Annotated in this window: 47 protein-coding genes and 1 tRNA gene; 19 read left to right on the forward strand and 29 right to left on the reverse strand. The window is 72.6% G+C overall.

Annotated elements, in window-relative coordinates; all coding sequences use genetic code 11:
- Positions 1–58: 58 nt before the first annotated feature.
- From VMF51_RS09715 to VMF51_RS09725, 3 genes are read right to left on the reverse strand one after another with little or no spacing between them, the layout of a single operon-like run.
- Complete coding sequence (locus VMF51_RS09715; RefSeq protein WP_325474223.1) at positions 59–994, reverse strand: carbohydrate kinase family protein; 936 nt, start codon at positions 992–994, stop codon at positions 59–61.
- Positions 991–1638, reverse strand: a complete 648-nt coding sequence (locus VMF51_RS09720; protein WP_325474224.1) for a class II aldolase/adducin family protein — start codon at positions 1636–1638, stop codon at positions 991–993. The genes VMF51_RS09715 and VMF51_RS09720 overlap by 4 nt, the downstream gene beginning before the upstream one ends.
- On the reverse strand, positions 1635–2270 hold the full coding sequence (locus VMF51_RS09725; protein ID WP_325474225.1) for a TetR/AcrR family transcriptional regulator: 636 nt from the start codon (positions 2268–2270) through the stop codon (positions 1635–1637). The genes VMF51_RS09720 and VMF51_RS09725 overlap by 4 nt, the downstream gene beginning before the upstream one ends.
- Positions 2271–2423: 153 nt before the next feature.
- Between VMF51_RS09725 and VMF51_RS09730 the strand changes: the two genes are divergently transcribed.
- Positions 2424–2552: a hypothetical protein gene (locus VMF51_RS09730; protein ID WP_325474226.1), complete on the forward strand. Its 129-nt coding sequence runs from the start codon at positions 2424–2426 to the stop codon at positions 2550–2552.
- Between the two features lie 75 nt (positions 2553–2627).
- Here the strand turns inward: VMF51_RS09730 and VMF51_RS09735 are convergent, their stop codons facing one another.
- The 3 genes from VMF51_RS09735 to VMF51_RS09745 all read right to left on the reverse strand — a co-directional run bounded on the left by VMF51_RS09735 (position 2628) and on the right by VMF51_RS09745 (position 8824).
- Positions 2628–5858 (reverse strand): metallophosphoesterase family protein, encoded by a 3231-nt coding sequence (locus tag VMF51_RS09735; protein ID WP_325474227.1) that lies wholly within the window; start codon positions 5856–5858, stop codon positions 2628–2630.
- Between the two features lie 47 nt (positions 5859–5905).
- The gene (locus VMF51_RS09740; protein WP_325474228.1) at positions 5906–8044 is read right to left on the reverse strand and encodes a fibronectin type III domain-containing protein; all 2139 of its coding nucleotides are present in this window, start codon (positions 8042–8044) and stop codon (positions 5906–5908) included.
- 297 nt (positions 8045–8341) lie between these two features.
- Entirely contained in the window at positions 8342–8824 is a 483-nt protein-coding gene (locus VMF51_RS09745; RefSeq protein WP_325474229.1) for a helix-turn-helix domain-containing protein, read from the reverse strand.
- A 64-nt stretch (positions 8825–8888) separates the two neighbouring features.
- Here VMF51_RS09745 and VMF51_RS09750 point away from each other — a divergent pair, with 64 nt between their 5' ends.
- From VMF51_RS09750 to VMF51_RS09765, 4 genes are all read left to right on the forward strand, one after another.
- Positions 8889–9341: a PaaI family thioesterase gene (locus VMF51_RS09750; RefSeq protein ID WP_325474230.1), complete on the forward strand. Its 453-nt coding sequence runs from the start codon at positions 8889–8891 to the stop codon at positions 9339–9341.
- Between the two features lie 71 nt (positions 9342–9412).
- A complete protein-coding gene (locus tag VMF51_RS09755) occupies positions 9413–10066 on the forward strand; it encodes a uracil-DNA glycosylase (RefSeq protein ID WP_325474268.1) in 654 nt (217 codons plus the stop codon).
- Positions 10063–10719: a SanA/YdcF family protein gene (locus VMF51_RS09760; RefSeq protein ID WP_325474231.1), complete on the forward strand. Its 657-nt coding sequence runs from the start codon at positions 10063–10065 to the stop codon at positions 10717–10719. Before VMF51_RS09755 ends, VMF51_RS09760 begins: the two co-directional genes overlap by 4 nt.
- 70 nt (positions 10720–10789) lie before the next feature.
- Positions 10790–11572, forward strand: coding sequence for a class III extradiol ring-cleavage dioxygenase (locus VMF51_RS09765; protein ID WP_325474232.1), 783 nt, complete (start codon positions 10790–10792; stop codon positions 11570–11572).
- Positions 11573–11957: 385 nt separating this feature from the next.
- Here the strand turns inward: VMF51_RS09765 and VMF51_RS09770 are convergent, their stop codons facing one another.
- Both VMF51_RS09770 and VMF51_RS09775 read right to left on the reverse strand, forming a co-directional pair.
- Positions 11958–13532, reverse strand: a complete 1575-nt coding sequence (locus VMF51_RS09770; RefSeq protein ID WP_325474233.1) for a succinic semialdehyde dehydrogenase — start codon at positions 13530–13532, stop codon at positions 11958–11960.
- A 2-nt stretch (positions 13533–13534) separates the two neighbouring features.
- A complete protein-coding gene (locus VMF51_RS09775; protein ID WP_325474234.1) occupies positions 13535–15160 on the reverse strand; it encodes a GMC family oxidoreductase in 1626 nt (541 codons plus the stop codon).
- Positions 15161–15271: 111 nt separating this feature from the next.
- Here VMF51_RS09775 and pdxY point away from each other — a divergent pair, with 111 nt between their 5' ends.
- Positions 15272–16123: a pyridoxal kinase PdxY gene (pdxY, locus tag VMF51_RS09780; protein ID WP_325474235.1), complete on the forward strand. Its 852-nt coding sequence runs from the start codon at positions 15272–15274 to the stop codon at positions 16121–16123.
- A gap of 112 nt (positions 16124–16235) precedes the next feature.
- A complete protein-coding gene (locus VMF51_RS09785; RefSeq protein WP_325474236.1) occupies positions 16236–18542 on the forward strand; it encodes a CARDB domain-containing protein in 2307 nt (768 codons plus the stop codon).
- Positions 18543–18653: 111 nt separating this feature from the next.
- On the opposite strand, the gene VMF51_RS09790 is transcribed toward VMF51_RS09785, so the two are convergent.
- The 3 genes from VMF51_RS09790 to VMF51_RS09800 form a co-directional block, all read right to left on the reverse strand.
- A tRNA-Thr gene (locus VMF51_RS09790) sits at positions 18654–18726 on the reverse strand.
- A 43-nt stretch (positions 18727–18769) separates the two neighbouring features.
- Positions 18770–19531, reverse strand: a complete 762-nt coding sequence (locus VMF51_RS09795) for an SDR family NAD(P)-dependent oxidoreductase (RefSeq protein ID WP_325474237.1) — start codon at positions 19529–19531, stop codon at positions 18770–18772.
- Between the two features lie 2 nt (positions 19532–19533).
- Positions 19534–20262: an SDR family oxidoreductase gene (locus VMF51_RS09800; RefSeq protein ID WP_325474238.1), complete on the reverse strand. Its 729-nt coding sequence runs from the start codon at positions 20260–20262 to the stop codon at positions 19534–19536.
- 108 nt (positions 20263–20370) lie between these two features.
- Between VMF51_RS09800 and soxR the strand changes: the two genes are divergently transcribed.
- Both soxR and VMF51_RS09810 read left to right on the forward strand, forming a co-directional pair.
- Complete coding sequence (soxR, locus tag VMF51_RS09805) at positions 20371–20808, forward strand: redox-sensitive transcriptional activator SoxR (protein ID WP_325474239.1); 438 nt, start codon at positions 20371–20373, stop codon at positions 20806–20808.
- Between the two features lie 52 nt (positions 20809–20860).
- Positions 20861–22717 (forward strand): glycoside hydrolase family 13 protein, encoded by a 1857-nt coding sequence (locus VMF51_RS09810; RefSeq protein ID WP_325474240.1) that lies wholly within the window; start codon positions 20861–20863, stop codon positions 22715–22717.
- Positions 22718–23126: 409 nt separating this feature from the next.
- Here VMF51_RS09810 and VMF51_RS09815 read toward each other — a convergent pair whose 3' ends face one another.
- Positions 23127–24146 carry an LLM class flavin-dependent oxidoreductase gene (locus VMF51_RS09815; protein ID WP_325474241.1) on the reverse strand — a complete coding sequence of 340 codons (1020 nt, stop codon included), beginning with the start codon at positions 24144–24146 and terminating at the stop codon, positions 23127–23129.
- 73 nt (positions 24147–24219) lie between these two features.
- Between VMF51_RS09815 and VMF51_RS09820 the strand changes: the two genes are divergently transcribed.
- Positions 24220–25431, forward strand: coding sequence for a DUF4032 domain-containing protein (locus tag VMF51_RS09820; RefSeq protein WP_325474242.1), 1212 nt, complete (start codon positions 24220–24222; stop codon positions 25429–25431).
- 123 nt (positions 25432–25554) lie between these two features.
- On the opposite strand, the gene VMF51_RS09825 is transcribed toward VMF51_RS09820, so the two are convergent.
- Genes VMF51_RS09825 through VMF51_RS09835 form a run of 3 tightly spaced genes read right to left on the reverse strand, consistent with a single transcriptional unit; the run spans position 25555 to position 28531 of the window.
- Positions 25555–26472, reverse strand: a complete 918-nt coding sequence (locus VMF51_RS09825) for an oxidoreductase (RefSeq protein ID WP_325474243.1) — start codon at positions 26470–26472, stop codon at positions 25555–25557.
- Positions 26469–27299, reverse strand: coding sequence for an oxidoreductase (locus VMF51_RS09830; protein WP_325474244.1), 831 nt, complete (start codon positions 27297–27299; stop codon positions 26469–26471). The genes VMF51_RS09825 and VMF51_RS09830 overlap by 4 nt, the downstream gene beginning before the upstream one ends.
- Positions 27296–28531 (reverse strand): hypothetical protein, encoded by a 1236-nt coding sequence (locus VMF51_RS09835; protein ID WP_325474245.1) that lies wholly within the window; start codon positions 28529–28531, stop codon positions 27296–27298. Before VMF51_RS09835 ends, VMF51_RS09830 begins: the two co-directional genes overlap by 4 nt.
- Positions 28532–28605: 74 nt before the next feature.
- Here VMF51_RS09835 and VMF51_RS09840 point away from each other — a divergent pair, with 74 nt between their 5' ends.
- The gene (locus tag VMF51_RS09840) at positions 28606–29181 is read left to right on the forward strand and encodes a helix-turn-helix domain-containing protein (protein WP_325474246.1); all 576 of its coding nucleotides are present in this window, start codon (positions 28606–28608) and stop codon (positions 29179–29181) included.
- Here the strand turns inward: VMF51_RS09840 and VMF51_RS09845 are convergent.
- Complete coding sequence (locus VMF51_RS09845) at positions 29138–30316, reverse strand: sulfotransferase (protein WP_325474247.1); 1179 nt, start codon at positions 30314–30316, stop codon at positions 29138–29140. The two genes, VMF51_RS09840 and VMF51_RS09845, sit on opposite strands and share 44 nt — an antisense overlap.
- Before the next feature lie 38 nt (positions 30317–30354).
- Between VMF51_RS09845 and VMF51_RS09850 the strand changes: the two genes are divergently transcribed.
- Complete coding sequence (locus VMF51_RS09850; protein WP_325474248.1) at positions 30355–30798, forward strand: nuclear transport factor 2 family protein; 444 nt, start codon at positions 30355–30357, stop codon at positions 30796–30798.
- A 360-nt stretch (positions 30799–31158) separates the two neighbouring features.
- Here the strand turns inward: VMF51_RS09850 and VMF51_RS09855 are convergent, their stop codons facing one another.
- From VMF51_RS09855 to cysS, 9 genes are all read right to left on the reverse strand, one after another.
- The gene (locus VMF51_RS09855) at positions 31159–31722 is read right to left on the reverse strand and encodes a hypothetical protein (RefSeq protein ID WP_325474249.1); all 564 of its coding nucleotides are present in this window, start codon (positions 31720–31722) and stop codon (positions 31159–31161) included.
- 2 nt (positions 31723–31724) lie between these two features.
- Entirely contained in the window at positions 31725–33431 is a 1707-nt protein-coding gene (locus VMF51_RS09860) for a choice-of-anchor P family protein (RefSeq protein ID WP_325474250.1), read from the reverse strand.
- Positions 33428–34138: an ABC transporter ATP-binding protein gene (locus tag VMF51_RS09865; protein WP_325474251.1), complete on the reverse strand. Its 711-nt coding sequence runs from the start codon at positions 34136–34138 to the stop codon at positions 33428–33430. The genes VMF51_RS09860 and VMF51_RS09865 overlap by 4 nt, the downstream gene beginning before the upstream one ends.
- Positions 34135–34932, reverse strand: coding sequence for an ABC transporter ATP-binding protein (locus tag VMF51_RS09870; RefSeq protein WP_325474252.1), 798 nt, complete (start codon positions 34930–34932; stop codon positions 34135–34137). Before VMF51_RS09870 ends, VMF51_RS09865 begins: the two co-directional genes overlap by 4 nt.
- Positions 34919–36901, reverse strand: coding sequence for an ABC transporter permease (locus VMF51_RS09875; RefSeq protein ID WP_325474253.1), 1983 nt, complete (start codon positions 36899–36901; stop codon positions 34919–34921). Before VMF51_RS09875 ends, VMF51_RS09870 begins: the two co-directional genes overlap by 14 nt.
- 1 nt (position 36902) lies before the next feature.
- Positions 36903–38441 (reverse strand): ABC transporter substrate-binding protein, encoded by a 1539-nt coding sequence (locus VMF51_RS09880; protein WP_325474254.1) that lies wholly within the window; start codon positions 38439–38441, stop codon positions 36903–36905.
- A gap of 43 nt (positions 38442–38484) precedes the next feature.
- Positions 38485–39972 carry an ABC transporter substrate-binding protein gene (locus VMF51_RS09885; protein ID WP_325474255.1) on the reverse strand — a complete coding sequence of 496 codons (1488 nt, stop codon included), beginning with the start codon at positions 39970–39972 and terminating at the stop codon, positions 38485–38487.
- 395 nt (positions 39973–40367) lie between these two features.
- Positions 40368–41327 carry a 23S rRNA (guanosine(2251)-2'-O)-methyltransferase RlmB gene (rlmB, locus tag VMF51_RS09890; protein ID WP_325474256.1) on the reverse strand — a complete coding sequence of 320 codons (960 nt, stop codon included), beginning with the start codon at positions 41325–41327 and terminating at the stop codon, positions 40368–40370.
- Positions 41328–41330: 3 nt separating this feature from the next.
- Positions 41331–42707: a cysteine--tRNA ligase gene (gene cysS / locus VMF51_RS09895; protein WP_325474257.1), complete on the reverse strand. Its 1377-nt coding sequence runs from the start codon at positions 42705–42707 to the stop codon at positions 41331–41333.
- 93 nt (positions 42708–42800) lie between these two features.
- Here cysS and VMF51_RS09900 point away from each other — a divergent pair, with 93 nt between their 5' ends.
- A complete protein-coding gene (locus VMF51_RS09900) occupies positions 42801–44099 on the forward strand; it encodes a C39 family peptidase (RefSeq protein ID WP_325474258.1) in 1299 nt (432 codons plus the stop codon).
- 24 nt (positions 44100–44123) lie between these two features.
- Here VMF51_RS09900 and VMF51_RS09905 read toward each other — a convergent pair whose 3' ends face one another.
- The gene (locus VMF51_RS09905; RefSeq protein ID WP_325474259.1) at positions 44124–45656 is read right to left on the reverse strand and encodes a molybdopterin-dependent oxidoreductase; all 1533 of its coding nucleotides are present in this window, start codon (positions 45654–45656) and stop codon (positions 44124–44126) included.
- Between the two features lie 32 nt (positions 45657–45688).
- On the opposite strand from VMF51_RS09905, the gene ispF reads away from it, so the two are divergent.
- Complete coding sequence (ispF, locus tag VMF51_RS09910; protein ID WP_325474260.1) at positions 45689–46201, forward strand: 2-C-methyl-D-erythritol 2,4-cyclodiphosphate synthase; 513 nt, start codon at positions 45689–45691, stop codon at positions 46199–46201.
- On the forward strand, positions 46198–47100 hold the full coding sequence (locus tag VMF51_RS09915; RefSeq protein ID WP_325474261.1) for an alpha/beta hydrolase: 903 nt from the start codon (positions 46198–46200) through the stop codon (positions 47098–47100). The genes ispF and VMF51_RS09915 overlap by 4 nt, the downstream gene beginning before the upstream one ends.
- Here the strand turns inward: VMF51_RS09915 and nirD are convergent.
- The gene (gene nirD / locus VMF51_RS09920) at positions 47073–47438 is read right to left on the reverse strand and encodes a nitrite reductase small subunit NirD (protein ID WP_325474262.1); all 366 of its coding nucleotides are present in this window, start codon (positions 47436–47438) and stop codon (positions 47073–47075) included. The two genes, VMF51_RS09915 and nirD, sit on opposite strands and share 28 nt — an antisense overlap.
- Positions 47439–47590: 152 nt before the next feature.
- Here nirD and VMF51_RS09925 point away from each other — a divergent pair, with 152 nt between their 5' ends.
- Positions 47591–48280, forward strand: a complete 690-nt coding sequence (locus tag VMF51_RS09925; RefSeq protein WP_325474263.1) for an IspD/TarI family cytidylyltransferase — start codon at positions 47591–47593, stop codon at positions 48278–48280.
- Here the strand turns inward: VMF51_RS09925 and VMF51_RS09930 are convergent.
- A complete protein-coding gene (locus VMF51_RS09930) occupies positions 48251–48844 on the reverse strand; it encodes a 2-C-methyl-D-erythritol 4-phosphate cytidylyltransferase (protein WP_325474264.1) in 594 nt (197 codons plus the stop codon). The two genes, VMF51_RS09925 and VMF51_RS09930, sit on opposite strands and share 30 nt — an antisense overlap.
- Before the next feature lie 82 nt (positions 48845–48926).
- Positions 48927–49412 (reverse strand): CarD family transcriptional regulator, encoded by a 486-nt coding sequence (locus tag VMF51_RS09935; protein ID WP_090860676.1) that lies wholly within the window; start codon positions 49410–49412, stop codon positions 48927–48929.
- A gap of 213 nt (positions 49413–49625) precedes the next feature.
- On the opposite strand from VMF51_RS09935, the gene VMF51_RS09940 reads away from it, so the two are divergent.
- From VMF51_RS09940 to VMF51_RS09950, 3 genes are read left to right on the forward strand one after another with little or no spacing between them, the layout of a single operon-like run.
- Positions 49626–50426 carry a UbiA family prenyltransferase gene (locus tag VMF51_RS09940; protein WP_325474265.1) on the forward strand — a complete coding sequence of 267 codons (801 nt, stop codon included), beginning with the start codon at positions 49626–49628 and terminating at the stop codon, positions 50424–50426.
- Positions 50427–50451: 25 nt separating this feature from the next.
- Entirely contained in the window at positions 50452–51006 is a 555-nt protein-coding gene (locus tag VMF51_RS09945) for a hypothetical protein (protein ID WP_325474266.1), read from the forward strand.
- A complete protein-coding gene (locus VMF51_RS09950) occupies positions 51006–51749 on the forward strand; it encodes a phosphoglyceromutase (protein ID WP_325474267.1) in 744 nt (247 codons plus the stop codon). Before VMF51_RS09945 ends, VMF51_RS09950 begins: the two co-directional genes overlap by 1 nt.
- Positions 51750–51795: the final 46 nt, after the last annotated feature.

Here is a 51795-nt window from a genome sequence, read left to right on the forward strand (position 1 = left end):
CGGTGTCCACCGACCGGGTGCGGTGTTGCAACACCGCACCAGGTCGGTGGACACCGCGTTACAGCCCGGCGCGGACCGCCCCCGCCGCCACGACCTCCAGCACCGCGTCGAGCGAGTACGACCCGGCGTCGGTGCCGAGACCGCCGGCGACCTGACCGGCGGTGGCACAGCCGAGCTCGGCGGCGCCGCGCAGGTCGCGGCCGAGGGCGAGGCCGCGGAGGAAGCCGGCGGAGAAGGCGTCGCCGCACCCGGTGGTGTCGACGACGGGTACGTCGTACGCCGGGACCTCGACGACCGAGTCCGCGGTGACCACGACGGCCCCGCGGGCGCCGGCCGTGGCGGCCACGCAACCTGCGCCGGCGTCCACCAGTGCACGCGCACCGTCGACCAGCGACGAGGCACCGGTGAAACCGAGCACCTGCTCGTCGTTGGGCAGCAGGTAGTCGGTGTGCGGGAGGGCGTCCGCGATCCAGGCGAGCATGTCGGGGTCGCCGGGCGCCAGGACGTCGAGCGACGTCACGATGCCGAGCGAGCGCGCCCGGGCCAGCAGCTCGCCGGCGGCCGGCCCGCCGAGGAACTCCGGGCCCCCGAGGTGCAGGTGGGTGACGCCGTCGAGCGCCGTGGACGGCAGGTCGTCGAGGGTGAAGGCGCCGTTGGCGCCGATGCAGTGCCACGCCGGCCGGTCGCCGTTCGAGCGCACCGGGATCACCGACGACGAGGTCTGGTGCTCGTCCTTGCGGACCAGCCCGGCCACGGAGACGCCCTCCGCCGCGAGCAGCTCGAGCAGCACCGACGCGATCGGGTCGGTCCCGACGGCGCCGTACGACGCCACCTCGGCGCCGAGCCGCGCGAGCACCACGGCCGTGCCGCCGGCGGTGCCGGCCGGCGAGAACCGGATCCGCTCGACCAGCTGGCCGTCCGAGCCGGCGGGGATGGACTCGATCCCGATGACGTGGGTGTCGAGGACGTGCACGCCGACGGCGGCGACCTTCATGGGTTCTCCTGCGGGGTTCCGTAGCCGCGCGCGAGCGCTGCCGTGATGACGGCGACCTGGTCCTCCTCGGACAGGACCCGGACGGTGCCGAGCGCGCTGGCCCGGTGGTAGAGCGCCGCCAGCCACTCGAGCAGCAGCGCGTGGTCGACCGCCTGCTCGAGCGTCGTCCCGACGGTGACCGAGCCGTGGTTGGCCATCAGCGCGGCCTGGCGGCCGCCCAGCGCGTCGCGCACGTGGGCGGCCAGCTCCGGCGTCCCGAAGGTCGCGTACGGCGCGACGCGGACCGATCCGCCCAGCAGCAGCTGCTGGTAGTGGATGACCGGCAGCTCTTCGAGGACGCAGGCCAGCGCGGTCGAGTACGGCGCGTGCGTGTGCACGACCGCGCTCGCGTCGGTGTCGGCGTACACGCCGAGGTGCAGGCCCAGCTCGGAGGTCGGCTGGAGCCGGCCGGTGAGGACCCGGCCGGCGAGCGAGACGACCGCGACGTCCTCGAGCCGGCACGCGGCGAGGTCCAGACCGGAGGGGGTGACCGCGACCCGGTCGCCCGAGCGCATCGAGACGTTGCCGGCGGTGCCGATCAGCAGGCCCTCGAGGGCCAGGCGGCGGGCCGCTGACGCGACGGCGGTGCGGAGCTGGTCGCTCATGCGGCGTACCGCTCGAGGTAGGCGGTCACCATCGCCAGACCCTCGGCGACCAGCGCCCGGTCACCGCCGCGGCGCTTCTCGTAGGCGAGCTGGAAGACGCGGTCGCCCACCTCGACGGCCAGCTCGGCCATCGCGTCGGTGAGGTCGGGCCGCAGGACGCCGAGGTCGACGGCGTACGCGCGCAGGGTCCGGGCCACCCGGGCGTTGTGCTCGCGCCCGAACTGCGCGATCGCGGCGTTGGTGCGTCCGCGCAGGTAGACCTCGACGAAGGCCGGGCGCCGGTCGTAGACCTTCACGAAGGCCGCCATCGTGGTGCCGACGACGCCCGCGACGGTGTGGTCGCGCTCGGCGAGGTCGGCGAGGTCGGCGAGCACCTGCTCGTCCATCTCCGCCATGTCGCGCCCGACGAGCGCGAGCAGCACGTCCTCCTTGTCGGCGAAGTACTGGTAGAGCGAGGCGACGGGTACGCCGGCGACCCGCGCGATGTCGCGCGTGGACAGCGCCTCGACCCCGTCCTCCAGGACGACCGCTGCCGCGGCGTCGAGGATCGCCTCGACCCGGCGACGGCTGCGCGCCTGGGTGGGGACCCGGCGCCGGGGACCGACCCCGGCTTCAGCGTGGAGCGACGACATGGACGGAGCGTAATCGACGAACCCGAACCTGACACACGTTCACGTCTCGCGCTGTCGCTGTAACGCGGTGTCCACCGGCCTGGTGCGGTGCTGCAGCACCGCCGTTCCCGTGCGGACACCGCGTTACAGCGGGCGCGGCGGGTACCGGGCGACATGACAACCACACCCACCGAGCCCGCACCCGACCCCGAGGTCGTCCCGAGCGGCGATCCGCCGCCGATCCCCACGCCCGCCCCGGGCGAGGACCCCGGAGTTCCGCCGACCGAGCCCGCGCCGATCTGAGGCAGCCAGCCTCGGCCTGCCGGCGGACGACGCCGGCCCCGGGGAGAGGTTCCCCGGGGCCGGCGTCGTCGGTACTCAGGCGCCGCGCTGCAGCCGGATCAGCCCGGTCGGGTAGCGGTCCCGCGCGGAGACGTAGACCCGCCCGTGCCGGGTGTCGACCGAGACGCCGTACACCTTGCTGCCGAAGGCGAGGGCTGAGAGACGGGCCACCTCCGAGAGGTCCTCGGTCCGGAGCACGGTCACACCCGAGGTGCCGGCGGGGACCGTCGCGTGGCCGAGGTAGACCCGGCTGGCGACCGGGTCGACCGCCACCGAGCGCCAGCTCGGCGCCGCCGTCTCGACGTCGTCGAGCAGGTCGTACGACGCCCCGTCGAGCACCCGGAGCCCGACCGTGCCCGCACTGTTCTCGTTGGAGAGGTAGACCCGGTCGTGCACCGCGTCGTAGGCGATGCCGTGCGAGGACCAGTTGTCCCCGGGGAGCTCGACCTTCTGCACCAGCGCACCCGTCGTCGCGTCGGCCACGTAGAACCCGGTGCCGCGGGTCGCCCCGAGCACCCGGCCCCGCTCGAGGTCGACGTCGATGCCGCGCACGTTCGCGTCGAAGTCGAACGGACCGCGCTTCACCGCGCCGCTCGCCTGGTCCAGCACGACCCACTTGTTGGAGTAGGCGACATACAGCTCGTCCTTCGCCTCGTCCAGCGCGACGTCGCGCACCCCCTCGTCGGTCGCGTTCGGCACGGTGATGGTGCGCAGCGTCGTGTCGGCCACCGGGTCGATGACCCGGATCCGCGCCGGACGCATCTCGTTCGCGACGTACAGGTGACCCGTCGACTGCTCGACCACCGAGCCGACCGGCCGGTCGTCGGTCTCCGTGTCGGAGGCGTCGGGGATCGCCGCCATCGGGGTCGGCGTGTACGCCGTCCCGCTCGGCACCTCGGGCTCCGGCTCCGGCTCGGGCTCCGGCTCGGGGTCGGGGTTGCCGCCCTCGAGGATCCGCTCGCTGATCGTCACCGCGACCGGGACGGTCTCCTCTCCGGGCGGGCTGAGGCGGTGGTCACGGTTCGACACGTAGACCCGCTGCCGCTCCTCGTCGACCGCGATGCCGTACCCGTCCTTGCCGAACTCCGGCCCCACCTTGTCCACCAACAGCTCACCCGAGCCCGCGCCGTACACCGCGAAACCACCCGAGGACGCCGTCACACCCGTGAACCCGACGTACAGCAGACCGTTCGTCGAGTCGAAGTCCACCTGACGCGCATTCGCCCGCGTCGGCGAGTCCCACACATGCCTGAACCCGTTGCCGGCATCGAAGACCTCGACGTTCTTCACGTCCGTCAGCTCCTCGAAGTACGCCACCGCCACCTGGCCACCGACCTCGTCGGCCGCCACGTAGTACGCACCCGTCGTGCCGTTGATCGTGCCCTGCGAGGCACCCGTGACCGCGTCGAACACCTCCACCCCACGCGCCGGGATCGCCGCGTAGACATAGCCCAGCTCCGGGTCCACGTCCAACGACCGGTTCGACTCACTGATCGGGAACGGACCCCGCACCACCTCACCGAACGAACCCGCCGCGATCGAGACCACCAGCCAGTTCTTGTTCTGCTGACCCACATAGAGCAGCTCGTTCTCGTCGTCGATGCCCAGGTCCCGGATGTTCTCCGGCAACGTCATCGACCGCAGCACCTCATCGGTCACCGGATCGATCTCCCAGATCGACCGACCGTTCTGATCACCCAGGAACAACGTGTCCCGCTCCTGCGAGAACACCACCCCCGCCGGCAGCTGCGCCGTCACGTCGTCCACCGAGACGAGGGACTTCTCGAAGGCGTAGTCGAGGTCGCCGACCGGCTCCTCGGGCTCCTCGGGCTCCTCCGGCTCCTCGGGGTTCTCGCAGCCCAGGCAGGGACCGGGGTCGGTCGGGTCGATCTCGTCGGGCGCCTCGTCGTCCGTGACGGCCTTGCCGTGCTCGTTCTTCACGATGGTGAAGCCGTCGTAGTACTGGCCGTCCGCCGTGCGCGCCTCGTAGCGCAGCCGGCCGTCGGCGACGTCGATCGCCTGGTAGAGCTGGATCCCGCCGCCGAGCCGGCGCAGGTGGGCGTCGTTCTCATCCCACAGGCGCGGCCCGCCGCGGTACTGCTTCTCACCCACGACGGAGACGGCGTAGACCGGGCCGGAGTAGCTCCGCTCCTTGTCCCAGCTCGCGGGGTTGCCCTCCTCGGCGGCGTCAGTGTTGCCCCGGCCGTAGCCGTGGTCGTGGCCCTGCAGGACCAGGTCCACGTCGTACTTCTCCAGCAGCGGCAGCCAGGACTGGCGCAGTGCCCGGTTGTTGCGACCCTCGTCGAGGGAGAACAGCGGGTGGTGGAAGTAGACGACCGTCCACTCGTTCGGGTTCTCCTTCAGCACCCCGTCGAGCCACTCGGTCTGGATCGCCAGCTGCTCGGCGGTGGTCAGGTTGCTGTTGAGCGAGATGAACCGGACGCCCTGGTAGTCGGTGTAGTGCACCGTCCCCTTCAGGTCGTCGTACGCCCCGCCCTGGCCCTGGGGGCCGTTGGCCGGGTAGGTGAACTGGGCCTGGAACTGGTCCGAGATCTCCGGCCCGTCGTACTCGTGGTTGCCCGGCGCCATCAGGAAGTTGGTGGTGCCCAGCACGTAGTCGGTGGCCTCGTAGACCTCGCCCCACTGCTCGTCGCTCATGGCGTCGTCGACCAGGTCGCCGACCTGCACGATGAGATCGGCGTCCGGGCGGTCACGGAAGGCGTTGCGCAGCACCCGCGAGCCCTGCGACTTGATGCCGTTCTGGACGTCGCCGAGGTAGAGGAACGAGAACGGGTCCGCGGTCGCGGACTCGGTCGTGAAGTGCTGCCACTCGCTGAAGTTGGTGCGGTCGCCGACCCGGTACTGGTACGTCGTCCCGGCCTTCAGCCCGGTGAGCCGGGCGCCGTGGAAGGTCTGCTGGTAGCCCAGGTCGGTCGTCATGTCGGTCGACCGCTCGGCGGCGACGACGGTGTTGTCGTTGCGGTAGGTGAGGCTCGAGGCCTCCCGCAGCTCGACCACCGGCTCGGCGACGCCGGTCGAGGTACGCCAGGTGACGTACTGGCTCGTCGACGGGTCCGCCGTCGGCGTGAGCGTGATCCGGTCCGGCACCCGGGTCGGGGCGTAGACCGCGGCGGCGTCGATCGGCGCCGCCGCGGCCGGGGCCGGTACGACGGCACCCGCGGCGGCGGCCAGCGTGCCGGCCGCGAGCAGGCCGGCGACACCGGCACGGAGCCGGGGCCGGCGGCGGAACGGGGAGCGGGACTGCATGGCGGTGCCTCTCGATTCGCGTGTCTCGGCGGGCTGGGGAGCGGTCGTCATCGGACCCTCACCACCCGGACGGCGGACGTGGAGCCGGCGACGTTGGCCGTGCCGGCGTAGCTGACGGTGATGCGGTGGCGGCCCTTCGCGAGCCGGGGCAGGCGCACCGTGGCGCGGCCGGCCTTCAGCGCGACCCGGGCCACGACCCGCTTGCCGTCGCGGACGACCAGGCGGGCGTTCGGTGCGGCGACGCCGGGTACGGCGACCCGCACGGCGAGCCGGGCCCTCTTGCCTGCTCGCACCCGCTTCGGCGCGGTGACCCGGGTGGTGGACCTGGCCTTGGTGACGTCGACGACGACCGGCGCCGACGTACCGCCGCGCACGGCGGAGCCGCGCGGGACGAAGGTCGCCGTCAGGGAGTGCCGACCGGCGGCGAGCGTGCGCGGCAGCGCGACGGACGCGGTGCCCGAGGCCGCCACGGGAACGCCCGTCGCGACGACGCTCCGGCCGGCGCGGACGACGAGCGTCCCGGCCGGGACGGCACCGTCGAGCGGGGCGAGCCGAGCCGTCACGCGGACGGGCGTCGCGGTGCCGTAGACCTGGCGGGCCGCCCGGTCGACCGTGACCGTGGGGGTCACCAGCGCCGGCTCACCGGGCTGACCCGGCTCCTCCGGCTCCTCGGTCTGCTCCGCACCCGGGACCACGGGGTCCGGCAGGTCCGGCCGGCCGATGTCGCCGCGCGTCGAGCCGGGGCCCGAGGGACGCGCCGTCGTCTCGGTCGTGACCAGCTTCTGCCCGCCCGACTTGGCGATGGTGAACGCGTCGACCAGGTTGCCCGCGACGTCCCACGTCTCCACGTGCATCTCGCCGGCCTTGACGTCGACGACCTGGTAGAGCTGGGTGTCGCGGCCGACCACGCGCAGGTTCGCCCCGTTGGTGATCCAGTTGTTGGTCTCCGGCGGGTCCGGCACGTAGTACTTCGGTCCCGCCACCGAGACCATGTACACCGGTCCGGTGTGGCTCTTGTCCTTGGACGCGCCCGCCGGGAGTCCCTCCTCGTTGGCGAGCAGGTTGCCGCGCCCGTAGGCGTGGTCGTGGCCCTGCATGACGATGTCGACGTCGTACTTCTCGAACAGCGGCAGCCAGGCCTGGCGCAGCGCGGCGTTGTCGCGCCCGGAGCTCACCGAGAACACCGGGTGGTGGAAGGTGGCGACGGTCCACTGGTTCGGGTTGTTCTTCAGCACGTCCTCGAGCCAGGCGGTCTGCGCGGCCATCGCGGCGGTGTCGCCGGGGAAGTTGCTGTTCAGGGCGATGAACCGGACGCCCTGGTAGTCGGTGTAGTAGACGTTCTCGTCGTAGAGCTGGGTGACGCGCTCGTCGCTCGACGGGCCGTTGCCGGGGTACTCGAACTGCGCGCCCCAGTGCCGCGACAGCGTCGGGCCCGGGTAGTACTCGTGGTTGCCGGCCGCGGCGATCACGTTCATCCCGCCGTTGGCGTAGCCGGCGGCCTCGAACCACTGGCCCCACTCGGCGTCGGAGATGTCGGTGTCGATGAGGTCGCCCGCGTGCAGCACCGCGCGCGCGTACGGGCGCGTCTCGGTCGCCGCGCGGAAGGTGCGCGAGACGTACGACTTGATGTCGTTCTGCGCGTCGCCCTGCATGATGAACGAGAAGGGCTGCGCGGTCGTGGCCGCCGTCGTGAACTCGGCCCAGCCGCTCCAGGTGTCGCCGTCGCCGACCCGGTAGGCGTACGTGGTCGACGCGTCCAGGTCCGTGACGGTCGCCGAGTGGTGGGCGACGTCGTACCCGAGGTCGGTCCGGAAGGTCGTGGTGGTCGCCTCGACGGTGCGCTCGGCGGTGACGACGCCCGGGCCGGAGACCGCGAGCTGCAGCCGCGGCGCCCCGGCCGCCGTCGAGGTGCGCCACGAGACGCTCTGGGACTCCGCCGGGGTGGCCGTGGGTGTGAGGATCACGCGGTCCGGGACGACCTGCGGGCCGTAGACGGTCGCCGGGTTGACGGCCGGCGGGGCCAGGCCGCCCGCGGCGAGGGACACCACGCCGGTCGTGGTCACCAGGCCGATGGCCAGGGCGCCGACGGCCAGGCCGGCTCGGGTCGGACGCCGGCGGGCGCGCGCAAGGGCGCGACCGAGGGCGTGGGGAGGGGTACTGCTGCTTCCGGGGGTGCCGGTGGACATGCCGGGATGGACCTCTCGCTCGACGACGTCGGCTGCCCGCGCTCCGGGCAGCACGAAGCCCCACCACCCGAACGGGTGGGGGCTCCGGTCGGCGACGTTAGGGGTTTGCCCGAGGCCGTCCAACCGGCCGCGGACGAGCCCGACAGGCGCGTAGCGATCGCTAAGAGCCCGTCTGAGCGGGGCGTTCAAACCCCACTCCGGCGCCGGTCGCCTGCCGGTCACCGAGCGTTGGCCGTCGCGTCGACAGACGGTCTAGACCGAGTGTCGCGGCGTCGTCGCTCGTCCGACGCCCGGCGTTCACCCGGCCGGCAGCACCCCGGGACCCGGGCGCGGAGCGACGTCGCGCGGGTCGGCGACGCGGTGGCCGTGCTCGCAGACGAGCTCGGCGTGCACGACCCCGCCGCAGTCGAGGTGGGCCACCTCGACGGGCGCCCCGCCGGGGTCGGCGAGGTAGCGGTCGCCCCAGTCCGCGATCGCGACCAGCACGGGGTACAGGTCGAAGCCCTTCGGCGTCAGCCGGTACTCGTGCCGCTCGCGCGCCCCCGCGTCGCGGTACGGCGCCCGCCGCAGGATCTCCTGGTCGACCAGGAGACCGAGCCGGTTGCTGAGCACCTGCCGCGGGATGCCGCTGTGGCGGCGGATGTCGTCGAAGCGGCGCACGCCGTTGAAGACCTCGCGCAGCACCACGAACGTCCACCGCTCCCCCAGGACGGCCATCGACCGGCCGACGGTGCAGTTCTCGGTCGACCAGGCCAGCGCGGACGGGACGGGGGTGGACATGACCTCAGGGTACCCAGCCTGAGTCTCGTTGACAGACGCAGCGCGGATGAGCGAGCCTGGATCCATGACCCAGACCCAGATCCCCGACCTCGCGACCATGACCGGCCTCGAGCTGCTGAGCGCGATGCGCGACGGACTCATCCCGCCCGCACCGATCGCCGAGACGCTCGGGATCGTGAACTTCGTCGTCGAGCCCGGGTCGGTCTCGGTCGAGCTGGACCCGGAGCACCGGCACTACAACCCGCTCGGCACGGTGCACGGCGGGGTGCTGTCGACGATGCTCGACACCGCCGCCGCGTGCTCGGTGCACACCACGCTGGCCGCCGGGGAGGGCTACACCTCGCTCGACCTGAGCGTGAAGTTCCTGCGGCCCGCGACGGTGGACTCCGGGCGGCTCCGGGCCGTGGGCCGGGTGATCCAGCGCGGGCGTCGTACGGCCCTCGCCGAGGCGCAGCTCTTCGACGCCCGCGACAAGCTGGTCGCCCACGCCACGTCGAGCTGCATGATCTTCGCCTGAGCCCGGATCCACCGGCTCGCCACTACCGTGTCCGCGTGAGCGCACTCGCCGGACTCGTCGACAAGGGCCTGATGGCCCCGGACTGGGCGGCGGCCCTCGCCCCGGTGGACGACCAGGTCGCCGCCATGGGCCGCTTCCTGCGCGAGGAGCTGGCCGCGCGCCGGCCGTACCTGCCCTCCGGCGAGAACGTCTTCCGCGCCTTCCGCCGACCGCTCGCCGACGTACGGGTGCTCGTGGTCGGCCAGGACCCCTACCCCACGCCCGGTCACCCGATCGGGCTCAGCTTCGCCGTCGAGGCGCACGTACGGCCGGTCCCGCGCAGCCTGGCCAACATCTACACCGAGCTGCGCGACGACCTCGGGGTCGAGCCGCCCGCCCACGGCGACCTGACCGGCTGGGCCGACGGGGGCGTGATGCTGCTCAACCGGGTGCTCACCGTCCAGCCGGGAGCGTCCGCGTCGCACCGCGGCAAGGGCTGGGAGCAGATCACCCAGCGCGCGATCGAGGCGCTGGTCGAGCGTGGCGGCCCGCTCGTCGCGATCCTGTGGGGCCGCGACGCCCAGAGCCTCAAGCCGATGCTCGGCAGCACGCCATACGTCGAATCCGTGCACCCCTCGCCCCTCTCGGCCAGCCGGGGCTTCTTCGGCTCGCGACCGTTCAGCCGGGTCAACGCGCTCCTCGTCGAGCAGGGCGGCACACCGGTGGACTGGCGGCTGCCCGCATGAGGCGGCGCCTGCTCCTGCTCATCGGCGCCCTGTTCGCGATCGGCGCCCTCCTGGTCGGGACCGCGAACGCCGTCGTACTCGGGCGCACGCACGACCGGGTGACCAGCGACCCCGGCGAGCTCCCGCAGGCCCAGGCCGCGATCGTGCCCGGGTCGATGGTGCGCCCCGACGGCACGCTCGGCGCCGTCGTCCAGCAGCGGGTCGACGCCGCGGTGGCACTGTACGAGGCCGGCACGGTCGAGAAGATCCTGCTCTCGGGCGACAACGGCACGCACGAGTACAACGAGCCGGACACCATGCGCGCGGCGGTGCTCGCGGCCGGCGTACCTCCCGAGGACGTGTTCACCGACTACGCCGGGTTCAACACGTGGCACACCATGCGCCGCGCCCGGACGGTGTTCGAGGTCGAGACGGCGGTCGTGGTGACCCAGGACTTCCACACCGCCCGCGCCGTCGACCTCGGCCGGGCCGCGGGCCTCGACGTACACGGGCTGGCGGTCGGCGGGTCCGGCAGCCTCCGGGTCTCCGCCCGCGAGCTGCTGGCCCGCGTGCGCGGCCTCGGCGAGGCCACCCTCCAACCGGACGTCACGGGCGGACCGACCCTGCCGATCGCCGGCGACGGCCGGACCTCGTGGGCCGAGCCGCCGGCCTGACCCGACGTCGTACCCCGTGACACCGCGCCTCCGATGGAATAAAGTTGAAAATGAAACCATTGGAGGAGACATGACCACCGTCGACTCGCGCATGCCGGGCCTCTACCTCGGGCACGGCGCTCCCCCGCTGCTGGACGACCCGGTGTGGTCCGGCGAGCTCGCCTCCCTCGCCGGTGACCTGCCGCGCCCGAGCGCGATCCTGATCGTGAGCGCGCACTGGGAGTCCGCCCCGATCAGCCTGAGCGCGAGCGGCGCGCCGCTGGTGTACGACTTCGGCGGCTTCGCCCCGAAGTACTACGAGATGACCTACCGGACGCCGGACTCCAGCGCGCTCGCGGCCCGGGTCGCCGCACTGATGCCGGCGACCGAGCCGGTGCACCAGCACGCCACCCGCGGGCTCGACCACGGCGCCTGGGTGCCGCTGAAGATCATGTACCCGGACGCCGACATCCCGGTGCTGCAGATGTCGCTGCCGACCCACGACCCCGCACGCCTGCTCGCGATCGGCGCGCGACTGCGCCCCCTGCGCGACGAGGGCGTGCTGATCGTCGGCTCGGGCTTCCTCACCCACGGCCTGCGCTACCTCACCGACTGGTCCATCGACGCCCAGGCCCCGGGCTGGTCCCGCGACTTCGACGCCTGGGCCGCCGAGGCGCTGGCCCGCGGCGACGTCGACGAGCTGGCGGACTACCGCGCCAAGGCCCCCGGCATGCCCTACGCCCACCCCACGGTCGAGCACTACACGCCGCTGTTCGTCACCCTCGGCGCCGCCGCCGACGCCGGTACGCCGGGCGAGCAGATCATCGACGGCTTCTGGATGGGCCTCTCGAAGCGCTCCTTGCAGGTCGCCTGACGCCGACCGAGCCTCGAACGAGGCCGACTCCACCCTGCGGGGGTTTCGAGGCTCAGGACTCCGTCCGTTCGCACCTCAACCAGCGGCACCCCACGACGCTGATCGACGCGCGATCTCGAACGAGGCCGACTCCACCCTGCGGGGGTTTCGAGGCTCAGGACTTCGTCTGTTCGCACCTCAACCAGCGACACCCGACGACGCTGGTTGAGGTGCGAGACGCGAGGCCCGGCGACGCTGGTTGAGGTGCGAGGCGCGCCAGCGCCGAGCCTCGAAACCCGTCTTGCCGACCGACGGCCTCGATCCTCAGGTCGCGCCGGGAACGGCCGATCCCCCGAGCACGACGGGACGTCGCCGTCATGGGGCGGCGACGAGCCGCCCCCGTGCGTCAGCGGACCCCGGTCTTCCGCATCAGCTTCAGCCCCGACAGCATCGACTTCACGTACGCGTCGTAATCCTGCCCGGGCCGGGCCCCCATCACCTGCTTCTTCAGCACCGCCAGGTTCTGCACGTCGGTGTACTTCAGCAGGCCGTAGTCACCGTGACGCGCCCCGACCCCCGACTGCTTCACCCCGCCCGACGGCGTCCCCTTGGAGGCGAACGCCGTCGCGAGGATGTCGTTGACGTTGACGTTGCCCGACTCGATGCGCCGGGCGACGGCGCTGGCGGCTTCCACGTCTCCACCCCATACGGAGGCGTTGAGGCCGTAGTCGGTGTCGTTGGCCAGCGCGACCGCCTCGTCGACGGTGCGGTAGCGGTGCAGTGCGACGACCGGACCGAAGGTCTCGGTGACGCCGCAGAGCATGTCCTTGGTGACTCCCTCGAGGATCGTGGGCTCGAAGAACGCCGGCCCCAGGTCGGGGCGGGCCTTCCCGCCGGTGACCACGGTGGCGCCCTTGGCGACGGCGTCGTCGACGTGCGCCTGCACCCGGTCCTTGTGGTCGGGCGAGACGAGCGAGCCCATCTCCGGTCCGAAGTCGTACGACGCCCCCACGCGCAACGACTCCGCGGCGGCCACGAACCGGGTCTTGAACTCGTCGTAGCGCGACTCCGGCAGGTAGATCCGCTCGATGTGCATGCAGATCTGGCCGGTGTTGCCGAACACCCCGAAGACCGCGCCCTGGACGGTCTCCTCGAGGTCGGCGTCCTCCAGGACGATCATCGGGTTCTTGCCGCCGAGCTCGAGACAGCAGCCGATCAGGTTCCGCCCCGCCCGCTCGCCGATCACCCGGCCGGTGGCCGTGGAGCCGGTGAACATGACGTAGTTGGCGTTGTCGATCAGGGTCGGCCCGACGTCGGGACCCTCGCCGCAGACGACCTGGAAGAGCCCCTTCGGAAGGCCCGCCTCCTCCAGCATCGAGATGCCGTACAGAGGCGACAGCGCCGTCTTGTTGTCGGGCTTGAGCACGATCGCGTTGCCGGCCATCAGCGCGGAGATGGCGTCGGAGATGCCGGTCGCGAACGGGAAGTTCCAGGGCGCGATGATGCCGACGACGCCCTTGGCCTGGCGGATCTCGGTCGACGTCGTCAGGAACGGCACCGGACCGCCCCGCTTCACCGGCGCGAGCAGCTTCGGCGCCCGCTTGAGGTAGTGGCTCATGACCATCGGCGGGTCACAGGTCTCCTCGATCGCCATCCGCCGGTTCTTGCCGCTCTCGACCTGGATCAGGTCGGCGGTGGTCTGGGCGTTGTCGATGAACAGCGAGTGCGCACGCTTGAAGACCTTCAGGCGCTTGGCCAGCGGCCACGAGGCCCACTCGCGCTGTGCGTTCCGCGCGACGGCGAAGGCGTGCTCGATGTCGGCCGGGGTCGACTGCGGCAGCTCGACGAGCACCTCGCCGGTGTAGACCTCGGTGAGCTTCCAGGTGCCGCCGCCGGTCGACGGGACCCGGGCGACCAGGCGCCGGAGGAAGGCGTCGGTGACCGACGAGGGGCGGGCGATCCGCTGCGGTGCGAGGGTCATGCTCAGCCCCGTCCCAGCACCAGGTCGGCGCCGCGCTCGCCGATCATGATGGCCGGCGCGTTGGTGTTGCCGCCGGTGATCGACGGCATGATCGAGGCGTCGCAGACGCGCAGGCCCTCGACCCCGCGGACCTTCAGGTCGGGCGAGACCACGGCCAGCTCGTCGACGCCCATCCGGCAGGTGCCGACCCCGTGGTAGACCGAGGTCGCGCGGTTGAGGATCGCGTCGCGCAGCTCCTGGCCGCGCAGGTGCCGGCCGGGGTGGATCTCGTCCTTCACCGCGCCGCCGAAGGCCGCGCCGCCCATGATCTCCCGGACCATCTCCGAGCCCTCGCCGAGGAGCTCGACGTCGGCCGGGTCGGCAAGGTACTGCGGGTCGATCAGCGGTGCCGCCGTGGGATCGGCCGACGCGAGCCGCAGGGTGCCGCGGCTGCGCGGGTAGATCAGCGTCGTGAGCACCGTCAGCGCGGGCAGCGGCGAGACGTCGTGGCGGATCGGCGCGTCCTGGTTGGGCGAGACGTAGGACCAGGGCAGCAGGTGCAGCTGCAGGTCGGGTACGTCGGTGGCCTGCGACGTACGCACGAAGCCGACGGCCTCGAAGACGGAGTTCGCGAGGAACGTCGTCCCGGGCCGCAGCACCTCCCGGGCGATGCCCTTGGCGAAGAAGAAGGCGTTGCCGCGCATCTTCGACGTCGTGGTGTGGTAGGTCATCGCGTGGAACATGTGGTCGTGCAGGTTGTCGCCGACCGGCAGGTCCGCGACGACCGCGATGCCGTGGTCCTTGAGGTGCTGGGCGTGGCCGATGCCCGAGAGCATCAGGATCTGCGCCGAGCCGATGAAGCCGGCCGAGAGGATGACCTCCTTGCCGGCCCGCACCGTCCGCTTCGAGCCGTCCTTGTCGGTCACCTCGACGCCGGTGGCCCGGCCGTTCTCGATCACGACCTTGCGGACCAGAACCTGCGTCTGCAGCTGCAGCGTCGAGGGGGCGAGGTGGTGGATGTAGCCGCGCGAGGCGCTGTAACGCAGCCCCTGCGCGGCGTTCTGCTGCATCCGGCTGATGCCCTCCTGCGACTCCCCGTTGTAGTCGTCGAGGACCTTCACGCCGAGGGTGTCGGCGGTCGCCTGGATGAACTGCAGCGACCCCTCCTGCGGGAACTTGTTGCGCGAGACCCGGATCGGGCCGCCGGCGCCGCGGAAGGCGTTCTCGCCGTCCTCGAAGTCCTCCATGCGCTTGTACGCCGCGTTGACGGTGTCGGCGTCCCAGCCGACGTTGCCCTCGGCGGCCCAGGAGTCGAAGTTGGCGCGGTTGCCGCGCACGTAGACCATGCCGTTGACCGAGCTGGAGCCACCGACGACCTTGCCGCGCGGCACCGGCATCTTGCGGTCGAGGATGTGCTTCTGCGGGGTGGAGTAGTAGCCCCAGTCGACCCGCTTCTTGATCTCGGGGACCGCGTGCATCGGCCCGATCATCCCGGGCTTCTTCACCAGGAACTGCTCGTCGCTCTTGCCCGCTTCGAGCACGATCACGCTCGCGCCCGACTCGGCCAGGCGGCCGGCGATCGCGGCGCCGGAGCTCCCGGAACCCACGACGACGTAGTCGGCCTCGTTGCGGTAAGGGGTCTTGGCCATCGGTGCACCTCGGCGTTCACATACTGACGGAATGTGGCTGGGCACACACTACGCCATGAACTGCAACCTGTTCTAGTTCTCGGGAGACCGTGGCTACGGCACGATGGTCCGGTGCAGATCCTGTCCATCCAGTCCTCGGTCGCCTACGGCCACGTCGGCAACTCCGCCGCCACCTTCCCGCTCCAGCGCCTGGGCCACGAGGTCTGGCCGGTGCTGACGGTGCACTTCTCCAACCACACCGGGTACGGCGCGTGGCGCGGGCCGCTGCTCGCGCCGACCGACGTGGCGGACGTGATCGCCGGCATCGAGGACCGCGGCGTCCTCGGCCAGGCCGACGCCGTGCTGTCCGGCTACCAGGGAGACCCGGCCGTCGGCGCGGTGATCCTGGACGCGGTCGCCCGGGTCAAGGCGCTCAACCCGGACGCGGTCTACTGCTGCGACCCGGTGATGGGCGACGTGGGTCGCGGCATGTTCGTGCGTCCGGGCATCCCGGAGTTCATGCGAGACACGGTCGTGCCCCAGGCCGACGTGGTGACCCCGAACCACTTCGAGCTCGACTTCCTCTCCGGGCGCACCACCACGACGCTCGCCGAGGTGCTGGACGCGGTGGACGCCGTCCGCGACCGCGGCCCGCGCGACGTGCTCGTCACCAGCGTGCTCACCGACGACGCGACACCCGACCACCTCGACGTGGTCGCCGTGTCCGACGAGGGTGCCTGGGTGGTCACCACCCCGCTGCTGCCGATCAGCCCGAACGGGTGCGGCGACGTCACCGCGGCGCTCTACCTCGCCCACCTGCGCTCGACCGGCTCCCCCGCCAGCGCACTGGAGCGGACCACGTCGTCGGTCTTCGCGATCCTGGAGGCGACGATCGCCGCCGGGACCCGCGAGATCCAGCTGGTCGCGGCCCAGGACGCGATCGCCGACCCGCCCGCGACGTTCACCGCGCGCCGGTTGCGCTGACCCACCGTCGTACGACACCGGGGGCGTTCGCGCATCCCGCATTTCCCACCGGTCTGGACGGCGCCGAAATGACGCGGCGGGCCGGCGGGTCCGCCTGGTTCAGTCCTCGACCATGCGGTCCCGCCTTCCCGTCCTCGTCGCCTCCGTCGCGCTCGCCGTGACCCTGCTTCCGGCCGCCGGCCCGGCGGAGGCGGCGCGCCGGAAGACCCCGGACCTCGTGGTCGCGAGCGCGTCGCTGTCGGTGCGGACCGTCGCACCGGGCGCGGCCGTGCGGGTCCCGCACACGGTGCGCAACGGCGGCACCGCGAAGGCCCGGCGGTCGACGGCCCGTCTCCACCTGGTCGCGGGACGCAGCGCCGTCCTCGTGGGCACGCGCGCCGTCGGGGCGCTGAAGCCCCGCAAGCGGACCCGCCCCGCCACGGCCACCTTCCGGGTCCCCTCGACCCTGGCCGGCGGGACGTACGCCGTCCGCGTCTGCGCCGACGACCTGCGCAAGGTCCGCGAGCGCAACGAGCGCAACAACTGCCGGGTCGCCGGCACGCTGCTGGTGAAGCGGCCCGCGACGCCCCCGCCCGTGCCGCGGCCCCCGGCGATCCCGGCGATGGATCCCGGCGACACCGAGCTCGACACCTTCGCGACGACGCTGTCCTGGCCGGCCGACGAGAGCTCGGCACTGCGCTACATGAAGGTCTTCTGCCAGGCGACCTACCCGCCGCGGGCGTTCTCCCTGTCCGGGGCGGTGGCCAGCCTTCGTGCCCGGCTGACCCAGGACGCCCCCGACGGGATGAGCGCGCTCGCCGCGTCGGCGTCGCACGGCGACCCGAAGGCGCTGCAGGAGCTGGCCGCCGCCGGCGTGGCCCAGGGGTCCCCCGGGCTCGCCCTGGCCGCGTTGCTGCGCGCCTCCGACCTCGAGCCGACCATCGGCACCCACCTGGTCAACGCGGCGTCGCTGGCCGTCTCGCTGAGCATGCCCAACGAGGCGGTCGCCCTCCTCGACGCCGCCGCCACGAAGACCTTCCGGGACCCGGCCATGGGCATCCCGCAGCAGGCCATCGCCGCGACCGTGCGCGGCCAGGCACTGGTGATGACCGGCCGCGGCGACCTGGCACGCCCCTGGTTCCTCGCGGCCCGCGCGTCCGCGCCGGTGCTGACCGAGGCGGAGGCGGGCCTGGCCACGATCGAGGCCTGCGCCGGCGACGACGCGAAGGCCGCCCGGCTGATCCGCAAGAGCCGTCAGCGCACCCACGAGCGCACCCCGCCGGACCAGGAGGTCGAGCGTCCCGACCCGCTCTCGCAGATCGACCTCGGCGCCGGCCGCACCACGCAGCTGCGCCAGGTCCCGCTGCCCGTCTCCCCGGACCGGGCGGTGGCGATGATGCCGACGTACGACGCGATCCTGAGCCGCTACGACGCGGAGATCGACGACCACAACGCCCGCCGGATCGAGATCGACCACCTCCTCGACGCCGCCGACGAGGTCAGCACCGAGGCGGAGCGCGAGCGACGGCAGTCGCTGATCCTCCTCGGCTTCACCGCCACCACGCCGGAGATCGAGGCCCTCGAGGACGAGATCGACCAGATCTTCCAGGACCTGGTGACGCAGAAGGAGGCGTTCTGGGGCGGCGGCACGGGCGAGGCGCCGTACATCTACGGCGGGATCCTGGACGACGCCTCCGCCGCCTGCGACAACACCCCCTGCTTCACGCAGTACATGAACGACCACTGCCGTCCCGCCCTGCGCTCGGAGCACCAGCGCTGGCTGGGCCTGATGGCCGACCTCCAGGACGCCCAGGACGAGCGGATCGCCCTGCTCTCCCAGCTGATGAGCTCGATCGCGGCGCACGTCGCCGAGCCCGCCGGGCACGACGAGATAGCACTGGCCATCGAGGTGCAGGAGTCCATCGCCCACGGCAACATCGCCACGCGCGGCTACGTGTGGGCCCGCGACGCGCAGATCCGCGAGCACCACTGCGTCGCACCCCTCCCCGAGGACACCCCCGGCGAGGGCGAGGACGCCGAGGTCGACACCGCCGGCCCGTGCTCGGACGAGGTCAAGAAGATCAGCTACAAGTTCGGCCTCGGCCCGAGCGAGGTGAAGGTCAACTGCGAGAAGATCCAGCAGGAGTTCTCCGCCGAGGTGCTGCCGCTGCTGCACGCCTTCGCCGAGGTCTCCTACGACTTCCGCAGCGGCACCCTGACCGTCGTCGCCGGCAGCAAGGCCAAGGGCGGAGGTGGCGGTGTCGAGGGCTCGTTCAAGTCCGGCATCTACGTCAGCGTCGACACCCGCGCCGGCGGTTCGATCAAGGACGTCGGCTGGCAGGTCGGCCCCGAGGTCACCGCCGGCGCCGGCGGGATCGAGGCCGAGGTGTTCAAGGACGAGATGGACATCTCGTTCATCGCGGGGCTGCGGGGGGACTGAGGGCCGCGGGGCCGGGGCGCGCAGATTCCCCGGTCCACCGGGGAATCTGGACGTTCTCAGGCGAAATGTCGGCCGAGAACGTACGGCGTGCCCCGAGAAGTCCGGACAGGGAGCCGATGACAGGAATTGAACCCGCGACATCCTTATTACAAGTAAGGCGCTCTACCAACTGAGCTACATCGGCGCGACCCGCTCGGGTCGGTCGCTCATGCTAGTGGGCGCGCGGGTCAGCTGAAGAAGCTGCCGCCCCCGTCGACGCTCAGCGTCACGCCGGTGACGTACGACGCGTCGGGTCCCGCGAGGTAGACCGCGGCGCGACCGACGTCGTGCTCGGCGTCGCCGAGCCGCGGGACCGACATCGTCTTCAGGATGATCTTCTCGAGCTCCTCGGGACGCTCGTCGAAGTAGCTCCGCGCGCCCTCGCTGAGCACGAACGGCGCCAGGTTGTTGACCGTGATGCCGTGCCGGCCCCACTCGCGCGCGGCCACCCGGGTAAGGCCGGCGACCGCGGCCTTCGAGGCGACGTACGCCCCGAAGCCGGCCAGACCCTGCGGCTCGGACCCCGATCGCAGGTTGATCACCCGGCCGCCGTACCCGCTGTCGCGCAGGTGCGCGAAGCACGCGCGCATGAAGTAGAGGGTCGCCTTCGGGCCGGTGTCGAGGACCCGGTCCAGCTCGTCGTCGGTCGTCTCCTCGAAGCGCGCCGAGACGGCGTCGATGGCGTTGTTGACGAGGACGTCGACGGACCCGAACCGCGCCACCACGCTCGCCACGCACGCGTCCACCTGGGCGGAGTCGCGGATGTCGCAGCGCAGTGCCAGCGCCTCGGCGTACGGCGTCAGCTCGGCGACGACCCCCGCGGCACCCTCCTCGTCGAGGTCGACCACGACCACGCGCGCACCCTCCTTCGCGAACGCGCGCGCGATCCCGGCGCCCACCCCGCGCGCCGCGCCGGTGACGATCGCGACCCGACCCTCGAGGACGCCCATCGTCAGCTCATGAGGCCGTCGATGGCGAGCACGGTGCCGGTGACGAACGCCGCCGCCGGCGAGGCGAGGTAGCCGATCGCCGCCGCGACGTCGCCCGGCGGGATCGCCCCGGGCATCTGCATGAAGAGCCGCTCGGAGATCCGCGGCTCCAGGTCGGTCGGGTAGGTCTCGGCCACCTTCGCGACCATCGGGGTGTCGATGGTGCCGGGGCACACGGCGTTGACCCGGATGCCGGTCGGGACGAGCTCGAGGGCGAGGTTCTTGGTGAGCTGGGTCAGCCCGCCCTTGGAGGCGCCGTACGCCGCGGCGTACGGCTGCGGGACCCGGCCGGCCACCGACGAGACGTTGACGACGCACCCCGGACCGGCCTTCAGGTACGGCAGCGCCGCCTGGGTCAGCAGGAACGGGCCCTTCAGGTTGACCGCGAGCACGCGGTCGAGCTCGGACTCGTCGATCTGCTCGAAACGGCCGAACTGGACGACGCCCGCGACGTTCGCCAGGACGTCGATCCGCCCGTGCTGGGCGCAGGTCGCGATCGCGGCGTCGACCGACGCCTTGTCGGCGACGTTGGTCTCGAGGTAGGTCACGCCGTCCGGGACGCTGGGGTTCACGTCGAGGCCGAAGACGACCTCGCCCGCGTCGCGGAACATGGTGGCGGTCGCGTGGCCGACGCCCGAGGCCGCGCCGGTGACGACGACGACGCGCTGGTCGTCGCTCAGGGTGCTGGTCATGGCCGGACGCTAGCAGCCGACTAGAACTTGTTCTAGGTCTCGATACACCTCGCGTATCGAGACCCGACCCAACTTGAAGCACCCTTGAGCATCAGCAAGGCTGGCGGCGTGACCCAGCTGACCATCGGACACCTGGCCGAGCGCGCGGGGGTGGCGACGTCGGCGATCCGGTTCTACGAGTCGCGGGGCCTGATCCACTCGGTGCGTACGTCGGGCAACCAGCGTCGCTACGAGCAGCACACGCTGCGCCGGATCGGTTTCATCCGGACCGCGCAGCGGATCGGGCTGAGCCTGGAGGAGATCGCCGAGGCGCTCGCGACGCTGCCCGACAACCGCACCCCCACGAAGTCCGACTGGCACCGGCTGAGCAGGTCGTGGCGGCCCCGGCTCGACGAGCAGATCCGGCGCATCGAGCTGCTGCGCGACCGGCTCGACGGCTGCATCGGCTGCGGCTGCCTGAGCATGAAGAGCTGCGCCCTGATGAACCCCGGAGACGAGGCGGCGAGCTACGGCACCGGTGCCGTCTGGCTCGAGCCGCGCCAGTGACCAGCCAGTGACCAGCCAGTGACCAGCCAGTGACCCGACGAGGAGGCACCCGATGAGCGCCACCCCGCACCACCTGCTGCACGAGCCGCACCACGACGGCTCGCCCCTCTACCTCGAGCACGAGGCGCCCGCGCTCGGCTGGCCGGTGAAGGTCCGGCTGCGCACCTGGGCCGGCGACCCGGTGGAGTCCGTCTGGATCCGGACGACGTACGACGCCGAGCCCACCTTCCACGCCTGCGCGGTCGTCGAGCACGACGAGCACAGCGTGTGGTGGGAGGGCGAGCTGCCGGTCCACAACCCGGTGACCCACTACCGCTTCCTGCTCGCGGACGCCGACGGCGACCAGCGGTGGCTGACCGCCGCCGGCGTGGTCGAGCACGACGGTCCCGACACCTTCGACTTCCGCGTCACCGTCCACGAGCCGGCTCCCGACTGGGGCCGGGACGGGGTCGTCTACCAGGTCTTCCCGGATCGCTTCGCCCGCTCGGCGGCGGCCGATCAGCGGCCCGTCCCCGGCTGGGCGGTGCCGGCCGCGTGGGACGACGAGGTGGTCTTCGAGGGCAGCGACCCGCGCACGCCGCTGCAGTACTTCGGCGGCGACCTCGACGGGATCGTCGAGCACCTGGACCACGTCGCCGAGACGGGCGCCTCGATCCTGTACACGACGCCCGTCTTCCCGGGTGAGAGCAACCACCGCTACAACGCGTCCACCTTCGACGGCGTGGACCCGTTGCTGGGCGGGGACGAGGCGTACGCCCGGCTCGGCACCGCCGTCCACGAACGCGGCTGGCGGCTGCTCGGCGACCTGACGACCAACCACACCGGCGACACGCACGAGTGGTTCGCCGCCGCCTCCTCCGACCCGGGCTCGCCGACCCGCGGCTGGTACTACTTCAACCACGACGGCAGCTACGAGTGCTGGATGGGCCACGGCACCCTGCCCAAGCTCAACCTCGCCGACGCGTCCCTGCGCTCGGCGATGGTCGAGGGGCCGGACTCGGTCGTGGCCCGCTGGCTGCGGCCGCCGTACGACGTCGACGGCTGGCGCATCGACGTCGCCAACATGACCGGCCGGCTCGGCACGCTCGACGTCAACCACGACACGGCGCGTGCGGTACGCCGGACCGCCGCCGCGGAGCGACCCGACCCGCTGGTGATCGGCGAGCACAACCACGACGCGTCCGGCGACCTCGACGGCGACGGCTGGCACGGGACGATGAACTACTCCGGCTTCTCGTGGCCGGTGTGGTCCTGGCTGCGCGACCCCGCCTCACCGGCCCGGGCGTTCGGTCGGCCGCTGCCCGTGCCGCGCCGACCCGGGCCGCTGGTGCAGCGGACCTTCCGCGAGTGGACCGCGCGCTACGGCTGGCGGGCCGCCGCGACGTCGTGGAACATCCTCGGCTCGCACGACAGCGCCCGGATCCGCACCGTGACCGGCTCCGGCTCGCTGCACCGGGTCGCCGCCGGGCTGCAGTTCACGCTGCCCGGGGTGCCGATGATCTTCGCCGGCGACGAGATCGGCCTGGAGGGCGTGCTCGGCGAGGACTCCCGCCGGCCGATGCCGTGGGACCGGCCGGAGACCTGGGACCGCGCCACGTTCTCGGCGTACGGCGCGCTCGCGGCCGCCCGGCGCGACCACGAGGCGCTGCGCCGCGGCGGGCTGCGGTGGGCGTACGTCGACGACGACGCCCTGGCCTTCCTGCGCGAGCACCCGTCCGGCACGGCGCTGGTCCTCGCCCGCCGCGCCGCCGGCCCCGCGATCGACCTGCCCGCCGGGCCGCTCGGCCTCACCGACGGGTCGCTGGTGCTCAGCACCGAGGGCGGCCGGACGCCCGACCTGCGGGAGCGGCGGGGCGTCGTACGCCTGCCGGCCTCGGACGGGCCGGGGGTGTGGATCTGGCACGTCTGACCCCACCCGGACGCCGGTCGAGGTGCGAAGGACGAAGTCCTGAGCCTCGAGACCCCTCGTGCCGAGAGACCACCTCGATCGGGGCTACCTCTCGTCTCACCGGGTTTCGAGGCTCGGGCCTGGCGGCCCTCACACCTCAACCAGCGTTCGGAGCGGCGGCGTCGCACGACTTCGGTGACGATCTGGCGGGCCTGAGCGTCGGCCTCGATCGGGGCTGCCTCTCGTCCCACCGGGTTTCGAGGCTCGGGCCTGGCGGCCCTCACTCCTCAACCAGCGTTTGGAGCGGCGCGCGTCGACCCCTCCCCGACGCCGGTTGAGGTGCGAGCGAAGCGAGCCTCGAAACCCCTCGTGCCGACCTTCGGCCTCGATCGAGACCGCCTGGCGGCCCTCACACCTCAACCAGCGTCGTTCAGCGCCAGCCGAGGGCCGGCGCCACGTGGGTGAGCAGCGACTCGATCACGTGGGCGTTGTAGTCGACGCCGAGCTGGTTGGGGACGGTCAGCAGCAGGGTGTCCGCGGCGGCGATGGCCTCGTCCTCGGCGAGCGCCTGCACGAGTACGTCGGGCTCGCCGGCGTACGTCTTGCCGAAGCGGGCGACGCCGCCGTCGATCATGCCGACCTGGTCCTGGCTGCCGCCCTCGCCGCCGAAGTACATCCGGTCCAGGTCGTTCACGACCGGGACGATGCTACGGCTGACCGAGACCCGCGGGGTGCGCTCGTGGCCGGCGGCCTCCCAGGCCTTGCGGAACACGGCGATCTGCTCGGCCTGGAGCTGGTGGAACGGCACCCCGGTGTCCTCAGTGAGCAGCGTCGACGACATCAGGTTCATGCCCTGCTCGGCGGTCCACTCGGCGGTCGCGCGCGAGCCGGCGCCCCACCAGATCCGGTCGCGCAGGCCCTCCGAGTGCGGCTCCAGGCGCAGCAGTCCGGGCGGGTTGGGGAACATCGGCCGCGGGTTGGGCTCCGCGAAGCCCTCACCCTCGAGGACGCCGAGCAGCACCCGGGTGTGCTCGCGCGCCATGTCGGCGTGGTCGGTGCCCTCGGCGGGCTGGTAGCCGAAGTAGCGGAACCCGTCGATCACCTGCTCCGGTGACCCCCGGCTGATGCCGAGCTGCAGCCGCCCGCCGGAGATCAGGTCGGCGGAGCCGGCGTCCTCGGCCATGTAGAGCGGGTTCTCGTAGCGCATGTCGATCACGCCGGTGCCGAGCTCGATCCGGCTGGTCCGCGCCGCGGCGGCCGCCAGCAGCGGGAAGGGCGACGCGAGCTGCCGGGCGAAGTGGTGCACGCGGAAGTACGCCCCGTCGGCGCCGAGCTCCTCGGCGGCGACCGCCAGGTCGATCGACTGCAGCAGCGCGTCGGCCGCCGTGCGCGTCGCCGACTGCGGCGACGGCGTCCAGTGCCCGAAGGACAGGAACCCGATGTTCTTCATACCGGCTGAACAGAAGTTGAACCATCAATCTTCCCGGTGCGTCCGGACTGGCGGCGAGGGCTAGGGTGGCCGGATGGCGCTGCGCATCGTCGCCAGCCGGCCGGATCCCGCGATCATCGCGCTTCCGTGGTCCCAGCCGCTGGAGGAGTGGGACGAGCAGTACGTCGTACCCCTCCCCCGCGGCCTGTCGCGGCACGTCGTCCGGATCATCCGGCTCCGCGACCGCACCTACGCCGTCAAGGAGACGGTCGAGGAGATCGCCTTCCGGGAGTACCGCCTGCTGCGCGACCTGCAACGCCTCGGCCTCCCGGCGGTCGTGCCGCAGGGCGTGGTCACGGGCCGCGTCGACGCGGACGGCGAGGAGCTGCCGGCCGCGCTGCTGACCCAGCACCTGCAGTTCTCGCTGCCGTACCGGAGCCTCTTCGCGCACGGCATGAGCGCCGACAATCTGCCCGCGCTGGTCGACGCGCTGGTGGTGCTGCTGGTGCGGCTGCACCTCGCCGACTTCTTCTGGGGCGACGTCTCGCTGTCCAACGTGCTGTTCCGGCGCAACGCCGGCGGGTTCGCGGCGTACCTCGTCGACGCCGAGACCGGCGAGCTCCGGCCGACGCTGTCGCGCCAGATGCGCGAGTACGACCTGACCATCGCCACCGAGAACGTCTTCGCCGAGCTGCTCGACCTGCAGGCCAGCAACTCCCTCGACAGCGACGTCGCGGCGCACGAGATCGTGGCGATGCTCCAGGAGCGGTACGCCGCCCTCTGGGCCGAGCTCACCGACATCGAGGAGTTCTCCGCGGACGAGATGTGGCGCATCGAGCAGCGCATCGAGCGCCTCAACGACCTCGGCTTCGACGTCGACGAGCTCGACATCGTGACTGACTTCGACGGCGACCAGGTGCGGATCCAGCCCAAGGTCGTCGAGCTCGGCCACCACTGCCGGGAGCTGCAGGCGCTCACCGGGCTCAACGTCGAGGACGGCCAGGCGCGCCGGCTGCTCAACGACCTGGCGTCGTTCACCGCTCACTACGGCCTCGGCCGCGAGGACCGCAGCCTGGTCGCCTACCGCTGGCTGACCCAGATCTACGAGCCGCTCATCGAGATGATCCCGGCCGACCAGCGCGGCAAGCTGGAGCCGGCGGAGTTCTTCCACGAGGTGCTGGTGCACCGCTGGTACCTCTCCGAGCGCGCCGGCCACGAGATCGGCATCTTCGACACCGCCCGCGACTACATCGAGCACGTGCTCAAGGCCAAGCCGGACGAGGCCGTGACCGCGACCGAGGCCTGAGAGCCGGCCCCTGCACCTGCACCAGCGGCGCAATTGCGGCCGTATGACAGCCCGCACCCGCTCCGACCTGTCCCACGGCTGCAATTGCGGCCGTTGGGCGGACCCGCGGACCCAGGCACTCGCCTATCCGAACCCGTCCACGCCCGTCTGCTCGACCGACCACGCCCAGAGCCGCGCGGCGTCGTCGGGGTCCAGGGCGTAGTCCTTGACGCCATACGTCGTCTGCGGCCCCGGAGGTACGACGGGGGCGAGCCCGCAGTCCTCCAGGTAGGCACCCGCGTGCTCGACGAGGTCCGGGGCGGTCGCGGCCCAGACCGCGGTGGCGGCGCCCTGCTCCGGCGATCGGAAGTCGGGGAGCACCGGCCGACCGTCGGCGTCGAGGGTCATCACCGCGTCGAGGTCGGACTCCTGCAGGTGCCGGCCGAGCGGGGTGAGGATCGCGCCGGGGTGCAGCGAGTAGGCGCGCACGCCCAGCGTCGCGAGGTGGACGGCGAACAGCACGTTGGCGGTCTTCGACTGCCCGTACGCGAGCCACTTGTCGTAGCTGCCCGGCTCCGAGAAGAGCGGGTCGTCCCACCGGATCCCGGACAGATGGTGGCCGGTCGACGACACGCTCACCACGCGCGACTCCGACCCGAGCAGCGGTGCGAGCCGGTTGACCAGGGCGAAGTGGCCCAGGTGGTTGGTCGCCAGCTGGAGCTCCCAGCCCGGGCCGACCCGGGTCTCGGGGCACGCCATCACGCCGGCGTTGCCGATCACGACGTCGATCGGGCGGCCGGCGGCGACCAGCGCGCCGGCGTACGACGCCACCGAGGCCTGGTCGGCGAGGTCCAGCGCGCCGACCTCCACGCCCTCGATCTCCGCGACGGCCGCCGACGCCACCGACGGCCGCCGCGCCGGGACCAGGACGGTGGCGCCCGCGCCGGCGAGCGCGCGGACCACCTCGACGCCGATGCCGGAGTAGCCGCCGGTGACCAGCGCGGTCCGGCCGGCCAGGTCGACGCCGTCGAGCACCTCGGCGGCGGTGGGCAGGCCGCTCATGCCGGCGGGAGGTTCACGTCGAGGGTGGTGGCCTCCCACTCGTCGATCGAGGCGCTCATGGCGGCGAGCTTCTCGCGTACGGCGGCCAGCACGTCGTGCCCGAGCAGGAGCCGCAGCGGCGGGTCTTCGAGCCCGACAAGCATCAACACCGCGTCGGCGACCTTGCGCGGGTCGCCGGGCAGGTGGTCGGCGAACTGCTTGATCAGCTCCTTGCGCGCACCGACGTCGTCGGCGTACGCCTCGATCGGCGCGCTCGCCTCCTTCATCGATCGCCGCGCCCAGTCGGTGCGGAACGCTCCGGGCTCCACGGCGGTCACCTTGATGCCGAGCGGCCCGACCTCCTTGGCGAGCGCCTCGGTCAGCGCCTCGAGGGCGAACTTGGTCGAGCTGTAGTAGGCGTTGGGCGGGTTGGCGACGAGGCCGGTCATCGAGGAGATGTTCACGATGTGGCCCGAACCCTGGGCGCGCATCCCCGGCAGCACGGCCTTCAGGGTCTCGACCACGCCGAAGTAGTTGGTGTCGAAGAGCGCGCGCACCTCCGCGTCGTCACCCTCCTCGACGGCCGACATGTAGCCGTAGCCCGCGTTGTTGACGAGGACGTCCAGGCCGCCGAACGCCTCCTGCGCGGCCGCCACCGCCGCGGCGATCTGCTCGCGGTCCGTCACGTCGAGGGGTACGGCGAGCGCCGTGTCGTACGACGCCGCGAGGTCGTCGACGTCCGCGACGCGCCGCGACGTGACGACGACCTGGTGGCCGGCCTCGAGCGCCGCCCGCGCGATCTCCCGGCCGATGCCGGTCGAGCATCCGGTGACCAGCCAGCGGCTCATGCCGTCACCTCCGGCAGCCGGCGCAGGTAGCCGGCCCGCCGCTCGGCCAGCTGCGCCGCGCGTTCGCTCCGGGTGACCATCGGCAGACCGAGCTCGCAGATCCGGTCGAGCGGGACCACCCGGCCGGTGGCGGCGAGGTCCGGGCGGGCGCCGCCCTCGGGAAACTCCGCCATCCGCAGGGTCAGGATCCCCTCGGGCAGCCCGCCGGTGTCGATCCAGTTGTGCACGCCGGGATCCTGCCCGGCGATCACGAACGTGTAGGTGCCGTCGTCGTTCGGCCGCGACTGCGCCTTGTTGAGGCTCCCCGTGCGGTCGAGGACGTCGAGCGTCGTACCCCAGATGTTGGAGAGGGGGACGGTGAAGTACTCCGCGCCGCCGTCGCTCACGTCGACCACGAAGGCCTCGTCCGGGGCGAGCTCGTATCGCCCCGCGACGTACACCTGGCTGCGCATCGCGCCCGTGTGGTCGGCCGTCCAGGCGAGCGAGAAGTGGTTGGGCGGCGTCTTGTACATGCCGTGGCTGAGCTTGCCGGTGAAGTCGGCGAAGTGGGCCATCATCGCGGCGGTGGCCTCGGCCTGCTCGTCGAGCGTGAGCGCGGCGGTCGCGGGCGGGCCGCCGAGCCGCTCCACCTCGATCGTGTTCGGGTCGTCGCATCCCCAGTCGAGCAGCACGTCGCGGATGTAGAGCTCGTGCGCCTCGGGCGTCGAGCGGAGGTGGTTGGGGCGACCGCCGGCCTCGTCCGCGTCGACGGTGATCTCGTACGACCCGTCCGCCTCGACGTGCATGCGGCGTCCGTCGCAGACGTCGACCGTGCCCATCGCGTCGTTCCACAGCGTGAAGTAGTTCTCGGTCATCCGGTGCGCGCCGACCCGGCCGCGCAGGACGTACCGCTCCTCGCCCGAGATCGGGACGACCCGGTAGACCGTGTCCGGGTTGTCGATCCCCCAGCGGCTGCCGGGCACCCGGCGGCCGTCGACCTCGTGGGCGAGCCGCGTGATCGTCGTGACCTTCGGCCGCAGCGGGTCCTGGTTGGAGCTCCACACCGCCGCCGAGAACATCACCTCCTCGTACGCGGCCGCGAAGCGCCGGTGCATCGCCTCGGAGGCCCGCGCACGGCCGAGCCAGGTCTCGGCGACCGAGCGGTACGCCGCCCGCACGGTCGGGTGCTCGATCAGGTCGAGGGCCGCGAGCTCGTGCGCATGCTGCTCGGGGGTGGCCACGGGGTGGTTCATGAGCCGGGACCGTACGCCTCTCCGCCCCGAATGTCAGCCCTGACATTTCCTTCCGCGCTCGCTACGGTGTCCCGGTGAGCGAGACCCCTCGGAAGGCGGAGCGCACCCGCGCCGCCCTCCGCGACGCGGCGCTGCGACACTTCGTGGCCGACGGGTTCGAGGCTGCCAGCGTGCCGGCCATCGCGGCCGAGGTCGGGGTGACCGAGCGGACCTTCTACCGGCACTTCGCGACCAAGGACGAGGTCCTCTTCGGCGACCTCGTCACCCGCCTGGAGTGGTTCCGGCAGGCACTCCGCGAGCGACCCGCGGGCGAGGACCTGATCCGCTCCGTACTCGCGTCCCTCGGCTCGGCCCCGACGGATCTCCGGCTGATGGTCGAGATCGCCCGGCTGCGCAGCGAGCTGCTCAGCCCCGAGCGGATCGAGCGGACCTTCCGGGACCGGCAGGGCGCGATGGCCACCGAGCTCCGAGCGGTGCTCGTCGAGCGCGGCGTCCCCGAGCTCGCCGCCGCCGTCCGCGCGGAGGTCGTCGCCGGGGCCGTCTTCGCGGCACTCGCGGTCTGGACCGAGTCCCCCGCACCGCACGACCTGGCCCGGCTCGGAAGCCTCACCGCCGAGGCGCTCGAGCAGGTCCGTCCGGCACTGGAGTGAGGCCCGCGAACCGCTCGTCGACCTGCTCGCCGGTGAGCCCGTAGGTCTCCAGGCGGTAGTCGGGACGCCGGCTTGCGTCGTGCGGCCGGTCCGCGAGCCACCGGCGCATCGCGGCCTCGGCGTCCGCGGCCAGCGGCAGGCCGAGGTCGTCGTACACGGGCGCGATCGCGGCGACCGGGTCGGCCACCACGGCGTCGTACTCGAGATCCGTGACCGGGCCGCCCACTCCCCACCGCGCCCGAACGGCGCGGGCGCGGTCGTGCGCCCAGCCCATCCGCTCCAGCCACTCGGCCCCGACGCGGTGCAGGTCGACCGCCGGGTGGTGCATCGCACGCATGGTGGCGTTGAGGCTCGCGCCGGAGCCGATCGTCGCGCGCGGGTCGCGGTGCAGGTGCACGACGTGCGCGCCGGGGAAGCGCGCGAGCAGGACGTCGAGGTAGCCCAGGTGCGCCGGGGTCTTCAGCACCCAGCGCCGTACCTGCTCGCCGCGCCTCCGCTTCTGCCACTGCAGCAGCTGGAGCATCCGGTGCAGGTGGTCGTACGCCGGGGTGAAGTCCTGCGTGTCGATCCAGGAGCGGTACGCCGGCACCTCCGCGGACGACTCCGGAACGTGCGAGAGGAACGCGTCGGCGAGGAAGACGATCTCCTCCTCGGCCTCCCGCGGGTGCATCGGGTGGATCGCGAAGAGGTCGGGTGCCAGCTCGCGCGAGACCGCGGCCTGCTCCTCGGCCCGGGCGATCCGCGGGTCCTCCCCGGCCCAGACCTGGTCCAGCCGCGGGACCGGCGAGACGACCTCCCAGCCGTACGCGCACTGCAGCCGCGGGTCGGCCGCGAGCAGCCGCTGCACCAACGTGGTGCCGCTGCGCATCATCCCGACGACGACCACGGGGTCGGCGATCTCCTCCTCGAGGATCTCGGGGTGGCGCCGGACCCACTCCTGCGCCCGCAGTCGCATCCGCAGGCTGCGGACCGCTCCACCGCGGAGCAGGTGAGCGCCCACGTCGGTGAGCCCGGCGGCGGCGTACGAACCCAGGAGCACGGCGAGCGGCTCCTCGAACGGGCCGGGTCCCCAGTCCTCGAGACCCTCCTTGCGGCGCGCCTCGTCGAGCACGCCGGACAGCGTCCAGTCCGTCATGGTTCCTCCTGTGACGGCGGTCACCCTATGCTCCGCGCGTGGCCGACAGCGCGCGCGAGATCGAGAACCTGCTCTACGCCTATGCCGAGGCGATCGACGCCGGCGACCTGGACGCGGTGGCGGCGCTCTTCGCGCACGGCCGGATCCACGGCGCCGAGGGCGGGCCGCCCGGCACCGTCTTCGAGGGGCGCGACGCGGTGCGCGGTCTCTACGAGATGGCGACCCGGCTGTACGACGACGGCACCCCGAAGACGCACCACGTGACCACGAACGCCCGGATCGAGGTCCAGGAGGACGCCGGGACCGCCACCTGCTCGTCGTACTACCTGGTCACCCAGGCAACCCCCGACCTCCCGCTGCAGGTCATCGTCACCGGCCGCTACCGCGACACCTTCCACCGCGTCGACGGCACCTGGTGCTTCGACACCCGGACCATGTACGTCGACCAGACCGGCGACCTGTCGCATCACCTGAAGTTCTGAGCGCTCCATCGCTGGTTGAGGTGCGAGCGAAGCGAGCCTCGAAACCCGTCTTGCCGAGAGTCGGCCTCGACCGACGCCGCCGTCCCGCCCACCGGGTTTCGAGGCTCAGGACTCCGTCCTTCACACCTCAACCACCGTCACCCACCGCTGGTTGAGGTGCGAGCGAAGCGAGCCTCGAACCCCCGGAAGACGAGAGACGCCCTCGACCCACGCCGCCGTCCCACTCACCGGGTTTCGAGGCTCAGGACTCCGTCCTTCGCACCTCAACCACCGTCACCCAACGCTGGTTGAGGTGCGAAGGCCCCCCGGGCCTGAGCCTCGAAACCCCGCGTGCCGAGAGTCGGCCTCGACCAGCGGGGGTCAGGGGCGGCAGACGCGGCAGGGGGTGAGGTCCGGGTTGTCGCCGGCGGCGCGCAGGTCGTCGCGGTGCGCGACGAGGGCGCAGTCGCGGCGGTGCAGGGTGGTGCCCTCACCGGCGGTGACGGGGACGGCGGCGAGGTCGACGCCCTGGTCGTTGATCGCGGCCGAGCGCGAGGTGACGTCGGCGAGGACCAGGAGGGTGTCGGCGAGCCGCTTGGAGGACTGCCGGCCGTCGTCGGCGATCCGGGCCAGCCAGGCTCCGAAGTAGAGGAAGCCGCCGACGAAGGTCAGGCCGAGCCCGAGCAGGCCGCCGGAGACGAGGTACGAGAGCTGGTCGTACTGGTACGGCGTGTTCGCGGCGCCGTACCAGCCGAGCACGATCACCACGAGCCCGAGCGGCAGCAGGATCGCCCCGGCCCAGAACAGCACGATCTGGAGCAGCTGGTAGTGGTTGTTCTTCAGCGGCGCCGCGCCGCCCGAGGACGGCCGGGCACCGGCCCTCGGGAGCGCCGCTCGGGTGCCGGGCAGGCTGGTGGGCTGGCTGGTGGTCGGCAGGGTCGTCATGGTCACGCCTTCCTGAGGTCGGGCAGGCCGCTGTCGAGGCCGTGGGAGCAGGACGCGCCGCCGCCCAGGGCGGCCGCGCCGAGCCGGCGCAGGTAGCTGCCTGCGACGGCGGCCAGCGCGATGCCCCCGAGGAGCAGCAGGCCGGGGATCGAGAAGAGCGGCGGCAGCCCGGCGGCGACCGGGGCCGCGGCCGGCAGGTCACCGACCCCGCCGGAGTCCGCCCCGGGGGCCGCCGCGCCCGCGGGCGCGCCCCCCGGTGCCGAGCCGGCGCCGGCGCCTCCGGCCCCTGGCGGACCGGAGTCGGACCCGGCTCCGCCGCCGGCCCCGGGGTCGGCCGGCTGGTCGCCGCCAGGGGCGGCCGGTGCGGCAGGGGCGTCCGTCGGGAGGTCCGGCAGCGCGATTCCCTGCACGGTGTCGACCTCGCTCGCGGCCGACCCGAGGGTGAGCACCACGCGCGGGGCCAGGTTGGGCAGGGCGCCGAGCAGGCTCTTGAGGATGGCCGCCTCGGGCGGGAACGGGACGTTCTCGAGGATCTGGGCCAGCGGGAGCTGCCGGAGCAGCGGCGAGAGCACGACGGTGTCGATCTCGACCTGCAGGGCCGACACCGCGGTGGACGCCTTGTCGCCGTCGGCGACCCGTTCGGGCGTCGGGAGGGTCAGGGTGATGCCGAGCGTCTTCAAGGCCTTCGCGGGGTCGTCCGGCAGCCCCGGGATCGTGCCGGACCGGCCGAGCGCGCGGTAGCCCTCGGGGCCGAAGGCGAACTCCTGACCGGCGATCGTGACCGTGCCGAAGCGGGCCTCGCCCTCTGGCGTGCCCTTCTTCCCGTCGCTGGACGATGTCGCGGTGGCGTGGATGCCCGAGACCGTCACGATGCCGCCGAGCAGCCGTACGTCGCCGAGCGACGACCGCGACGTCGTCACCACGCGGCCGTCGACGACCCGGGAGCGGGAGGTCGAGATGTAGCCGCCCAGGTCGACCAGCGCGTTCAACGCGGGCGGGATCTGGCACGCGGCGGCCACCTCGGGCGCCGGCTCCGCGGCCGGCGCGGCGGCGGCCTGCGGTGCGGTCTCGGGCGCGACCCCGCCGGACAGACCGGAGAGGGCGCCGGTGAGGCTCCCCAGGACCGGCAGCTCGGCCAGGCCGGGCAGGCCCGGCAGGGAGGGCAGTGACGGCAGCCCAGGAATCTCCGGCGCCCCGCCTCCGGTGCTGGCCGGCGGGGAGACGTCGCAGTCGGTGGAGAAGCCCGTCGACGCGCTGACCGCGCCGTCCTCGGCGGAGGTCCGCATCACCAGGCCCGGGAACGGCTCGTCGGCGGTGGCCTCCGGACCGGCGGGGAACTCGGAGTTCACCTGCAGCGGGTAGCCCTGGGCGGCGATCGGTCCGGAGAGCTCCGGCGGCAGCCCGAGCTGCTCGACGATCGTCTTCAGCCCCTCGCCGATCGGGTCGCCGGGCCACAGGAAGCTGGAGCGGCCCTGGCCGCTGCTGGAGTCCGCCTCGACGGTGCTGTAGCCGAACGACAGCTCCAGCTGCGGGGTCGCCGGGACCGGGATGGTCGGCTCATAGATCTCCAGCTTGACCGGCGTGGCGTGCGCGGCGGTGCTGTAGCCGCTGAACGGCTTCTTCTCCTCCGCGTACGCCGGCGCCGCGCCCCAGGGGAGGACGGCGGCGACCAGACCGGTTGCCAGCAGGGGGATGACGGGTGACCTCATGCTGCTCCTCCGAGGATGACGTCGGACATGGTCTCGAGGACCTCGGCGGGCTCGCCGCCGGCCACGATCCGGCCGCCGCTCATGACGGCGGCGTAGTCGGAGACCCGCAGCGCGGTGCGGGCGAACTGCTCGATGCACAGGATCGAGACGCCGGACTCCGCGATCTGGGCGACGGTGTCGTAGAGCTCGTCGACGATCAGCGGCGCGAGGCCCATGGACAGCTCGTCGAGGAGCAGCAGCGCCGGGTCGGAGGCCAGCGCCCGCGACATGGCGAGCATCTGCTGCTCGCCGCCGGACATGGTGCCGGCGAGCTGGCCTCGTCGCTCGAGCAGCCGGGGGAAGTAGGCGAACGCGGTCTCCAGGACCGCCTCGGCCGGGACCCCGGCGTACGACATGAGGGTGAGGTTCTCCTGGACCGTGAGGTTCGGGAACACCGACCGGCCCTCCGGGACCGTGCAGAGCCCGAGCCGCGCCAGCTCCTCCGAGGCGGCGCCGCGCACGTTGACGCCGCCGAGGTGGAGGTCGCCGCTGGTCGGCTTCTTCTGCCCCGAGATGACCTTGACCAGGGTGGACTTGCCCGCCCCGTTGGGCCCCAGCAGCGCCATCACGGCGCCCTTCGGGACGCTCAGGTCGACGCCGCGCAGCACCTCGATCCGGCCGTACGCCGCGTGCAGGTCGACGATCTCGAGGATCGGTACGCCGCTCATCGGACCTCCTCGGGGACGGCGGGGAGCACTCGCGTGCTGGTGAGGTCGTCGGTCCCGGCGTCCTCGTCGAGGTCGGAGTAGCCGAGGTAGGCCTTCTGCACGGCCGGGTCGGAGCGGATCAGCGACGGCGGCCCGGAGGCGATCACCGAGCCGAAGTCGAGAACGTGGATGTCGTCGCAGACGCCCATCACGAGGTCCATGTCGTGCTCGACCATCAGGATCGCCCGGCCCTCCGCGGCCAGCTCGCGCAGCAGCTCGCCGAAGGCGTCCGTCTCGGTCTCGTCGAGCCCGGAGGACGGCTCGTCGAGGAGCAGCAGCTTCGGCCGGCCGGCCAGGCACCGGGCCAGCTCGAGCAGGCGGGCGGTGCCGGTGGGGATCGAATCGGCCCGCTCGGCGGCGTACGACGCGATGCCGACCCGCTCGAGCAGTGCGTCGACGTCGGCCGCCGCGGGCCGGACCCACCCGACGGGACCGCGGTGGATGTCGAAGGCGACCCGGACGTTCTCGCGCACCGACAGGGAACCGAAGGCCTCCAACCGCTGGAAGGTGCGGCCCATGCCGCGCCGCGAGCGGCGGTGCACCGGCAACCGGGTCACGGCCCGGCCCTCGAAGCGGACCTTGCCCCGGGTCGGGCGCTGCAGGCCGCTGATCACGTTGAAGCAGGTGGTCTTGCCGGCCCCGTTGGGTCCGATCAGGCCGGTGATCCGGCCCGCGTGGGCGGTGAAGCTCGCGTGGTTCACCGCGGTGACCCCGCCGAACTGGACGACAACGTCGTCGACCTCAAGAAGCGACATGGGCGGGCTCCTTCCTCTGCTGGGGGCTGACGGGGGCGCTCTCGGCCAGCCCCGGCACGACCTCGGCGGCCGGCGCGTCCACCTCGCCGCGTTGCGGCAGCACGGGCAGCGACGCCCGCAGTCGTGGGACCGCCCGGGCACGGGCGAGGCGGCCCGCCCGGAAGAGCTGGTTGGCCAGGCCGTTGGGGTCGCGGCCGGCGGCGACCGCGCCGAAGCCGATCACGGCGAAGATCAGCCCGGCGATGCTCGGGTGGTCGCTCTGCATCACCGGCAGCAGCATCAGCCCGATGCCGCCCAGGGTCGCACCGGTCACGGACGTCACGCCGAAGACCACCGCAAGGAGCAGCAGCGGCAGGCTGTTGAAGAACTGGAAGTCGGCCGCGCCGATGGTCTGCCGGAGCCCGGCGTACAGCGCGCCCGCGAGGCCCGCCATCCCGGCCGAGATCCCGAACAGCGCCACCCGGAACCAGCGCAGGTCGAGGCCGAGGGTGCCGCACGCGGCCGGGCTGTCGCGCATCGCGATCAGCAGCCGGCCGACCGGCCCCCGCCGCAGCAGAAGCAGGGCCAGGGCGGTCAGCACGAAGAAGACCGCCATCAGCATGACGTAGCCGCCGGTGCTCGTGATCGAGGTGCCGAGCACCGACATCCGCTCGGCCGGCAGGGTGCCGTTGAAGCCGAAGGCGAAGTCGGCCTGGAAGAGCATCTTGTCCATCAGGTAGGCGAAGGCCATCGTCGAGAGCGCGAGGTAGAGGCCGGTCAGCCGCAGCACGGGCAGGGCGACCAGCGCCCCCACCCCCGCGGCGATCAGCGCCGCGACGGCCAGGCCGTAGAGGTTCGGCTCGTCGAGCTTCGCGTACGCCAGCGCGCCCACCCCCGCGAACGTCAGCTGCGCGAGCGACACGTGGCCGCCGTACCCGGTCAGCAGCACCAGCGAGAGCATCACCGTCGCGTACGTCGCCGCCGTGCCGACCAGCAGCAGGTCGGAGTCGGCGAGCGAGCCGGCGAGCAGCGCGACCACCAGCAGCAGCGCCGCGCTCCAGCCGAGCGACTTCGTCATCGACGGCAGCGGGGCGGAGACGATGCCCTTGACCTGGCCGATCCGCAGCTGGGTCTGCGGCATCAGCACGATGACCAGGAACAGGAACAGTGCGGGGATCACGTTGCGCACGCTGTTGAGCAGGCCCTCGGTGGGCAGGTAGCCCGAGGCGTACGACGTCGCGAGGCCGAGCGCCATCGCCCCCGCGAAGGTCAGCGGCAGGCTCTGCAGCCGGCCGAGCATCGCGGCGGCGTACGCGTTGATGACCAGCAGGGTCAGGGCGTAGTAGTCGAGCCCGACCTGGGAGACCAGCAGCACCCCGGCGAGCGCGGCGAGCGCGACCCCGATCGCCCAGGACAGCGCGGCGGCGGTGTCCGGCTTGCCGCCGAACAGCTTGAGCAGCTCGGGGTTGTCGACCGAGGCGCGCATGGCCGTGCCGATCCGGGTGCGGTTGAGCAGCAGGTAGAGACCGAGAGCGGTCGCGGCGGAGAGCACGATCGTGAGCAGCTGGTGGCCGGTGACGATCACGCCACCCAGCTCGAAGGACGTGGTCGGGAAGAACGGCAGCACCGAGCGCGCCTCGGGCGGCCAGATCTGCGTGGCGAACCCGATGCAGCCGACCAGCAGGCCGACCGTGACCACCAGCGCGACGCTGACCGGCCCCTCGCCCAGCCCACGGGTGACGAAGCGCTGCAGCAGCCAGCCGACCGCCGGCGCCACCACGAGCAGCACCAGCACGAGCGAGAGCCAGACCGGCAGGCCCTGACGGACGCTGAAGTCCCAGAACACGAACGACATCACCATGCCGAGCGCCCCGTGGGCGATGTTGAAGACCCGGGTCGTCGTGTAGGTGAGCACCAGCCCGCTCGCCGCGATGGCGTACGCCGCCCCGCTGAACAGGCCGAACACGGTGAAGGCCAGGAACGTGGTCATCTCAGCCTCCCAGGCCGGTGTCGGTGAGCGGTCCGCAGAGGTACTTGCCGGGCGAGACCTTCTTCCAGGCGCTGCCCTGGCGCTGGATGATCGCGACGCAGTCGGCGGAGGTCTCGGCGCCGACCTGCTGCGGCGCGTGGATGCCGTTGCCCGTCCAGTCCTTCACCTTGGCCAGCGACTGGATGAGGGTCTGCCGGTTCAGCCGGCCGCCGAGCGCGACCGCCTGCTGGACGAACAGGCGGGCGGCCGACCAGGCGTAGACGCCGTACGTGTTGGGCTCGGCGCTCGGGTCGACCTGGGCCAGCCAGGCCCGATAGAGCTCCATCTCCTTGTTGCTGAAGTCGTCGAAGAGCCCGGTCTGCGAGTAGACGTAGACGCCCTCGGCGAGCTTGCCCGCCTCCTCGACGTAGCGCTGGTCCTGGATCGTGGCGTCCTGCAGGAAGATCTCCGGCGTGAAGCCCTGCTGCTGCATCGCCTGCTGCAGGCGGACGGTGAACTGGTACGGGCCGGTGTAGTTGACCAGCTTCACGCCCTTGTCCTTCAGCTGCTGGACGTAGGGGGCGTAGTTGAACTCCGAGACGTCGATGGCCTGGAAGACCGAGACCCGCCAGCCGTTCTTCTCCCAGGCCGCCTTGAAGTTCTTGGCGTTGTCGGGGGCGGCGCCCGCGCCGACGTAGAGCATCCCGACGCTCTTGACCGCCTCGGGTGCCTTCTTCGCCCAGTACGCCGGCATCGCCGACGACACCTGGTTCGGCTGCACGGAGTACGCCGCGAAGCAGGTCCGGCACGCGGTGCGCTCGGCCGACACGGAGTACGACCGGAGGTCGGGAAGGCCGCACTTCTCGGCCGCCGCGGCGCCGCCGTAGTCGAAGGCGGACTGCGAGCCGACGGCGGCGAACGCCTTCTCGCAGGCGGTGGCGTAGGCCTGGTTGTCGGCGCCGGCATCGGCGCGGCTGTCGAGGGCCGCGACCTCCAGCTTGCGCCCGCAGATGTCGCCGGTGCTGTTGAAGTAGGCGACGTACGCCCGGGTCGCCTGCTGGGCGGACTCGAAGATGCCGGGCACCGGCCCGGAGATGTCCGAGGCGTTGGCGAGCGTGATCGTCTTGTCGGTGATCCCGGTCTGGTTCTTGAACCCCTCGCACCCGCCGGCCTTGGCACCGCCGTCCGCGGCGTTCGCGCCCTTGCCCTCGGGCGTTCCGCCGCCGGAGCCGCCCGGTGCGCTGCCACCGCCACCGCCACCGGCCGGCGCCTCGGGGGCTGCCGCGTCACCGGATCCGCTCCCCGGCGCGGTGACCGCGCCCGGGTCCCCCGTGCCGTCGAGTCCCGGCTCTCCCGGGTCGGTGCCGTCGGCGACCACGCCACCGGAACCCGTGTCGGCCGAGGTCCGGGCCACGGTGTCCGGGTCGAGCTGGGACCCGCAGGCGGCCAGGGCGAGCGCGAGCAGCGCCGCGGCGGTCGCGAGCGAGCCACGGGCGGGTGCCGTCCTGGAGTAGAACACGTACCAGTAACGAGGCGCGGCGCCGGAGGTGACGCGGACCACACGACTTTTCCGGACGGGAATCGTCCGAACCGGCCGGATGGGCTCAGCCGATCCTGGTGAGGCCGGAGCACTGGTACTTCGTGCCACCGACCGGCTTCCAGGTGGATCCCGCGAGCTGGATGAACCGCCAGCACTCCCCGGTCTGCTTGGCACCGACCTGCTGCGGCGAGTGCAGGTCGTTGGCGGTCCAGTTCTTCACCCCACTCAGTCCCGCCACCAGGGACGCCCGGTCGAGCTTGCCGCCGAGCGCGATCGCCCGCTCCACGAACAGCCGTGCGGCCGACCACGAGAAGAGCCCGAAGAACCCGGGCGTCGCGCCCGGCTTCACCTGGTCCAGCCAGCCGAGGTAGAGCGCCAGCTCCTTGTTGGAGCGGACCTCCTCGAAGGGGGTGAAGTTCGCGAACACCACCGTGCCGTCGACGGCGCCGGCACCCTCCTTGACGAAGGCCGGGCTGTAGTCGGTGGGGTCGCGCAGGTAGAGCTTCGGCTCGTAGCCCTGCTGGTCCATGGCCTGCCGAAGCCGCACGGACTGCTGGTAGGCCCCGATCCAGAAGACCGTCTGCACGCCCTTGGTCTTCAGCTGCTGCACATAGGGGGCGTAGTTGAACTCGGTGATGTCGATGCCCTGCACCACGTCGAACTTCATCCCCCGCTTGGTCATCGCATCGACCTGACCCTTGGCGTTCTGCGCGGCCGCACCCGCGTTGATGTAGAGGAATCCCGCGTGCTTGCCCGCGTCGCCGTAGTTCTTCAGCACGAAGTCGGCGACCGCGTTCTGGAACTGGCTGGCATTGGTCGACTGTGCACCGAAGCAGGTCTTGCACGCGCTGCGCTCCACGGTGGTCGCGGCCGAGCGGAGGTCGGGCAGGCCGCAGCCCTGGGCGGTCGCGGCACCTCCGGAGTCGAAGGCCGACATCGAGCCGACCATCGCGAAGGTCTCCTCGCAGGCCTTGGCGTACGCCTGCTGGTCGGCGGCCGCGTCGGCACGGGTGTCGTACGTCTTGACCGCCAGCTTGCGGCCGCAGATGTCCCCGGTGCTGTTGAAGTAGGCCACGTACGCGCGGACGGCGTCCTGGCTGGCCTCGAAGATGCCGGGCACCGGCCCGGAGATGTCCGAGGCGTTGCCGATGGTGATCGTCTTGTCGGTGATTCCGGGGCCGTTCTTGAACCCGGCGCAGCTCGCGCCCTTCACCCCGCCGCTGGCGCTGTTCGCTCCGTCGCCGCCGTCGGTGCTGCCGCCGTTCTTGCCGCTGCTGTCACCGCCGCCGCCCGCCGCACCCGGCGCCGCCCCGCCGGCCGCGGGGGCTCCGCCCGCGTCCGCGCCGCCCGCCGCGGCGTCGGGGACCGAGCCGTCCGGGACCGCGCCGCCCGCCGGCACGCTGCCGTCGGCCAGCACCTCACCCCCGGCCGCCGCGCCCGAGCCGCCGGCGCCGCCGACCTGCGAGACGGTCTGGGGGTCGAGCTGCGAACCGCACGCGGCGAGCAGCAGCGCGAGCAGGCTGACGAGAAGGGCCGAACAGCGTCGTGGCACGACGTACTCCCTCGAAGTAGAACAGGTATCAGTTCCACAACGAGGCACCGGCACCGAGGTGACGCCACCACACGCAGGTCGAGCCGGCACCGGTCGAGGCCGACCCTCGGCAAGACGGGTTTCGAGGCTCGCTCCGCTCGCACCTCAACCAGCGTCCCGGCTCGCTCCGCTCGCTCCTCCACCAGCGCCACCACCCCCACGCTGGTTGAGGAGCGAAGGACGAAGTCCTGAGCCTCGAAACCCGGTGAGCCGACAGTCGGCATCAACCCAGGCCGACGGTCGGCAAGACGGGTTTCGAGGCTCGCTCCGCTCGCACCTCAACCAGCGTCCCGGCTCGCTCCGCTCGCACCTCAACCAGCGTCCCGGCCCGCTCCGCTCGAACCTCAACCGGCGTATCAGCGGTGGGCGCGGGCCTCGGCGATCGCGTAGAGGGTGACGCTGGCGGCGACGCCGGCGTTCAGCGACTCCAGCTGGTTGGCCATCGGGATCGAGACGAGCTGGTCGCAGGTCTCGGCGACCAGCCGGGACAGGCCGCCGCCCTCGGCGCCGACCACGACGACCAGCGGGCCGTCGCCGAGGCCCTCGGGGGCGACCAGCTCGGGCAGGGTCACGTCGCCGTCGGCCGCCAGGCCGACGACCATCAGGCCCGCCTCCTGGTAGGCCTTCAGCTGCCGGACCAGGTTGACCGTCTGGGCGACGGGGATCCGGGCGGCGGCCCCCGCGCTGGTCTTCCAGGCCGACGCGGTCATGCTCGCGGCGCGACGCTCGGGGATCACCACGCCGTGCGCGCCGAAGCCGGCGGCGCTGCGCACGATCGCGCCGAGGTTGCGCGGGTCGGTCACCTGGTCGAGGGCGACGACCAGCGGCGGCTCGCCGTTGGCGTCGGCGGCGTCGAGCAGGTCGTCGGGGTGGGCGTACTCGTACGGCGGGATCTTGGCGGCCAGACCCTGGTGGACCGCGCCCTGGGTCAGCCGGTCGAGCTCGTTCTTGCTGACCTCGAGCAGGCTGACACCCCGCTCGGCGGCCAGCGAGAACGCCTCGCGCAGCCGGCCGTCGCGCTCGGCACCGTCGGCGACGTACACCCCGACCACCGGCACGCCCTCGCGCAGCGCCTCGACCACGGAGTTGCGGCCGGCGATCCACTCGGCGTCGCTGCTCGAGCGCTTGCGCGGCGCCCGCGCGGCCGACTTCTCGGCGCGCTTGGCCGCCTTGTAGGCCTGGTGGTACGGGCGGTCCTTGGCCTTCGGCGTCGGCCCCTTGCCCTCCAGTCCGCGCTTGACCCGGCCGCCGGACCCGGCGGTGGGCTTCTTGGTGGTCTTGCGGATCGCGCCCTTGCGGCTCGAGTTACCGGCCATGTCTTAGATCAGTGTCCACTTCGGTCCGTTGGGGGTGTCCTCGACCTCGATGCCCGCCGCCTTGATCCGGTCGCGGATCGCGTCGGCGGTGGCGAAGTCCTTGGCGGCGCGCGCCTCGGTGCGCGCCTCGAGGAGGCCGGCGACGAGAACGTCGACGGCACTGGTCAGCCGGGCGTCGTCGCCCGACCCGGCGCCCCAGGCGGGGTCGGCCGGGTGCAGCCCGAGCACGTCGAGCATCGCGAGCACCTGCCCGGCGTACGGCGCGGGGTCGCTCGCCTTGTTGCCCTCGCGCACGGTGTCGAAGAGCACCGCCACCGCGGCGGGGGTGCCGATGTCGTCGTTCATCGCCGCCACGAACGCCTCGGGCAGCTCGCCGCCCTCGACCGCTCCGGCCCGCTCCAGGAAGCCCTCGATGCGCCGGAAGCCCTGGGCCGCCTCGTCGAGCGCCTCGAAGCTGAACTCGACGTGACTGCGGTAGTGGGCGGCCACCAGGTAGTAGCGCAGCTCGATGCCGCGGTAGCTCTCCAGCACGCTCGGGATGAGCAGCGAGTTGCCGAGCGACTTGCTCATCTTCTCGCCGGCCGTGGTGATCCAGGCGTTGTGGAACCAGTACGACGCGAACGGGTGCCCGGCCGCCCGCGACTGGGCCTGCTCGTTCTCGTGGTGGGGGAAGCGCAGGTCGACGCCGCCGCCGTGGATGTCGAAGGCCGCGCCGAGGTACTTGCCGGCCATCGCCGAGCACTCGATGTGCCAGCCGGGCCGGCCGGGACCCCACGGGCTCGGCCAGGACGCGGTCTCCGGCTCGGACTCCTTGCGGCCCTTCCAGAGCGCGAAGTCGCGCGGGTCGCGCTTGCCGCGCGGGTCGGCGTCCTCGGCGGCCTCCATGTCGTCGAGGCGCTGGCGCGTCAGCTCGCCGTACGACGGCCACGAGCGGACGTCGAAGTAGACGTCCCCGGAGCCGTCCTCGGCGGCGTAGGCGTGCCCGCGCGAGATCAGTCGCTCGATCAGCGCGAGCATCTCCGGGACGTGCCCGGTGGCGAGCGGCTCGTACGTCGGCGGCGCGACGTTCAGCGAGGCGTACGCCGTGTCCAGCTCGCGCTTCATCGCCGACGCGAGGTTGTACCAGGGCCGACCCTGCGCGGCGGCCTTGGTGATGATCTTGTCGTCGATGTCGGTCACGTTGCGGATGAAGGTGACCTCGTGGCCGAGGTGGCGCAGCCACCGCTGCAGCACGTCGAAGTTGACCGCCGAGCGGACGTGCCCGACGTGCGGCTCGGACTGCACGGTGAGCCCGCAGAGGTACAGCCCGACCTTGCCCTCCTGGAGGGGGACGAAGTCGCGCACGTCGCGGATCGCGGTGTCGTACAGGCGCAGGCTCACGCCGCAAGTCTAGGGATCGCGCCGCTTCCGGGCGGCATCCGCGGATTCTGTGACTGCTGGGACTGGAGTGACACAACGGCGTATCGTGTGGGAGTGCGTCTTCCCCTCGCCACCGTGCTGACCTCCGCCACCCTGATCGCCGCGCCGCTCGCCGCCGTACCGGCCGCGCCCGCGAACGCCGCGCCCACCGTCGTACCCGCTGCCGCGCCGGCCGCCCAGTCGGCGGCTCGCAGCACCGCCCGCCGCGTCGCCTACACCGCCTGGGACACCAGCGCCCAGCTTCGCAAGGGCCGGGTCTCGGGCGTGAAGGTGCGCGCCGGCCGGCTCGAGCTGGCCAAGCCGTCCGGCACCCGCCGGTACGCCGGCCGCAGCTACGACCTCGGCCGTTGGACCTCCCCCTGGGCGCGTCCCGGCTTCGGGCTGACCCAGCTGATCCCGTCCTGGTCGGCCACCACCCCCGGCGACTCGTGGATCGAGGTTCGGGTGCGGGGCAGGAACGCCGCCGGCGCCCGCTCCAGCTGGGACGTGCTCGGGCGCTGGACCTCCGGTGACAAGTTCACCAAGCGCACCTCCGTCTCCGGCCAGGACGACGACCTCGCCGCGGTCAACGTCGACACCTGGGTGGCCTCCGCCCCCGCCGGGCTGACCTCGTGGCAGGTGCAGGTGGTCCTGCACCGCAAGTCGGGCGCGACCACGAAGCCCCCGACGGTCGACGCGGTCGGCGCGGTCGCCTCCCGGCTCCCCACCGCCGCGCCGGCGACCTCCGCTCCCGGGGTCGCCCGCGGCGTCGTGCTCGACGTGCCGCGCTACTCGCAGATGACCCACCAGGGCCACTACCCGCAGTGGGGCAACGGCGGCGAGGCCTGGTGCTCGCCCACCTCCACCTCGATGGTGCTCGGCTACTACCGCTCGCTGCCGAAGGCGAAGGAGTACAGCTGGGTCCCGCAGCGGCACACCGACCCGTTCGTCGACCACGCCGCGCGCTCGACGTACGACCGGGCCTACCGGGGCACCGGCAACTGGCCGTTCAACACCGCGTACGCCGCCCCGCGGGTCGGCCACGCCTTCGTCACCCGGCTGACCTCGCTGCGCCAGGCGGAGCGGCTGATCAAGGCCGGCATCCCCGTGGTCGCGTCGATCTCGTTCAGCCGCGGCGGCCTGACCGGCGCCCCGATCTCCTCGACCAACGGCCACCTGCTGGTCATCGTCGGCTTCACCGCCACCGGCGACGTCGTCGTCAACGACCCGGCCGCGTCGACCCGGGCGGGCGTGCGCCGCACCTACGACCGCGGTCAGTTCGAGCGCGCCTGGCTGCCGACGTCCGGCGGCCTCGCCTACGTCATCCACGACGACGAGCACCCGCTGCCGAAGGGCGGCCAGGGCGCCTGGTGACCGCGGCGGCCGGGCGGGCCGCCGTCACTCCTCGCTGACCGAGACCTGGATCTCGTGCCAGCCGGTGGCGCCGTCGGGCACGGGGGCGGCGACCACGCCGGTCTGCACGTGCCCCTCGAGGTCGACGGCGCGGACCCGCAGGACGTGGTCGCCGGGCTCCAGGTCGACCGTGGCGACCCACTGCACCCAGGTGTCGATGCTCGGCGTCCGAGCCAGCCGCGCCGGCATCCAGGGACTGCCGTCGACCGCGACCTCGACCGCCCCGATGCCGGTGTGCTGCGCCCAGGCGACGCCGGCGACCTTGGTCTCGCCCGCCGGCAGCTCGTCTCCGGAGCCCGGCACGTCGATGCGCGAGGACATCTTGATCGGCCCCTCCTCGGCCCAGCCCTTCTCGGTCCAGAAGGCCTCGAAGTCCTCGAACCGGGTCACCTCGAGGTCGACGACCCACTTCGTCGCCGAGACGTAGCCGTAGAGGCCCGGGACGATGCTGCGCACCGGGAAGCCGTGGTCGAGCGGCAGCGGCCGGCCGTTCATCGCGACCGCGAGCATCGCGTTGCGGTCGTCGGTGAGCGCGGCCAACGGGGTGCCGCAGGTCCAGCCGTCGTGGGCGGTCTGCTTGACCGCGTCGGCCCCGGGGCGCACCCCGGCCTCGGCCAGGAGGTCGGCGATCCGCACGCCGCTCCACCAGGCGTTGCCGACCAGCCCGCCGCCGACCTCGTTGGAGACGCAGGTCAGGGTCACCCAGGCCTCGGTGAACTGCCGGGAGACGAGCTCGTCGTACGACAGCACGATCTCGCGGTCGACCATCCCGTGGATCCGCAGCGACCAGTCGTGGGGGGCGATCGCGGGGATGCTGATGCCGGCGTGGATCAGGTAGAAGTCGTCGCTGTGGGTCTGCCAGGGCGTGACGCCCTCGACCCCGACCCGGACCGACGCCGGCACCTGGGGTGCGGTCACGCCGGTCAGCTTCAGCAGCCGTCGGGTCTGCTCGACCTCGCGCCGCCCCCGGCCCACGACCCGGCCGAGCAGCCCGACCACGGCCGCCGCGCCGGTGATCAGGCCGGCCCGGATCAGGAAGGTACGGCGGTGGTGGCCGCCGCTCGGCGCGACCTCCTCGGGATGGCCGACGAAGCTGCGCAGCGGGTCGGCCACGAGCGAGAGGCACACGAGCCAGGTGACCAGGCCGACCGCGACCGGCACGAAGTCGACCGGCTGCTGGTTGCGCTGGGCCGCGATCGCACCGGCCCCCGCCGCGGCGAGCGCGGCGAACAGGACGGCCGGCGCCCACCAGCTGCGCCGGGCGAGCCGGCCCGCCCAGGCGAAGAGCAGGACGAGCACGAGGACGATGCCGAGGATCAGCAGGGGCTTGTCGGCCCGACCGAGCCGCTCGATCGCCACCTCGGCGACGAAACCGGGGGTGAAGCGGATGGCGAGCTCGCCCACGGCGACGAGCGGCGACTCGCGGACGTTGAGCGCCATCGCGGCCGCGTAGCTCGTGGCGAGACCGGCCAGGCCCGCCGCGACGCCGGCCAGCGACCAGGTGCGCGCGGTGTTCACGGCCCGATTGTCTCGCACGGCATGATCGGCGCGTGGCCACCGTCTCTCCTGTCGTCAGCCCCGTCCCGTTCCGCACCGGCATCGGCACCGACGTGCACCGGCTCGTCGCGGGTGTCCCGATGCACCTGGCCGGCCTCTCCTGGCCCGACGAGCCCGCCGGGCTCGAGGGCCACTCCGACGCCGACGTCGCCGCCCACGCGGCCTGCGACGCGCTGCTGTCGGCCGCCGGGCTGGGCGACCTCGGTTCGAACTTCGGTACGGCGGAGCCGCAGTGGGCCGGCGCGTCCGGCGCGACCCTGCTGACCGAGACCGCACGGCGGGTGCGGGCCGCCGGCTTCGAGATCGGCAACGTGGCGGTCCAGGTGCTGGGCAACCGGCCGAAGGTGGGACCGCGGCGGGCCGAGGCGGAGGAGGCGCTGTCGGCCGCCGTCGGGGCACCGGTCTCGGTCTCCGCGACCACCACCGACGGGCTCGGCCTGACCGGCCGGGGCGACGGGGTCGCCGCGATCGCCACCGCCCTCGTCGTCACGGCGGCCGCGGGGTGAGGACCTTCGACGGGCTGCGGCTCCACGTCGCGGCGTACGGTCCGCCCGACGCGCCGGTGACCGTCGTCCTGGCGCACTGCTGGACCTCCGACTCCGAGGACTGGCACTACCAGGTACGCGACCTGCTCGCCCGCTTCGGCCACGGCATCAGGATCCTCACCTGGGACCTGCGCGGGCACGGGCGCTCGGACGCCGCGCCGGAGAGCGCGTGCACCATCGAGAACCTCGCTCGCGACCTGGGCGACCTCGTCGACACCCACGCGCCCACGGGCCGCCTGGTGATCGCCGGGCACTCGATCGGCGGGATGACCATGACCGCGCTGCCGCAGGTGCGCCCCGACCTGGTCGAGCGGGTCGCCGGGCTGCTGTTCGTGGCGACCTCGTCGGGCCGCCTGGACACCGTCACCCTCGGCCTCCCCGAGGTCGGTCCCGCGGTGCGCGGCAGCCTCCCGTTCGTGCTCGCCGCCCGAGCGCGGCTGCTGACCCGCCGGACCCGGCGCCGCTCCCCCAGCATCGAGCGGGCCGTCGTCGACCGGCTCCTGTTCGGCGACCGGCTCCGGCTGCGCGACGCGGGCCTGGTCGTCGACCAGCTGGTCGGCTGCCCGCCCGCGACGATGGCCGGGTTCTACCGCGAGTTCATGCACCACGAGCGGACCGCGGGCCTGGCGGCGTACGACGCGATCCCGACCCGGGTCCTCGTCGGCGACGCCGACCGGCTGACCCCGCCCGAGCACGCCCGCCGGATCGCCGGCGCCATCCGCGGCGCGCGGCTCCTGGTCGCCCCCGGCGCGGGCCACATGCTCCCGCTGGAGCGCGACGCGCTGGTCTCCGGGCAGCTGATGGAGCTGGTCGAGGGCGCGCTCGCCCGGACTCAGGCCGCGTCGTCCTGCTTGCGGTGACCGACCAGCACGACCCCCTCGACGACCTTCACGTCGTACGCCGGGACCGAGACCTGCGCGTCGTCCAGGCACTTGCCGGTGCGCAGGTCGAACGCGTGCTTGTGCGCCGGTGAGGCCACGAACGGCACCCCACCGCGCCGGCCCACGATCCCTCGGGCGATCACCGACCCCTTGGCGAACGGGTCGTGGTTGCCGAGCGCGTAGACCTGGTCGCCGGGCGTGCGGAAGATCGCGATCGCCTGGCCGTGGACCAGGGCGGTGGCGCCGCGCTCGATCGTGAGCTCGGCGACGCGGCACACCGGCTGCCAGTCCTCGGCGCCGGCCGCACGCGCCGTCATCGGCACCACCGGTCGAGCGATCTCACGTGGGACCCCGTCATCCCGCGCCTCCTCTCGGCAGGCCCGACGCTAGGGGCCGCGTGTTCGGGGGCTGTTTCGGGATGTAACAGGCAGGAAAACGATCGCTCTCGGCGGTCGGTAGCGTGCGCACGGTGACCGAACCCGCGACCGCCGTCGTCCTCCTCGCCGCCGGCTCCGGCTCCCGGGTCGGCGCCGACCGCAACAAGGTGCTGTTGCCGCTGGGCGACCGGCCGGTGCTGGCCCGGTCGTTGAGCACCGTGCTCGCGCTGCCCGCCGTACGGCGCGTGGTGCTGGTGGTCCGGCCGGGCGAGGCCGACCGGGTGGCGGAGGCGGTCGCGCCGTACCTCGGCGACCGGGAGGTGCAGGTCGTCGACGGCGGCGCGACCCGGCACGCCTCGGAGTGGCAGGCGATCCGGCTGCTCGCGCCCGCGGTCGACGCCGGCGAGATCGACCTGGTCGCGGTCCACGACGGTGCCCGGCCGCTGGCGGGCGTGCCGCTGTGGGAGTCCGTGCTCGCCGCGGCGCGTGAGCACGGCGGCGCGATCCCCGTCGCGCGCCTGTCCGGACTGGTGACCGCGGACCTGCGCGCCGTACCGGGCGAGCTCGCCGGCGTGCAGACCCCGCAGGCGTTCACGGCGCGCGAGCTGCTGGCGGCCTACCGTGCGGCCGACGCCGAGGGGTTCGAGGCGACCGACACGGCCGGGTGCCTGGAGCGGTACGCCGACGTCCGGATCGCCGCGGTCGCCAGCGGGCCGGGCAACCTGAAGATCACCTTCCCCGAGGACCTCGGGCTAGCGGAGGCCCTGCAGCGGGTCGACTGAGTCGGGCGCGGTCAGCGCCTCCAGCGCCCGGACGTCGTCCTCGCTCCCGACCCGGCGGCCCTGCGGAGGGGCCTCCGGGGTGCGCACGGCGAAGCGCTCCGCGAGTGCGGCGACCAGCGCGGGGAAGTCGGTGCTGGGCAGGGCGTCGAGCTGCGCGACCACGGCCGCCGGCAGGACGACCGGGGAGGCGACGGCGAGCAGGCCGTCGCGGTCGACCGTGGCGCCGACGAGGCCGTCCTCGACGTGCTTGACGGTGTCGGTGACCGGCCGGACGCCGACGACGACCGCGTCGTGCTCGACCGCCTCGGCCACACAGGCGGCGATGAACTCCGGCGGGGTCAGCGGGCACAGGGCGTCGTGCAGGACGACGGGCTCGCCCGCGTCGACGAGACCGGCCCAGGCGGTCCCGATGTCGACCGGGGTGACCCCGGACTCCGCCAGCGCCCAGGCGGCGCAGGCGACCAGCGCCTCGCCGTGGATCAACGCGAACGGCAGCGAGCCGCGGTCCTGCTCGACGACGGTCCCGAGGGCGGCGGGGCGGACGTCGTACTCATCGGTCGTCATGGCGGCCCCACCGTATGACGTCGCGGCCCGAGAAATGCGTCGAGGCCCCCCGGACGTCGTCCGGAGGGCCTCGGCGGCCGGATCAGGAGGCGAGCACCTCGTCGAGGAGGGCCTCGGCCTTGTCCTCGTTGGTGCGCTCGGCCAGGGCGAGCTCGGAGACCAGGATCTGCCGCGCCTTGGCGAGCATCCGCTTCTCGCCGGCCGACAGGCCGCGGTCCCGCTCACGCCGCCACAGGTCGCGCACGACCTCGGCGACCTTCATGACGTCGCCGCTGTGCAGCTTCTCCAGGTTGGCCTTGTAGCGTCGCGACCAGTTGGTGGGCTCCTCCACGTGCGCGGCACGCAGCACGTCGAAGACGCGGTCGAGGCCTTCCTTGTCGACGACGTCGCGCACCCCGACGAGGTCGAGGTTCATGGCCGGGACGCGAACGACCAGGTCCTGCTGGGCGACGATCCGCAGGACGAGGTACTGCCGGTCCTCGCCCTTGATGGTCCGCATCTCGATGTCCTCGATGACAGCGGCCCCGTGGTTCGGGTAAACAACCGTTTCGCCGACGGTGAAAGTCATATGTCAGGTTCCCCTTCCTAGGAAGCCAGTCTAACACGTGTCAGAACCGGCCAGGCTCGCGTTTCCGCAGGTCAGCGCCACAATCAGGGCTTGACATATGTCGCGCGGCCGTGCTGGAAGCGGGTCCGGCCGACCCCCTCCGGAACCGAAAAGCGCTGGTGAGCGGGGGTGTTCACCCCGTTCGCCGAGGTCGGGTGGTCGATACTGCAGCCCATGCCGACCGAGCCCGTGAGCGACGCCGCCGACGAGCCCACCACCCGCAAGGATGAGGCTGCGCGGCCCGATGCCGAGCCGACGGCGGCCATGACGCCGGCGTACCTCACCCCCGTGCTGCTCGTGCGCGCCGCCCACCCCCGTCAGGCCGTGCTGACCGCGGTCGGCGTGGCCGCCGCGGCGGCTCTCGCCGACCGGCCCACCCGCGAGGTGCTGGTGGTGCTCGCGACGGTCCTCGTCGGCCAGACCATCCTGGGCTGGCACAACGACCTCGTCGACCGGGAGCGCGACCGGCGCCACGACCTGCCCGGGAAGCCGATCGCGCAGGGACGCCTCGACCCCGGGACCGTGTGGTTCGCGCTGGCCTGCGCCGTCCTGCTGCTCGTGCCGCTCGCGATCTCCACCGGGATCACGGCCGGCTGCCTCTACCTCGCCTCCGTGGGCATCGGCCTGCTCGGCAACGTCGTCCTGCGCCAGGGCCTGCTCTCCTGGCTGCCGTGGGCGGCGTCGTACGCCCTGCTGCCGGGCTACCTCTCGTACGGCGGATGGGGCGGCGAGGCGCTGGGCGAGCCGCCGGAGCCGGTGATCGTCGTCCTCGCGGCCCTGCTGGGCATCGGGGTGCACGTCCTGCGGGCGCTGTGGGGCCTGGTGCCGGACAACGCCGACGGCTGGACGTACCTGCCGCTGCGGCTGGGGCTGCGGCTCGGGGCGACCCGGCTGCTGGTCGTGGCGTCGGTCTACGTGGCGCTGGTCGTCGTCGCCCTGGCCGTCGCAGGTACCTACGTGGGGTTGTCGAAGTAGTCCACCGCTAGGCTGTGGCCCGTTCGTGCCGCTCTCCCGTGAGGCCTTCCAGATGCTGCTCCGTCGCAAGTTTGCGTTCGCCGTGTGCGCCACGGCGCTCACCGCCCCCGTCCTGAGCTCCTGCGGCTTCAACTACGCGACCGACCAGCCGTACACGCCGAGCGCCGGCACGAACGACACCTCGACCCCGGTCGACGTCCTGAACGCCGTGATCGTCGCGGGTCAGCCCGACAGCGGGACCTTCGTCGCGGGCCTGGCCAACTCCACCGACGAGGTCGTCACCCTCACCGACCTGGTCGGCGGCGGCCTGACGGTCGACCTCGAGCCGGTCGAGATCCCGGCGAAGGGCTTCGTCAACCTCGCCGACTCCGAGATCCACGTGACCGGCACCTTCGAGGCGGGCGAGGTCGTCGACCTCGACGTCGTCCTCGACAACGGCGACCAGATCGCGCTCGAGGTCCCGGTCGTCACGAACTGCGACGAGTTCGAGGGCTACGACACCTCGGGCGAGTCCGACGCCCCCAGCGAGGACCCGGCGTACAGCTGCGAGTACGCCGAGTCCGAGAGCGGTCACCACTGATGGCGTCGACCCTGGTCCTGCTCCGCCACGGCGAGAGCGAGTGGAACGCCAAGAACCTGTTCACCGGCTGGGTGGACGTCGCGCTGACCGAGAAGGGTCGCGCCGAGGCCGCCCGCGGCGGTGAGCTGATGAAGGACGCCGGGCTGCTGCCCGACGTCGTGCACACCTCCCTGCAGCGCCGCGCGATCAACACCGCCGCGCTCGCGCTCGACGCCGCCGACCGGCACTGGATCCCCGTCAAGCGCTCGTGGCGCCTCAACGAGCGCCACTACGGCGCCCTGCAGGGCAAGGACAAGAAGCAGACCCTCGAGGAGTACGGCGAGGAGCAGTTCATGCTCTGGCGCCGTTCCTTCGACGTACCGCCGCCGCCGCTCGCCGACGACGACGAGTTCTCCCAGGTGGGTCTGCCGCAGTACGCCGGCCTCGGCGACGAGATGCCGCGCACCGAGTGCCTGAAGGACGTCATCGCGCGCTTCCTGCCGTACTGGCAGTCCGACATCGTCCCCGACCTGCAGGCCGGCAAGGTGGTGCTCGTCGCCGCCCACGGCAACAGCCTCCGCGCGCTGGTCAAGCACCTCGACGGGATCAGCGACGAGGACATCGCCGGGCTGAACATCCCCACCGGCATGCCGCTGCGCTACGAGCTCGACGACGACCTGCAGCCGGTCGTCAAGGGCGGGACCTACCTCGACCCCGAGGCCGCGGCGGCCGCCGCGGCGGCCGTGGCCAACCAGGGCCGCTAGACCAGTCGTCGCGTGACATGAATCGGCCCCCAGGACCACGGTCCTG

The organism is Nocardioides sp., assembly GCF_035503875.1.
Taxonomy (GTDB): Bacteria; Actinomycetota; Actinomycetes; order Propionibacteriales; family Nocardioidaceae; genus Nocardioides.

Excerpts from the sequence above, each read along its gene's own strand:
- VMF51_RS09740 (WP_325474228.1), bottom strand. The coding sequence starts at position 8,044 with ATGTCCACCGGCACCCCCGGAAGCAGCAGTACCCCTCCCCACGCCCTC.
- VMF51_RS09765 (WP_325474232.1), top strand. The coding sequence starts at position 10,790 with ATGACCACCGTCGACTCGCGCATGCCGGGCCTCTACCTCGGGCACGGC.
- VMF51_RS09815 (WP_325474241.1), bottom strand. The coding sequence starts at position 24,146 with ATGAAGAACATCGGGTTCCTGTCCTTCGGGCACTGGACGCCGTCGCCG.
- VMF51_RS09800 (WP_325474238.1), bottom strand. The coding sequence starts at position 20,262 with ATGACCAGCACCCTGAGCGACGACCAGCGCGTCGTCGTCGTCACCGGC.
- VMF51_RS09855 (WP_325474249.1), bottom strand. The coding sequence starts at position 31,722 with ATGACGACCCTGCCGACCACCAGCCAGCCCACCAGCCTGCCCGGCACC.
- VMF51_RS09725 (WP_325474225.1), bottom strand. The coding sequence starts at position 2,270 with ATGTCGTCGCTCCACGCTGAAGCCGGGGTCGGTCCCCGGCGCCGGGTC.
- rlmB (WP_325474256.1), bottom strand. The coding sequence starts at position 41,327 with ATGGCCGGTAACTCGAGCCGCAAGGGCGCGATCCGCAAGACCACCAAG.
- VMF51_RS09785 (WP_325474236.1), top strand. The coding sequence starts at position 16,236 with ATGCGGTCCCGCCTTCCCGTCCTCGTCGCCTCCGTCGCGCTCGCCGTG.
- VMF51_RS09865 (WP_325474251.1), bottom strand. The coding sequence starts at position 34,138 with ATGAGCGGCGTACCGATCCTCGAGATCGTCGACCTGCACGCGGCGTAC.
- VMF51_RS09775 (WP_325474234.1), bottom strand. The coding sequence starts at position 15,160 with ATGGCCAAGACCCCTTACCGCAACGAGGCCGACTACGTCGTCGTGGGT.
- VMF51_RS09720 (WP_325474224.1), bottom strand. The coding sequence starts at position 1,638 with ATGAGCGACCAGCTCCGCACCGCCGTCGCGTCAGCGGCCCGCCGCCTG.
- VMF51_RS09820 (WP_325474242.1), top strand. The coding sequence starts at position 24,220 with ATGGCGCTGCGCATCGTCGCCAGCCGGCCGGATCCCGCGATCATCGCG.
- VMF51_RS09860 (WP_325474250.1), bottom strand. The coding sequence starts at position 33,431 with ATGAGGTCACCCGTCATCCCCCTGCTGGCAACCGGTCTGGTCGCCGCC.
- VMF51_RS09730 (WP_325474226.1), top strand. The coding sequence starts at position 2,424 with ATGACAACCACACCCACCGAGCCCGCACCCGACCCCGAGGTCGTCCCG.
- VMF51_RS09875 (WP_325474253.1), bottom strand. The coding sequence starts at position 36,901 with ATGACCACGTTCCTGGCCTTCACCGTGTTCGGCCTGTTCAGCGGGGCG.
- VMF51_RS09950 (WP_325474267.1), top strand. The coding sequence starts at position 51,006 with ATGGCGTCGACCCTGGTCCTGCTCCGCCACGGCGAGAGCGAGTGGAAC.
- VMF51_RS09750 (WP_325474230.1), top strand. The coding sequence starts at position 8,889 with ATGACCCAGACCCAGATCCCCGACCTCGCGACCATGACCGGCCTCGAG.
- VMF51_RS09940 (WP_325474265.1), top strand. The coding sequence starts at position 49,626 with ATGCCGACCGAGCCCGTGAGCGACGCCGCCGACGAGCCCACCACCCGC.
- VMF51_RS09760 (WP_325474231.1), top strand. The coding sequence starts at position 10,063 with ATGAGGCGGCGCCTGCTCCTGCTCATCGGCGCCCTGTTCGCGATCGGC.
- VMF51_RS09845 (WP_325474247.1), bottom strand. The coding sequence starts at position 30,316 with ATGACGGACTGGACGCTGTCCGGCGTGCTCGACGAGGCGCGCCGCAAG.
- VMF51_RS09745 (WP_325474229.1), bottom strand. The coding sequence starts at position 8,824 with ATGTCCACCCCCGTCCCGTCCGCGCTGGCCTGGTCGACCGAGAACTGC.
- VMF51_RS09935 (WP_090860676.1), bottom strand. The coding sequence starts at position 49,412 with ATGACTTTCACCGTCGGCGAAACGGTTGTTTACCCGAACCACGGGGCC.
- VMF51_RS09825 (WP_325474243.1), bottom strand. The coding sequence starts at position 26,472 with ATGAGCGGCCTGCCCACCGCCGCCGAGGTGCTCGACGGCGTCGACCTG.
- VMF51_RS09715 (WP_325474223.1), bottom strand. The coding sequence starts at position 994 with ATGAAGGTCGCCGCCGTCGGCGTGCACGTCCTCGACACCCACGTCATC.
- VMF51_RS09835 (WP_325474245.1), bottom strand. The coding sequence starts at position 28,531 with ATGAACCACCCCGTGGCCACCCCCGAGCAGCATGCGCACGAGCTCGCG.
- VMF51_RS09735 (WP_325474227.1), bottom strand. The coding sequence starts at position 5,858 with ATGCAGTCCCGCTCCCCGTTCCGCCGCCGGCCCCGGCTCCGTGCCGGT.
- VMF51_RS09930 (WP_325474264.1), bottom strand. The coding sequence starts at position 48,844 with ATGACGACCGATGAGTACGACGTCCGCCCCGCCGCCCTCGGGACCGTC.
- VMF51_RS09755 (WP_325474268.1), top strand. The coding sequence starts at position 9,413 with ATGGCCCCGGACTGGGCGGCGGCCCTCGCCCCGGTGGACGACCAGGTC.
- VMF51_RS09810 (WP_325474240.1), top strand. The coding sequence starts at position 20,861 with ATGAGCGCCACCCCGCACCACCTGCTGCACGAGCCGCACCACGACGGC.
- VMF51_RS09830 (WP_325474244.1), bottom strand. The coding sequence starts at position 27,299 with ATGAGCCGCTGGCTGGTCACCGGATGCTCGACCGGCATCGGCCGGGAG.
- nirD (WP_325474262.1), bottom strand. The coding sequence starts at position 47,438 with ATGACGGCGCGTGCGGCCGGCGCCGAGGACTGGCAGCCGGTGTGCCGC.
- VMF51_RS09870 (WP_325474252.1), bottom strand. The coding sequence starts at position 34,932 with ATGTCGCTTCTTGAGGTCGACGACGTTGTCGTCCAGTTCGGCGGGGTC.
- VMF51_RS09770 (WP_325474233.1), bottom strand. The coding sequence starts at position 13,532 with ATGACCCTCGCACCGCAGCGGATCGCCCGCCCCTCGTCGGTCACCGAC.
- VMF51_RS09795 (WP_325474237.1), bottom strand. The coding sequence starts at position 19,531 with ATGGGCGTCCTCGAGGGTCGGGTCGCGATCGTCACCGGCGCGGCGCGC.